This window comes from Serratia sp. J2 (assembly GCF_046269175.1).
Classification (GTDB): Bacteria; Pseudomonadota; Gammaproteobacteria; order Enterobacterales; family Enterobacteriaceae; genus Chania; species Chania fonticola_C.
Genome location: NZ_JBKABN010000001.1, coordinates 1 through 57671, shown reverse-complemented (window position 1 = coordinate 57671; position 57671 = coordinate 1). Strand labels below are relative to the sequence as shown.

The 57671-nt window shown below is 54.0% G+C and carries 53 protein-coding genes, 1 other RNA gene and 1 other annotated feature (1 of these 55 running past the window's edge); of the genes, 23 read left to right on the top strand and 31 right to left on the bottom strand.

Features of this window, described 5'->3' with window-relative positions:
* The 7 genes from htpG to ACKWMY_RS00240 all read right to left on the bottom strand — a co-directional run.
* Nucleotides 1-249 carry the 5' end (the start) of a molecular chaperone HtpG gene (gene htpG / locus ACKWMY_RS00270; RefSeq protein WP_173410227.1) on the bottom strand. Its footprint begins 1617 nt before the window's first position, so the window shows 249 of its 1866 coding nt (coding positions 1-249); its start codon is at nt 247-249; its stop codon lies off the left edge, out of view.
* Between the two features lie 143 nt (nt 250-392).
* Complete coding sequence (gene recR, locus ACKWMY_RS00265; protein ID WP_024484410.1) at nt 393-998, bottom strand: recombination mediator RecR; 606 nt, start codon at nt 996-998, stop codon at nt 393-395.
* Nucleotides 998-1327: a YbaB/EbfC family nucleoid-associated protein gene (locus ACKWMY_RS00260; protein WP_021180123.1), complete on the bottom strand. Its 330-nt coding sequence runs from the start codon at nt 1325-1327 to the stop codon at nt 998-1000. The genes recR and ACKWMY_RS00260 overlap by 1 nt, the downstream gene beginning before the upstream one ends.
* Before the next feature lie 40 nt (nt 1328-1367).
* Nucleotides 1368-3320 carry a DNA polymerase III subunit gamma/tau gene (dnaX, locus tag ACKWMY_RS00255; RefSeq protein WP_024528405.1) on the bottom strand — a complete coding sequence of 651 codons (1953 nt, stop codon included), beginning with the start codon at nt 3318-3320 and terminating at the stop codon, nt 1368-1370.
* Nucleotides 1971-2035: a sequence feature (DnaX frameshifting element), on the bottom strand. It overlaps the preceding gene by 65 nt.
* A 420-nt stretch (nt 3321-3740) precedes the next feature.
* Nucleotides 3741-4679, bottom strand: a complete 939-nt coding sequence (locus ACKWMY_RS00250) for an Rpn family recombination-promoting nuclease/putative transposase (RefSeq protein ID WP_370573146.1) — start codon at nt 4677-4679, stop codon at nt 3741-3743.
* Between the two features lie 190 nt (nt 4680-4869).
* Nucleotides 4870-5421, bottom strand: coding sequence for an adenine phosphoribosyltransferase (gene apt / locus ACKWMY_RS00245; RefSeq protein ID WP_021180126.1), 552 nt, complete (start codon nt 5419-5421; stop codon nt 4870-4872).
* A 147-nt stretch (nt 5422-5568) separates the two neighbouring features.
* Nucleotides 5569-5949, bottom strand: a complete 381-nt coding sequence (locus ACKWMY_RS00240; protein ID WP_409485704.1) for a DUF454 family protein — start codon at nt 5947-5949, stop codon at nt 5569-5571.
* 147 nt (nt 5950-6096) lie between these two features.
* Between ACKWMY_RS00240 and priC the strand changes: the two genes are divergently transcribed.
* Together priC and rsmS are read left to right on the top strand one after the other, a co-directional pair.
* Entirely contained in the window at nt 6097-6633 is a 537-nt protein-coding gene (gene priC, locus ACKWMY_RS00235; RefSeq protein ID WP_024528404.1) for a primosomal replication protein PriC, read from the top strand.
* A 132-nt stretch (nt 6634-6765) separates the two neighbouring features.
* Nucleotides 6766-6945: a pleiotropic regulatory protein RsmS gene (gene rsmS / locus ACKWMY_RS00230; RefSeq protein WP_024528403.1), complete on the top strand. Its 180-nt coding sequence runs from the start codon at nt 6766-6768 to the stop codon at nt 6943-6945.
* 30 nt (nt 6946-6975) lie between these two features.
* Here the strand turns inward: rsmS and mscK are convergent, their stop codons facing one another.
* From mscK to acrR, 3 genes are all read right to left on the bottom strand, one after another.
* Nucleotides 6976-10368, bottom strand: coding sequence for a mechanosensitive channel MscK (gene mscK / locus ACKWMY_RS00225; protein WP_199063371.1), 3393 nt, complete (start codon nt 10366-10368; stop codon nt 6976-6978).
* A gap of 157 nt (nt 10369-10525) precedes the next feature.
* The gene (locus tag ACKWMY_RS00220) at nt 10526-10879 is read right to left on the bottom strand and encodes a DsrE/DsrF/TusD sulfur relay family protein (protein WP_024528401.1); all 354 of its coding nucleotides are present in this window, start codon (nt 10877-10879) and stop codon (nt 10526-10528) included.
* A gap of 21 nt (nt 10880-10900) precedes the next feature.
* Nucleotides 10901-11548 carry a multidrug efflux transporter transcriptional repressor AcrR gene (acrR, locus tag ACKWMY_RS00215; RefSeq protein ID WP_024528400.1) on the bottom strand — a complete coding sequence of 216 codons (648 nt, stop codon included), beginning with the start codon at nt 11546-11548 and terminating at the stop codon, nt 10901-10903.
* 142 nt (nt 11549-11690) lie between these two features.
* Between acrR and sdeX the strand changes: the two genes are divergently transcribed.
* The 4 genes from sdeX to ykgO all read left to right on the top strand — a co-directional run bounded on the left by sdeX (nt 11691) and on the right by ykgO (nt 16606).
* Nucleotides 11691-12872 carry a multidrug efflux RND transporter periplasmic adaptor subunit SdeX gene (sdeX, locus tag ACKWMY_RS00210; protein ID WP_024528399.1) on the top strand — a complete coding sequence of 394 codons (1182 nt, stop codon included), beginning with the start codon at nt 11691-11693 and terminating at the stop codon, nt 12870-12872.
* A gap of 17 nt (nt 12873-12889) precedes the next feature.
* A complete protein-coding gene (gene acrB / locus ACKWMY_RS00205) occupies nt 12890-16036 on the top strand; it encodes a multidrug efflux RND transporter permease subunit AcrB (RefSeq protein ID WP_024528398.1) in 3147 nt (1048 codons plus the stop codon).
* A 159-nt stretch (nt 16037-16195) separates the two neighbouring features.
* Nucleotides 16196-16453, top strand: coding sequence for a type B 50S ribosomal protein L31 (locus ACKWMY_RS00200; protein ID WP_065686283.1), 258 nt, complete (start codon nt 16196-16198; stop codon nt 16451-16453).
* 12 nt (nt 16454-16465) lie between these two features.
* The gene (ykgO, locus tag ACKWMY_RS00195; RefSeq protein WP_021805462.1) at nt 16466-16606 is read left to right on the top strand and encodes a type B 50S ribosomal protein L36; all 141 of its coding nucleotides are present in this window, start codon (nt 16466-16468) and stop codon (nt 16604-16606) included.
* 108 nt (nt 16607-16714) lie between these two features.
* Here the strand turns inward: ykgO and ACKWMY_RS00190 are convergent, their stop codons facing one another.
* The 3 genes from ACKWMY_RS00190 to ACKWMY_RS00180 are packed head-to-tail and all read right to left on the bottom strand — an operon-like array spanning nt 16715 to nt 19168.
* The gene (locus tag ACKWMY_RS00190) at nt 16715-17593 is read right to left on the bottom strand and encodes a metal ABC transporter solute-binding protein, Zn/Mn family (RefSeq protein ID WP_409485703.1); all 879 of its coding nucleotides are present in this window, start codon (nt 17591-17593) and stop codon (nt 16715-16717) included.
* 25 nt (nt 17594-17618) lie between these two features.
* Complete coding sequence (locus ACKWMY_RS00185) at nt 17619-18476, bottom strand: metal ABC transporter permease (protein ID WP_024528395.1); 858 nt, start codon at nt 18474-18476, stop codon at nt 17619-17621.
* The gene (locus ACKWMY_RS00180; protein ID WP_211134882.1) at nt 18476-19168 is read right to left on the bottom strand and encodes a metal ABC transporter ATP-binding protein; all 693 of its coding nucleotides are present in this window, start codon (nt 19166-19168) and stop codon (nt 18476-18478) included. Before ACKWMY_RS00180 ends, ACKWMY_RS00185 begins: the two co-directional genes overlap by 1 nt.
* Before the next feature lie 379 nt (nt 19169-19547).
* Here ACKWMY_RS00180 and ACKWMY_RS00175 point away from each other — a divergent pair, with 379 nt between their 5' ends.
* The 3 genes from ACKWMY_RS00175 (at nt 19548) to ACKWMY_RS00165 (ending at nt 20681) form a co-directional block, all read left to right on the top strand.
* The gene (locus ACKWMY_RS00175; protein ID WP_024528393.1) at nt 19548-19901 is read left to right on the top strand and encodes a hypothetical protein; all 354 of its coding nucleotides are present in this window, start codon (nt 19548-19550) and stop codon (nt 19899-19901) included.
* A gap of 157 nt (nt 19902-20058) precedes the next feature.
* Nucleotides 20059-20427 (top strand): Hha toxicity modulator TomB, encoded by a 369-nt coding sequence (gene tomB, locus ACKWMY_RS00170; RefSeq protein ID WP_021180141.1) that lies wholly within the window; start codon nt 20059-20061, stop codon nt 20425-20427.
* A 50-nt stretch (nt 20428-20477) separates the two neighbouring features.
* Complete coding sequence (locus tag ACKWMY_RS00165; RefSeq protein WP_021180142.1) at nt 20478-20681, top strand: HHA domain-containing protein; 204 nt, start codon at nt 20478-20480, stop codon at nt 20679-20681.
* A gap of 81 nt (nt 20682-20762) precedes the next feature.
* Here ACKWMY_RS00165 and ACKWMY_RS00160 read toward each other — a convergent pair whose 3' ends face one another.
* Nucleotides 20763-21689: a LysR family transcriptional regulator gene (locus ACKWMY_RS00160; protein ID WP_024528392.1), complete on the bottom strand. Its 927-nt coding sequence runs from the start codon at nt 21687-21689 to the stop codon at nt 20763-20765.
* A 135-nt stretch (nt 21690-21824) separates the two neighbouring features.
* On the opposite strand from ACKWMY_RS00160, the gene ACKWMY_RS00155 reads away from it, so the two are divergent.
* On the top strand, nt 21825-23612 hold the full coding sequence (locus tag ACKWMY_RS00155) for an adenine deaminase (protein ID WP_211134868.1): 1788 nt from the start codon (nt 21825-21827) through the stop codon (nt 23610-23612).
* A 73-nt stretch (nt 23613-23685) separates the two neighbouring features.
* Here the strand turns inward: ACKWMY_RS00155 and ffs are convergent.
* Nucleotides 23686-23782: signal recognition particle sRNA small type (ffs, locus tag ACKWMY_RS00150), an RNA gene on the bottom strand.
* 207 nt (nt 23783-23989) lie between these two features.
* Between ffs and ACKWMY_RS00145 the strand changes: the two genes are divergently transcribed.
* On the top strand, nt 23990-24304 hold the full coding sequence (locus ACKWMY_RS00145; protein WP_024528390.1) for an MGMT family protein: 315 nt from the start codon (nt 23990-23992) through the stop codon (nt 24302-24304).
* A gap of 53 nt (nt 24305-24357) precedes the next feature.
* Here the strand turns inward: ACKWMY_RS00145 and ACKWMY_RS00140 are convergent, their stop codons facing one another.
* Nucleotides 24358-24846 (bottom strand): YbaY family lipoprotein, encoded by a 489-nt coding sequence (locus ACKWMY_RS00140; RefSeq protein WP_024484390.1) that lies wholly within the window; start codon nt 24844-24846, stop codon nt 24358-24360.
* A gap of 234 nt (nt 24847-25080) precedes the next feature.
* Here ACKWMY_RS00140 and tesB point away from each other — a divergent pair, with 234 nt between their 5' ends.
* Entirely contained in the window at nt 25081-25944 is an 864-nt protein-coding gene (gene tesB / locus ACKWMY_RS00135; protein ID WP_024484389.1) for an acyl-CoA thioesterase II, read from the top strand.
* A gap of 52 nt (nt 25945-25996) precedes the next feature.
* On the opposite strand, the gene amtB is transcribed toward tesB, so the two are convergent.
* The 5 genes from amtB to ACKWMY_RS00110 form a co-directional block, all read right to left on the bottom strand.
* Complete coding sequence (gene amtB / locus ACKWMY_RS00130; RefSeq protein ID WP_029711052.1) at nt 25997-27283, bottom strand: ammonium transporter AmtB; 1287 nt, start codon at nt 27281-27283, stop codon at nt 25997-25999.
* Between the two features lie 37 nt (nt 27284-27320).
* Complete coding sequence (gene glnK / locus ACKWMY_RS00125; RefSeq protein WP_004949337.1) at nt 27321-27659, bottom strand: P-II family nitrogen regulator; 339 nt, start codon at nt 27657-27659, stop codon at nt 27321-27323.
* Between the two features lie 273 nt (nt 27660-27932).
* Complete coding sequence (locus ACKWMY_RS00120; protein ID WP_409485702.1) at nt 27933-29711, bottom strand: SmdB family multidrug efflux ABC transporter permease/ATP-binding protein; 1779 nt, start codon at nt 29709-29711, stop codon at nt 27933-27935.
* Nucleotides 29704-31479, bottom strand: coding sequence for a SmdA family multidrug ABC transporter permease/ATP-binding protein (locus tag ACKWMY_RS00115; RefSeq protein WP_409485701.1), 1776 nt, complete (start codon nt 31477-31479; stop codon nt 29704-29706). The genes ACKWMY_RS00120 and ACKWMY_RS00115 overlap by 8 nt, the downstream gene beginning before the upstream one ends.
* An 80-nt stretch (nt 31480-31559) precedes the next feature.
* Entirely contained in the window at nt 31560-32021 is a 462-nt protein-coding gene (locus ACKWMY_RS00110) for an Lrp/AsnC family transcriptional regulator (RefSeq protein ID WP_021180156.1), read from the bottom strand.
* A gap of 122 nt (nt 32022-32143) precedes the next feature.
* Between ACKWMY_RS00110 and ACKWMY_RS00105 the strand changes: the two genes are divergently transcribed.
* Nucleotides 32144-33193, top strand: coding sequence for a PLP-dependent cysteine synthase family protein (locus ACKWMY_RS00105; protein WP_024528386.1), 1050 nt, complete (start codon nt 32144-32146; stop codon nt 33191-33193).
* Between the two features lie 87 nt (nt 33194-33280).
* On the opposite strand, the gene cof is transcribed toward ACKWMY_RS00105, so the two are convergent.
* Nucleotides 33281-34102, bottom strand: coding sequence for an HMP-PP phosphatase (cof, locus tag ACKWMY_RS00100; protein WP_409485700.1), 822 nt, complete (start codon nt 34100-34102; stop codon nt 33281-33283).
* A 132-nt stretch (nt 34103-34234) separates the two neighbouring features.
* Here cof and ACKWMY_RS00095 point away from each other — a divergent pair, with 132 nt between their 5' ends.
* Together ACKWMY_RS00095 and queC are read left to right on the top strand one after the other, a co-directional pair.
* Nucleotides 34235-35941, top strand: a complete 1707-nt coding sequence (locus ACKWMY_RS00095) for an SgrR family transcriptional regulator (RefSeq protein WP_409485699.1) — start codon at nt 34235-34237, stop codon at nt 35939-35941.
* A 164-nt stretch (nt 35942-36105) separates the two neighbouring features.
* The gene (gene queC / locus ACKWMY_RS00090) at nt 36106-36804 is read left to right on the top strand and encodes a 7-cyano-7-deazaguanine synthase QueC (protein ID WP_024528383.1); all 699 of its coding nucleotides are present in this window, start codon (nt 36106-36108) and stop codon (nt 36802-36804) included.
* A 434-nt stretch (nt 36805-37238) separates the two neighbouring features.
* On the opposite strand, the gene ACKWMY_RS00085 is transcribed toward queC, so the two are convergent.
* From ACKWMY_RS00085 to bolA, 9 genes are all read right to left on the bottom strand, one after another.
* A complete protein-coding gene (locus tag ACKWMY_RS00085) occupies nt 37239-37652 on the bottom strand; it encodes an acyl-CoA thioesterase (protein ID WP_024528382.1) in 414 nt (137 codons plus the stop codon).
* A 197-nt stretch (nt 37653-37849) separates the two neighbouring features.
* Entirely contained in the window at nt 37850-38227 is a 378-nt protein-coding gene (locus tag ACKWMY_RS00080) for a ComEA family DNA-binding protein (RefSeq protein WP_074030770.1), read from the bottom strand.
* A 269-nt stretch (nt 38228-38496) separates the two neighbouring features.
* A complete protein-coding gene (gene ppiD, locus ACKWMY_RS00075; protein WP_409485698.1) occupies nt 38497-40377 on the bottom strand; it encodes a peptidylprolyl isomerase in 1881 nt (626 codons plus the stop codon).
* A 170-nt stretch (nt 40378-40547) separates the two neighbouring features.
* Nucleotides 40548-40820 (bottom strand): nucleoid-associated protein HU-beta, encoded by a 273-nt coding sequence (hupB, locus tag ACKWMY_RS00070; RefSeq protein WP_004954599.1) that lies wholly within the window; start codon nt 40818-40820, stop codon nt 40548-40550.
* A 217-nt stretch (nt 40821-41037) separates the two neighbouring features.
* Nucleotides 41038-43392: an endopeptidase La gene (gene lon, locus ACKWMY_RS00065; RefSeq protein ID WP_021805482.1), complete on the bottom strand. Its 2355-nt coding sequence runs from the start codon at nt 43390-43392 to the stop codon at nt 41038-41040.
* Nucleotides 43393-43585: 193 nt separating this feature from the next.
* Complete coding sequence (gene clpX / locus ACKWMY_RS00060; protein ID WP_021180166.1) at nt 43586-44857, bottom strand: ATP-dependent protease ATP-binding subunit ClpX; 1272 nt, start codon at nt 44855-44857, stop codon at nt 43586-43588.
* A gap of 207 nt (nt 44858-45064) precedes the next feature.
* A complete protein-coding gene (gene clpP / locus ACKWMY_RS00055) occupies nt 45065-45688 on the bottom strand; it encodes an ATP-dependent Clp endopeptidase proteolytic subunit ClpP (protein WP_021180167.1) in 624 nt (207 codons plus the stop codon).
* Between the two features lie 421 nt (nt 45689-46109).
* A complete protein-coding gene (tig, locus tag ACKWMY_RS00050) occupies nt 46110-47414 on the bottom strand; it encodes a trigger factor (RefSeq protein WP_024528379.1) in 1305 nt (434 codons plus the stop codon).
* Nucleotides 47415-47778: 364 nt separating this feature from the next.
* Nucleotides 47779-48093: a transcriptional regulator BolA gene (gene bolA / locus ACKWMY_RS00045; RefSeq protein WP_021805484.1), complete on the bottom strand. Its 315-nt coding sequence runs from the start codon at nt 48091-48093 to the stop codon at nt 47779-47781.
* A 350-nt stretch (nt 48094-48443) separates the two neighbouring features.
* On the opposite strand from bolA, the gene ACKWMY_RS00040 reads away from it, so the two are divergent.
* The 8 genes from ACKWMY_RS00040 (at nt 48444) to ACKWMY_RS00005 (ending at nt 57492) form a co-directional block, all read left to right on the top strand.
* The gene (locus ACKWMY_RS00040) at nt 48444-49022 is read left to right on the top strand and encodes a lipoprotein (protein WP_021180171.1); all 579 of its coding nucleotides are present in this window, start codon (nt 48444-48446) and stop codon (nt 49020-49022) included.
* A gap of 53 nt (nt 49023-49075) precedes the next feature.
* The gene (ampG, locus tag ACKWMY_RS00035; RefSeq protein ID WP_024483942.1) at nt 49076-50554 is read left to right on the top strand and encodes a muropeptide MFS transporter AmpG; all 1479 of its coding nucleotides are present in this window, start codon (nt 49076-49078) and stop codon (nt 50552-50554) included.
* Nucleotides 50555-50999: 445 nt separating this feature from the next.
* Nucleotides 51000-51953: a cytochrome o ubiquinol oxidase subunit II gene (gene cyoA, locus ACKWMY_RS00030; RefSeq protein ID WP_024483941.1), complete on the top strand. Its 954-nt coding sequence runs from the start codon at nt 51000-51002 to the stop codon at nt 51951-51953.
* 4 nt (nt 51954-51957) lie between these two features.
* A complete protein-coding gene (gene cyoB, locus ACKWMY_RS00025; RefSeq protein ID WP_021180174.1) occupies nt 51958-53949 on the top strand; it encodes a cytochrome o ubiquinol oxidase subunit I in 1992 nt (663 codons plus the stop codon).
* Entirely contained in the window at nt 53939-54553 is a 615-nt protein-coding gene (locus ACKWMY_RS00020; protein WP_024528376.1) for a cytochrome o ubiquinol oxidase subunit III, read from the top strand. The genes cyoB and ACKWMY_RS00020 overlap by 11 nt, the downstream gene beginning before the upstream one ends.
* Nucleotides 54554-54892 carry a cytochrome o ubiquinol oxidase subunit IV gene (locus ACKWMY_RS00015; RefSeq protein ID WP_024483939.1) on the top strand — a complete coding sequence of 113 codons (339 nt, stop codon included), beginning with the start codon at nt 54554-54556 and terminating at the stop codon, nt 54890-54892.
* A gap of 17 nt (nt 54893-54909) precedes the next feature.
* Complete coding sequence (gene cyoE, locus ACKWMY_RS00010; protein WP_074030765.1) at nt 54910-55800, top strand: heme o synthase; 891 nt, start codon at nt 54910-54912, stop codon at nt 55798-55800.
* A 327-nt stretch (nt 55801-56127) separates the two neighbouring features.
* On the top strand, nt 56128-57492 hold the full coding sequence (locus ACKWMY_RS00005) for an MFS transporter (protein ID WP_024483938.1): 1365 nt from the start codon (nt 56128-56130) through the stop codon (nt 57490-57492).
* Nucleotides 57493-57671 lie beyond the last annotated feature (179 nt).

The window sequence follows — 57671 nt, the reverse complement described above, 5'->3', positions numbered from 1 at the left end:
GATGCCGTTATCGGCAATCGTCAGGGTGCGCTTCTCTTTGTCGAAAGACAGACGCACGCGTAGTTCACCATCACCTTCATACAGCTCAGGCTTGGAAAGCGCGCGGAAACGCAGCTTGTCTGCCGCATCGGAGGCGTTGGAGATCAGCTCACGCAGGAAGATTTCTTTATTGGAGTACAGCGAATGGATCATCAAATGAAGCAGTTGTTTGACTTCAGACTGGAACCCACGGGTTTCTTGACCTTTCATACTCATTGATTACCTCAAAGACAGTAGTGACCAAATCATGCAATGAGGATCAGATGGGGTTAACTCTGTGGTTTTTCAAGCGGCTGGCGGGGAATTTTTTGTCAACTGAATTACGGGGCAGAGGGCTGCCCCGTACAGAATCATCAGAATTTGATCGCGTGGCGTCCGGCCAGGGAGTGCGACAGCGTGGTGCCATCCACCATTTCCAGTTCACCACCCACCGGGACCCCGTGAGCAATGCGGCTGGCAAGTACGCCATATTGGCCACACATCTCGGCGATGTAGTTGGCCGTAGCATCCCCTTCCACCGTCGGGTTGGTGGCCAGGATCACTTCGGTGATGGTTTCCTTCTCCAGCCGTTGCTCCAGCCGGTCCAGGCCGATATCGCCTGGGCCAATGCCGTCTAACGGTGACAGATGGCCCATCAGCACAAAGTAGCGCCCGGCAAACTGGCCGGTCTGCTCAATGGCGTGAATATCCGCCGGGCTCTCCACTACGCAAATCTGGCCGTTTTGCTGGCGGCGCACATTATTGCAGATGGTGCAGGTATCCTGCTCGGTGAAGGTACGGCAATCGGCACAGTGGCCGATCTCCGACATGGCACGGGTCAGCGCCTGTGCCAACCGCATCCCGCCGCTGCGATCGCGCTGCAGCAGTTGGAACGCCATACGCTGCGCCGACTTCGGGCCAACGCCCGGCAGGCAGCGCAGTGCCTCCATCAATGATTCAAGGAGCGGGCTGGTTTGCATCAGAACGGCATCTTAAAGCCTGGCGGCAACTGCATCCCGCTGGAAACCGACGCCATCTTCTCTTTCTGGGTTTCTTCGATGCGACGTGCTGCGTCATTGAAAGCAGCAGCAATCAGATCTTCCAGCATCTCTTTGTCGTCTTCCATCAGGCTTGGGTCAATTTCTACCCGGCGGCAGTTATGCGCCCCGTTGATGGTCACTTTCACCAGGCCTGCGCCGGATTCACCAGTCACTTCCAATTTGGCAATTTCTTCCTGCATCTGCTGCATCTTTTCCTGCATTTGCTGGGCTTGCTTCATCAGATTACCCATACCGCCTTTACCAAACATAGTCGTCTCTCATAGCATTGGCCGCGCACTGTGCGCCGCGTTAAATAGGGCGAATACTCTCTTCATCCAGATCTGCATCGAAGAACCGACGCAGGGTCTGGATATTGGTATCCGCAACGATGGACTGGCGAGCCTGTGCCAGTTTTTCTTCATAAATGGCTTGCCGCCACTCCAGCGGAGTCCGCTCCGCCGGATTATCGTCTTCCACCACGCTGAGTTCAACCGTGCGGCCATGTAACTCACTGAGTGCCTGCGCAAGCGTCTTCTGCGCCGAAGGCGAGTTCAGATGACGCTGCGAAGACCGCAGGTGGAGACAAATGCTGTCCGGTGCCAGCTGTTGCTTAAAGGCGTTTAACGCCAGTTGCTGCACCAGTTTCGGTATTTTTAGCTGGTCGATCTCTGCCGCCCAAGGATCGCGCTCGATGGACTCAACCACCAGTTTAGCCGACAGCTCAGGCGTTTTTTCATGTTCGAGCGCCGTACGCAACGCTTTTGGCGTGGCCAGCGGTTCCGGCGCGGCTTCAGGTTCGGTAAGCGCGCGCCAGCGATAAGCCTCCGGCTTGGCCGGTTTCTCCGTCACGATCTTTTCGGCCTGACGCTTCTGGCTGCGTTCGGTTACCGAGGCTAAACGCTCTAGTGCCGAGTTAGCCGGCCGCGCTATTCCTGGCGCCGCCGGCTCATTCTTTTTTGCGGTGGATGCCCCCTGTTGCCGCAGCAACTGGGTTCGCGCTTTAAGTAGCTGCGCGGTAGCATCCGGTAAATTTGTTGGTTGAGTATTCTGCGGCTGTGCAGCCTGCCCTAAGGGGGGCGGGGCATCTGGATAGGCAGAAGGTGGCGCAACGGCCATATTCCCCTGCGGCTGCGCCGGCGCGATCTGCACCATGGCCACCGGCTCAGGGATCACCGCTTTTGGGTGAAACGCCAGCGCGCGTAGCAGGGTCATCTCAACGCCCATACGGCGATCCGGGGCATAGGCCAGCTCTTTGCGGCCAACCAGCAAGGTTTGGTAGTAAAGCTGTACGTCCGTTGGCGGCAGGGTGCGCGCCAGCTCACGTAACCGCTGCTCAATCGCAGCGTAATGGTTATCCAGCACCGCAGGCAGCAGTTGCACCATCGCAATGCGGTGCAGCAGCGCCAGTGTTTCCACCAGCAGGTTTTCCCAATCCACACCGCGTGACGCTGCCTGGGCGACCTGCGCCATCACTTTTTCGCCGTCGGCACTCACCAGGGCTTCCAGGATGGCCAGCGGCTGCTCATCATCCAACGTCCCCAGCATCTGGCTGACGGTGTCGGTCGTCACCTGCCCTTGCCCCATGGCAATCGCCTGGTCGGTCAGGCTGAGGGCATCACGCATACTGCCATCGGCGGCGCGCGCCAGCAGTTGCAACGCGCGGGCATCGCTGGTGATGTGCTCTGCCAGCAAGACGGTTTCCAACTGCGTGCGGATCTGTTCCACGTCCATCGCTTTAAGATGGAATTGCAGGCAGCGGGAAAGAATAGTGACCGGCAGCTTCTGCGGATCGGTGGTTGCCAATAGGAACTTGACGTGCGCAGGCGGCTCTTCCAGCGTTTTCAGCAACGCATTGAAGCTGTGGCGCGAGAGCATGTGGACTTCATCGATCAGGTAGACCTTGAAACGGCCGCGCGCCGGGGCGTATTGCACGTTATCGAGCAGATCGCGAGTATCTTCCACTTTGGTTCTGGAGGCGGCATCGATCTCGATCAGATCGACAAAGCGCCCCTGCTCAATCTCACGACAGTTATCACATTGGCCACAGGGCGTCGCGGTAATGCCTGTTTCGCAGTTCAAACCTTTGGCCAGCAGCCGCGCAATGGTGGTTTTACCCACGCCGCGTGTGCCGGAGAACAGATAGGCGTGATGGATCCGCCCCAGAGAGAGGCCATTAGCCAGCGCCGTCAGGACATGCTCTTGTCCGACAACCTCTGCAAACGTTTGGGGGCGCCACTTACGGGCAAGAACCTGATAGCTCATTAAGACTTCATCACTGATTTATGGAGTAATTTCAACCCAAGTAGTACATCACAACGTCGAGGACATTGCCATGTGGGCGGCCTGCTGGGTACCGAGGTTGAACCGATACCCTTTATCGTCCGATGGCCACGCACACTTTAGTGTAACAGTACGCCCGCCGTCATTCCTATAACTTTGCATCATGCCTGTCAGACGCGAGCCTGGTGGCCAGTCAATGACAGGGAAACACCTTGGCGAGGGTTAACCACCTGAAAGAATTTATACTGTGTTTGACAGTGAAGAGCTATCTATGGGGCTTTATCGGCCGTCTGAAACTGGCTTTTTGCAGTTTTAGCTAACCAGGCAGTAACCGGCTGCCTCTGAAAATAAGGCCATCACGATACAAGGTGGAACGGCCAACGAACGCCAGCCGTTAAAGCTTTAGTGGCGGATCTGGGCCAGCTCGTCTTCGGTCAAACCCGTTGCCTCAAGCACGGCCTCACGAGCCATGCCCATTTTGAGCAGGCTACGGGCTACGTCCAGCTTACCCAGCAGAACGCCTTCTTCGCGGCCTTCTTCAAGCCCAGCAATTCGGCCCTCTTCTCGACCTGCAATTCTGCCTTTCTGCTCCAGCTGTTTTGCAATAGTCATTAGTTCGTCTCCGTGTTCGGGCACTCGTTGTGCCAGCTCGCGTACAAAGGCTTCTGCGTCGGCGGTTTCGCCAGCCTGTACTAAATAGTGTACCAACGATATCACCTGTTGCGAAGAAAGATATCCCGCCATCAGGATGGTCGCTAACCGGTCAGTCAGCTCTGTGATGTCGCGTTGGTGGATATGTTTCTGTAACAGCGTCAGTGCGGCCATGCTGCGGTGATTCATAATTTCATCATCGGGAATGACAGTGACATCCACCACAGGAAAATCGGCACCGTAGATTTTTTTCGCCAGCTCAGGAGCGTCAAACTCCTGCAGCCAGTTGGTTGAATACGGGTACGGGCTACGTTTGCCAGTGTAGAACAGTATAGGAATAACCAGGGGTAGCTTTTTGTGCCCGGCCGCAAGATGACGCTGCATGGCGGCAATGGCGTAACGCAGCAGCCTGAAGGCCATATGTTGATCTGGCGTTGACTGATGTTCGATAAGCACATGAATGTAGCCATCGCCCGCCGCGGTTTTCAGGCTATAGAGAACATCACTGAAATACTGGCGTAGATCGTCCTCAACAAAAGAGCCGGATTCAAGCTTCAGAGTGCTGAGGTCGCAAATCTTGCGTAGTTCTCCTGGCAGATGGATTTCGAGGAAATCCTGTGCTGTCCCTGGGTGCATTAGAAACTGTTTGAATACCGCATCGTGTAAATTGAGTTTGCTGTTTTTTTTCACAATCGATCACTTTTCAACCATGCCTGAATGGACTTTATCATATGAGGCCGTGGGTTAAAATGTTGCCGCGAGCCAGAACCTTGGTGTTTTCAGCAAGAAATTGATGAGGATAGAATACAGCGGAGAATACGGGGAAGTCGTGGTTATACGTCAACCCCGCAGCGAACCACGGGGTTGTCTATCGAAGGTATCAATGCCCAGCGAAATCGAGCAGGCAGTAGCAATTGATACCCAGATTATTCAGGCGCGTTTCGCCCCCGAGGTCCGGCAGGTTGATGATGAATGCCGCGTCTGTCACTTCACCACCCAAACGGCGGATCAGCGTAGCGGTGGCTTCGATCGTGCCACCTGTGGCCAGCAAATCGTCAACGACCAGTACTTTGTCGCCAGCAACGATGGCATCGGTGTGAATTTCCAGCTTGTCGGTGCCGTATTCCAGCTCATAGCTTTCGCTCAGCGTCGCACGCGGCAATTTGCCCGGTTTGCGTACCGGCACAAAGCCAACGCCCAGCGCCAACGCCACCGGTGCGCCGAACAGGAAACCACGCGCTTCAGTACCCACCACCTTGGTGACGCCCGTATCGCGGTAACGTTCAACCAGCAGTTCAATGCTGGAAGCATACGCCAGCGGGTTTTCCAACAGGCTGGTCACATCACGGAACAGAATACCCGGCTTTGGATAGTCGGGAATGGTTTTGATACTGTCTCTAATATACTGAAGCTGTTGCGCAGTCGCGGTCATAGTTATTGCCTGATAAAACTACCTGATAACTTCCACACAGGCCTTCAACTACCACGCCTTGAACAAAAATACGGCGGGAGGAAACCTGCGCACGAAAACGCCCAAATCTATGCAAAATGGCGGATAAATGCAACTGACGCCGCACGATCAGCGCTGTTTTTGTTGCGGCAGGTCAATAACTGGCAGCCGGAGCATAAAGGTCAGCAAAATAACCAGGATAGCCAGCAGTACGCCTCGCACCCACCAAAGGTTCACCAACCAGAGGGAAGCGGCAAACATCACTACAATAACCAGCACCGCTTTCCACTTGGCTCCGGGCGGTAACGCCTTATGCTGTTGCCAATGGCGCAAATAAGAACCGAACCAGGAGCGATACAGCAACCAATGATGAAACCGCGGTGAAGAACGTGCAAAGCACCAGGCAGCCAACAACAGAAATGGGGTCGTTGGCAGTAGTGGCAACACCACACCCAACGTTGCCAGCACCACGGCTAACCAACCCAGTATAATCAACAACCAACGAGTCATGCCTGCCCTTACCTATCGTGATGGCCCGTTTACTGTAGCATCCTTGGCCATAATGCTGCCAGTTGGCGGCTTTATCCATCCGAAGCTTGTCTCATCTCTCTTTCACGGGCAAGCTTAGGCACCTACTGCCTTATCGAAGGATCTCACGTGACTACGCACCGCTTATTACAGGCGCTTGAACAACAGATCGCCGCCCTGGCCAGCGAAATCCAACCGCGAGGTGATACCCCGATCTCGCAGGCGCGGTTTGACGTTGCCCTGTTCTCCAACCACGGCACGCGGTTACGAGATTATCTGGCCGAGATACAAAAGAACTTTGCCCAGCTACAAACGGCGGTAAAAGACAGCCGTACCGCTCACGTCGCCTTTCTGGCGGAAAAGCTGGTGGCACAGCTCACCGCGTTACAGCGCGAAATGGCGACCCAGACGATACGGCGTAAAAATCAGCCGAAGGAAGTGGCGGTGGTCGATTTGTACCACAAGCTCGCCGAACATCAGGATTATGAACGCCGCCTGATCGCCATGATCCAGGACCGCGAAAGTCTTTTAGGGCAACAAACCACCTTCGCCGCGCAGAAGAAATTACAACAGGAACTGGCCGCATTCGAAGGCAGATTAGTGCGTTGTCGGCAAGCGTTGGCACGCATAGAGCGCAGTATCGAGCGAAAAGAAAACGGTTTTTGAATATTTGTCACATTATTTTAATGATTATTCCCCTCCCCGCGCCAGGTTCACTATACTCAGCCAAAGCACAATCTCGTCTCTCCTGCGTTTAAAACACGGGAAGATCCCTTTACTCACACAAACGTTGGACTTATGTCGCTAGAGAATGCCTCCCCAGAATTACAACTGGCGGTAGACTTGATTTACCTGCTGGAATGCAACGAGATCGATCCGGCAACGGCGCTGGCCGCGCTGGACATTGTCAGAAAAGACTATCAGGAAAAGATGCAGCGTGCGGGCATCACCTCACCGTATTTGCCCACGGGCCAATGATCATGGCCCGCTAGCGTTATCATCTGGTTCCTACACCGCAGGTTGCTCACCGATGCCTGGAACCTGCGCCCGTTTGACCTCCTGCACTTCGTTACCCTGCTGGTTATGCAGATACACTTCCAACTGGTTAAAGGCGATATTAATATCGTTCTCACGGCATAGGCGGTCAATCGCCCGGTTCAACTCATCCACGGTATAGCTGCGATCGCGCAGCTCACGCACGTACAACCGCAGTTCATGATCCAGCGTGCTGGCGCCAAAGTTGAGGAAAAAGACCATCGGCTCAGGATCCGTCATCACGCGCGGGTTTTCATGCGCCGCTTGCAACAGCACCGCCTTGACCTTGTCCAGATCAGAGCCATAGGCCACCCCCACTTTAATCAACACACGGGTAATGGTGTCTGACAGTGACCAGTTAATCAGCCGCTCGGTGACAAACGCTTTGTTAGGAATGATCACTTCTTTACGGTCAAAGTCCGTAATGGTGGTCGCGCGAATACGGATCTTGCTGACCGTCCCGGAGTACGTGCCGATGGTAATGGTATCGCCGATCCGCACCGGGCGTTCAAACAGGATAATCAGGCCGGAAACGAAGTTGGCAAAGATTTCCTGTAAACCGAACCCCAAGCCTACCGACAGCGCCGCCACCAGCCACTGGAGTTTGTCCCAAGAGACGCCTAGCGATCCTAATGCGGTGATGGTGCCCACCGCCGTGATCAGATAGGTCAGAATGGTGGTGATGGCGTAAGACGCCCCCTGTCGCAGCTGCAGGCGAGATAACACCAGTACTTCCAGCAAACCGGGCAGGTTACGCGTCATGACGTAAGCAACGATCACCGCCAAGACGGCCACCATCATGTTACCCAGCGTCACCGCCTGGGGGATCACACTGCCCGCCACACTGCTGGAGTAATGCCATAGGGTAACGCTGTCGAGGTAGGAGATCACCGTTACCAGATCCGACCATATCGCATAAAACGCACTGGCGAAGATCAGGAACAACACCATAGTAGTCAAACGCAGCGACTGCTGGTTGATTTGATCCAGCGCCAGAGGGGGCTCCTCTACCGGCTCGTTGCCTTCGGCTCCCTCTTTCTCTTTAGCCAGGCTTTGGCGGCGCGCCAGGGCACGGCGGTAGGCCAACCGACGAGCTGCGACGCTCAGGCCACGGATCGCCGCCAGATAAACGATATTCCACAGGAAATACAGGTACAGGCTATCGATCCAACGGCCAGCCAAACGTAACGTGGTATAGAAGTAACCGGCAAACATCAGCCCTAGCAGGATAACCGGCGTGGCAGCCAGAGCGGTGACCATCAGCAACCGTACTTTATGGGAGTCTTTTTCACGCCAATGGTCGCGGCAGATGGGGAATACCAGCACCGCTAATAGCGCTAACGTCAGGATCACCACCACCTGGCCAATAACATCCTCAACCAATCGCAGCGGCGCTTTTTCACCCAGAACCGACCAGAAGATCAGTGGTAACAGGGCAAGACCCAACCTGAAGGTCTGTCGACGATAGTGCGCACAGCGATCGGCCGGGATAGTAAAATGCCTCTGTGAAATACCTTCGGGGGCCAGCATGCGGAAAGTGAAGCCAAATACCAGCCAGAACAGCGCCAACTGTTGTGACAAGGCCCAGATAAAATCGCTGATGCTGAAATCGGCCCGATAGAACCAGAACCCGGCACCGAGCAGCAGTAAAGAACCCGGTAACACCTTTAATAAGGTGAGCAGAATGGCTTTCGGCGTATGCAGTTGGCTATCACGCTTTAGCTGGCCGACATCATTGGCCAGCTTTTGCAGATGCCTGTCAATCAGGCGGTAGCGCCAGCGCAGTAGGCCAATCACTACCAGCAATGGGATCAGGAACACCAGGGCATGTAGTCCGCCCAACAGCAACTGTCCGGGTTCGAATTTAAAATCCAGCCCGGCCAGTTGTTCTTTCACCGCGCCAGGCAGCCCCTTGAGCCAAGCGAAATCGATAGGCTTGTTACTGTTAACCCAGAAAATCTGCTGGGTCAGCGTGTCCTGTACCGAGCTGTAGACGCTGGTCAGTTGCTGTTGATTAATCTGCAGATTGATAGCCAACGACAGTTGGTTATTGAGCTGCTTATTCAGTTGATCGAGCAGCTCACGGCGCATGTCGACAATTTCACTCAAGGCATCAAGCACGTCACCGTTGGCCTTTTCCTTGCTGTCCGCCACCAGTTTATTGATGAAGTCATCGCCCTTGAACAACTCATCGCGCTGCTGGTTGATCTCAAACTGCTCCAGCCGCAAATCCGCGATCTGAGTGCTCATATCCGCCACCAGCGTGCCCGGCGGCAGGTTTTGCTGCTGCTGATAAAGAATGCGTGATAGCACCAGGCTGCCCTTCAGCACCTGGATCTGCTCTTTCAGGTTTTGTTCCGATTGCAGGCCGCGATCGAGCCAGTTTTTTACCTGAATATTTTGCTGGAACAGGGTATTGCTCTCTTGCGTGGCGGTGATCAGCCGCTGGCTGATTTGCCGGTTGATGTTCAGCTCTTTACTCACCAGCTTGTCGCTCTGGATATCGCTGGCATCCTCCGGATTCTGCGCCTCTTTCGCCGTCTTTTCCGACAGTGTCAGCCGTTTGCTGTTTACCACATCCTGCAATACCTGCACCCGGTGGTCCAGGGCGTCGATGTTCATGGTGGTATAATCACGCTGCTTCTGGAGTAGATCTTGTAGCGTGGTATTGGCTTCCAGGCTTCTGCGTTGCAGGTCTATCTCGGCATTCAGCAACACCTGCTCCGTATTGAGCATGACCTGCTGGGTGTTGCGTAATACCTCTTGCCCCGGCGCACGATTGCTAAGGAGGTTACGGATTTCCTGTAAGCGCTGGGAAGCGGTGTACATACTGCTCTGCACACGTTCGGGCTGGGTCTGTAATGAGATGAGCTGGCTGTTGTAGGTCGAGAGGCTTTCCTGGGTGTCCTGCAGGTCGTCCAACGTTTGGTATAGGCGGTTTTCCAACTGGCGCAGGGAAAGCGGCAGCAATTCGGCTCGCGTTACCGCTTCATCAGCAGGGTTCTTCAGCGACTCCAGATCTCGCGTGACCTGCTGTAATTTGGCCGGTGCCTGCTGAACCTGCTGTTTAAGCTGATTGAACTCTTGCCTGGTGCGATCGAGGCGATCAAGCAACTCCATCGTGCGGGTTAAATCCTGCAAGGATTGTTTTTCGACCGGCGTCAGATTTTTTTGCTTGTTCAGCGTTTCTATCTGGCTCTGAATATCGCTACGCGCGGGGAGATCGCCGCTCTGCGCAGCGAACGAGCCCAAAGGCAGAACCAGCGCCGCCGCCAACAAAAACCATAGCGTAATAATGCGGAATTGGCCCGCAGCGTAAGACAAGGAAACAGTTTGAACTACGGGGAGAATACGCCTGCGACTCATGATTTAACGTCGGTTTAACAATGAAGCGCCAAGGTTATCACGATCGCAGGTCAGCAATGAATAAGAAAAGCGTTGCAGTTGATGAACCGCAAATCCCCGTCGTCTTTCAAGCTACAGCGTTGTTACCTGCGAGCGTTAACCCCAGTCACTTACAATATTAGAAAGTCAGCACTTTTTCTGCCGCCAGCGTCCACTGGGCCAACTCCACCAGCGTGCCAATTTCTACGCCATCGGCCAGCTTCAGTTGGCTGACGCCACGAGCATCGGCACAGGTTTTGCACAGTTTGACCGGCACCTGCTGCGCCGTCAGAATCTCCAGCATCTGCTGCAAATGATAGCCTTCACGCGGCTGCTGCCCGGCAATGCCCGCCACGACCGCATCGGACATCAGAAACAGCTTCAACTGCAGCTCGGGCTGCTGTTCTTTCAGGGTGATGGCCAGACGTAGCGCATTGAACAACGATTCGTGGCCATAAGCCGCACCGTTGGCAATCAGTAACAGAGATGACATTGGGATTCTCCTTATCGAGGTCTAGCGGGCTGGCGCGTTCACACGCAAAGAAGGGCTAAGCTGCGCCATTTCGAGGAAGCTGTCGACCAAGATACTCGCCTCGGCTTTGAGATCAAAGCTTTCCGGCATAAACAGCCAGTTCTCCATCAGGCCGGTGATGTAAGCACGCAGGATGATTGCGGCCCGGCGAGTATGCAGATCGGTAGGGAGTTGCCCCTGCTCCATACTATTGCGTAAAACACGTTCGATACGCTCATAGCCTTCAAGATAAAGCACCTTGCGAGCGTCATGCAACGGCATCATTTCGCCGATAAATTCGCATTTATGGAACACGATCTCCATCAATGCCCGGCGTCGACAGTCATCGACCGTAGCGGTCAGAATATAAATCAGAATTTCTCTTAAAATACGCAGTGGATTATCAGGATACTTTGCCTGATACTCTAACTCCAGATCGCCTATTTTCGACTCTGAGAGCTCCCAAACTTCATTAAACAGGTCTACCTTATTTTTGAAGTGCCAGTAAATTGCACCACGCGTAACCCCGGCAGCGGTTGCGATATCAGTCAAAGATGTTGCCGAAACGCCACGCTCGGAGAATTCCCTCACTGCGGCGTCGAGGATCTGTTGTCGTGTTTCTTGCGCCTGCTGTTTGGTTTTTCGTGCCATGATGTTGTTTTTTAGGGGCGGTGTGATTTACATACATTCGCGAATGTATGTACCATAGCACGCAGATAAAATTAACGCAGCAATGGGTTTTAAAGCTTGTGATCCATTGATCAATTTGAAATCGGACACTTGAGGTTTTTCTATGAACAAAAACAGAGGGTTAACGCCTCTGGCGGCAGTTCTGATGCTTTCAGGCAGCTTAGTGCTTACAGGATGTAATGATAAAGAAACCCAGCAACAGGCCCAACACCAGGCTCCTGCCGTGGGTGTGGTGACGTTGAAGGCTGAACCTCTCAACATTACTACCGATCTTCCTGGTCGTACCGCAGCATATCGCATCGCCGAAGTTCGCCCTCAGGTCAGTGGCATCATCCTGAAACGCAACTTTACTGAAGGCAGCGATATCAAGGCGGGTGTTTCACTGTATCAAATCGATCCAGCGACCTACCAAGCAGCCTATGACAGTGCCAAAGGCGATCTGGCCAAAGCCCAGGCCGCGGCAGAAATCGCGCGTCTGACGGTCAACCGTTACAAGCCTTTACTGGGTACTAGCTACATCAGTAAGCAAGACTTCGATAACGCCAACTCCACCCTGCTGCAGGCTAACGCGTCCGTGGTCGCTGCCAAGGCCGCAGTGGAAACCGCACGCATCAACCTGGCTTACACCAAAGTGACTTCGCCAATCTCTGGTCGTATTGGCCTTTCATCGGTAACCGAAGGGGCGCTGGTGACTTCCGGTCAGGCCAATGCACTGGCTACCGTGCAGCAACTGGATCCGATGTATGTCGACGTGACCCAGTCAAGCAACGATTATCTGCGCCTGAAACAGGAATTGGCTAACGGCACCCTGAAACAGGAAAACGGCAAAGCCAAAGTGAAGCTGCTGCTGGAAAACGGCCAGGAATATGCGCAAGAAGGCTCGTTGGAATTCTCCGACGTGACCGTTGATGAAACCACCGGTTCCATCACTATTCGTGCCATTTTCCCTAACCCGAACGATGCCTTGCTGCCAGGTATGTTCGTGCGCGCCCGTCTGGACGAAGGCGTGCGTACCGATGCCTTGCTGGTTCCGCAACAGGGCGTCACCCGTAACCCGCGTGGCGAAGCTACCGCGATGGTTGTAGGTGCGGACGATAAAGTGGAAGTGCGTACGCTGACCGCCGCGCAGGCAATTGGTGACAAATGGTTGGTGACGGCTGGTTTGAAACCGGGCGATCGCGTCATTGTTTCCGGCCTGCAGAAAATCAGACCTGGCGTTCAGGTGAAAGCGCAAGAAGCTGATAGCAAGCCACAGACTGCGTCTGAACCCGAGAAGAAGTCATAAAAAGGAGCCGGTAATACATGGCTAAGTTCTTTATAGATCGCCCCATATTTGCATGGGTAATCGCCATCATCATCATGTTGGCGGGCATCTTGTCGATCATGAAGCTGCCTATTGCGCAATATCCGACCATTGCGCCACCAGCAGTCACGATCTCCGCCAACTACCCGGGCGCTGACGCCAAAACGGTGCAGGATACCGTGACGCAGGTTATCGAACAGAATATGAACGGTATCGATAACCTGCTGTACATGTCCTCCAACAGTGACTCGTCCGGTAACGTCCAGATTACGTTGACCTTCAACTCTGGTACCGATCCTGATATCGCTCAGGTGCAGGTACAGAACAAGCTGCAGCTGGCAATGCCGCTGCTGCCGCAAGAAGTGCAGCAACAGGGCGTCAGCGTTGAGAAATCAAGCAGCAGCTTCCTGATGGTCGCGGGCTTTATTTCCGAAGACGGTAGCATGACGCAAGAGGATATCGCGGACTATGTAGGTTCCAACATCAAGGATCCTATCAGCCGTACCTCTGGTGTGGGTGACGTTCAACTGTTCGGTTCCCAGTACGCAATGCGTATCTGGCTTGATCCCAACAAACTGAACAACTTCCAACTGACCCCGGGCGATGTTATCGCTGCGATCAAGGTTCAGAACAACCAGGTAGCTGCAGGCCAGCTCGGTGGTACTCCACCGGTGAAAGGCCAACAGCTGAACGCCTCGATCATCGCGCAAACCCGCCTGACCTCGCCGGAGGAATTCAGCAAGATCCAGCTGAAAGTCAATCCGGACGGCTCGCAGGTACGCCTGAGTGATGTGGCCAAGGTTGAACTGGGCGGTGAGAGCTACAACGTCATTGCCCGTTATAACGGTAAGCCTGCTGCCGGTATCGGTATCAAGCTGGCAACCGGTGCCAACGCCCTGAACACAGCGTCAGAAGTCAAGGCAGAACTGGCCAAACTGGAACCGTTCTTCCCTGCAAGTCTGAAAGTTGTTTACCCTTATGACACCACACCGTTCGTTAAGATTTCCATTAACGAAGTGGTAAAAACCCTGATTGAAGCGATCATCCTGGTATTCCTGGTGATGTATCTGTTCTTGCAGAACTTCCGCGCTACGCTGATCCCGACGATCGCCGTGCCGGTAGTATTGCTGGGGACGTTCGCCATCCTGGCTGCGTTTGGCTTCTCGATAAATACCCTGACGATGTTCGGCATGGTACTGGCGATAGGCCTGCTGGTGGATGACGCCATCGTGGTGGTAGAAAACGTCGAGCGTGTCATGGCTGAAGAAGGCCTGCCGCCAAAAGAAGCCACCAAGAAATCGATGGAACAGATCCAGGGCGCGTTGGTGGGTATCGCCATGGTGCTGTCAGCGGTATTTATCCCGATGGCCTTCTTCGGTGGGTCAACCGGGGCAATCTATCGCCAGTTCTCGATTACCATCGTTTCCGCCATGGTGCTGTCGGTATTGGTCGCGTTGATCCTGACGCCTGCGCTGTGTGCCACCATGCTCAAACCGATCCCGAAAGGCGATCACGGCATCAAGACTGGCTTCTTCGGCTGGTTCAACCGCCTGTTTGAAAAGAGCACCCATCACTATACCGATAGCGTAGCGAACATTCTGCGTAGCACTGGGCGTTATCTGGTGATCTACCTGCTGATCGTGGTCGGCATGGCGTTTCTGTTCCTGCGCCTACCTTCCTCGTTCCTGCCGGACGAAGACCAGGGCATCCTGCTGACCATGGTACAAATGCCAGCGGGTGCCACTCAGGAACGTACCCAGAAAGTTCTGGACGAAGTTAACCGCTACTACCACGAGAAAGAAGGCAATAACATTAACTCGGTGTTCACCGTTAACGGCTTCGGCTTCAGCGGCCAGGGTCAGAACACCGGTTTGGCGTTTGTCAGCCTGAAAGACTGGTCTGAACGTAAAGGTGAAGAGAACAAGGTGCCGGCTATTGCAGCCCGTGCAATGGGAGCTTTCTCGCAGATTAAAGACGGTTTGGTATTTGCCTTTAACCTGCCAGCGATTGTGGAACTGGGGACGGCGACCGGCTTCGACTTCCAGTTGATCGATCAGGCTAACCTGGGTCACGAAAAACTGACAGCAGCACGTAACCAGCTGTTGGGCATGGCGGCAGAACATCCAGACATGCTGGTCGGAATGCGTCCAAACGGTCTGGAAGACACGCCTCAGTTCAAACTGATCATCGATCAGGAAAAAGCACAGACACTGGGCGTTTCCCTGAGCGATATTAATACCACTCTCGGCACCGCACTGGGCGGCTCGTATGTGAACGACTTTATCGACCGCGGTCGTGTGAAGAAAGTGTACGTGCAGGCTGAAGCTCCGTTCCGTATGTTGCCGGATGATATTAATAACTGGTATGTGCGTGGTAGCACCGGACAGATGGTTCCGTTCTCCGCCTTCGCCACGGCGAAATGGGAATACGGTTCACCGCGTCTGGAACGTTACAACGGTCTGCCATCAATGGAAATCCTCGGCCAGGCTGCACCGGGTAAGAGTACCGGTGAAGCGATGGACATGATGGAACAGCTGGCGGCGAAACTGCCAAACGGCGTCGGCTATGACTGGACCGGTATGTCCTATCAGGAACGTCTATCCGGTAACCAGGCACCGTCACTGTACGCCATCTCTCTGATTGTGGTGTTCCTGTGTCTGGCTGCTCTGTATGAGAGCTGGTCGATTCCGTTCTCCGTTATGTTGGTTGTGCCTCTGGGCGTCATCGGTGCCCTGTTGGCCGCGACCATGCGCGGGCTGGAAAATGACGTTTACTTCCAGGTAGGCCTGTTGACAACTATTGGGTTGTCGGCGAAGAACGCGATATTGATCGTGGAGTTCGCCAAGGACCTGATGGATAAAGAAGGTAAAGGGCTGGTCGAATCAACCTTGGAAGCGGTGCGTATGCGTCTGCGTCCAATCCTGATGACGTCACTGGCCTTTATCCTCGGGGTTATGCCGCTGGTTATCAGCAGCGGCGCAGGCTCCGGCGCTCAGAACGCAGTAGGTACCGGCGTAATGGGCGGGATGGTGACGGCTACCGTCTTGGCTATCTTCTTTGTACCGGTGTTCTTCGTGGTGGTTCGCCGCCGCTTCAGCAAAAAGACTGAAGATCTGGAACACGCTCATCCGGTTAAGCATCACTGATGCTTTCCTGCTGAAAACCAAGGCCGCGCAAGCGGCCTTTTTTATGTCTGCTATTTAGCCAATAAGCCCAACGCTGATTAACGCTATTTTGGGGGTTGATCCCGACCCCAGAGAGGTGCATAATTATTGTTATAGTATAACATAACACCTGAGGCCATCATGAAAACAGGCATCCATCCAGACTACCGCACCGTGGTATTTCACGATCTCAGCGCCGATACCTTCTTCAAGGTGGGGTCGACCATCAAAACCGATCGCACTATCGAGCTTGAGGGTAAAAGCTGGCCCTACGTCACCATAGATGTCTCTTCCGCTTCGCATCCGTACTACACCGGCAAGCAGAAAGAGTTCTCAAAAGAAGGCAGCACCGCGCGCTTCCAGCAGCGGTTTGGCCATTTGGTTAACAGCAGAAAATAATCGGGGTTGATGATGCAAGTATTGAGTTCACTGCGTTCGGCGAAGGGTCGCCATCCGGATTGCAAAGTTGTGCGCCGTCATGGTCGCGTCTTTGTGATTTGTAAGTCCAACCCGCGTTATAAAGCGGTACAGGGACGTAAGAAGAAGCGTTAAGCCAAAGTGTCATTGGTAGCCAAAGCCCCGTTGCTGCTCAACGGGGCTTTTTTATTGGCAAATGCCACTGCAAAGGGAAAACCCCACCGCACACGGTGGGGATTAAACTTACTTCATGCTGCCAACAATGGCCTCGACGTTGTGTTTGAATGCCTGCACATAGCTGGCTGCCGGACCTTGTGGTTTGGATAGTGCTTCAGGATACAACTCACCTCCCGCTTTCGCCCCTGTTGCCGCCGCGATCTGCTTCACCAAGCGCGGATCCGTTTGGTTCTCAATAAAGTAGGCATTGACCTTTTCCTGCCTGATCTGCTTGATCAGCCCGGCCACATCGCTGGCACTGGCTTCAGCCTCGGTAGAAAAGCCGACTGGGGCAAGGAAGGTGACGCCGTACTCTTGGCCAAAATAACCGAAAGCATCATGGCTGGTCAGCACCTTGCGTTTTTGCTGTGGCACCACCGCGAACTGGGCTTTGGCCCAACCATCGAGCTGCCGAAGTTGTTGAATATATTCAACACCACGTTGGCGGAAATAGGCGGCGTCTTCAGGATCCGCAGCAATCAGCGCATTCATCACGTTGGTCGCATACTGCACGCCATTGTTCATACTGTTCCAGGCGTGTGGATCGGTGACCTGTTTACCCTCTTCTTCCATGCTGCGCGACGCGATCCCTCTGGATGCGGTGATCACCGGCCCCTGATAACCTGAAGCCTTCACCAACCGATCGATCCAACCTTCAAGCCCCAATCCGCTGACAAACACCACATCGGCCTGCGCCAACTGCTTGCTGTCTTGCGGCGATGGCTCAAAACTGTGCGGATCGCCATCCGGGCCAACCAGCGTGCTGACCTTCACATGTTCACCTCCCACCTGTTTGACGATATCGCCAAGAATAGAAAAACTGGCCACGGCCTCAACGGTTTTCGCCTGCGCTAAGGGGCTGGCGAGCAGAGCAGCTGCCACCAGCGTTATGGGTAAAGATTTCATGTTTTCTCCTTGCAGATAGCACTTCTCAATGACGCGCACGGCGCAACATCCCGCCACGCGTCCCAAACAAAATCGACATTAAAAACATCACGCTGGCGCTGAGGACAATTGCCGGGCCTGCGGGTAATGAGGCGTAGTAGGACCATTCCAGACCAACCAGGCTGGCGAGCAGCCCAATTCCGATAGCCACGGCTAATGTCTGCGGCAAATCTCGTGCCCAGAACCGGGCGCAGGTCGCCGGTAGCATCATCAGCCCCACCGACATCAGGGTGCCAAGGATTTGAAAACCGGCCACCAGATTAATCACCACCAAGGCGAGAAAAAGCCCGTGGATCCACGCCAGTAAACCTGGCGAACTTACGCGTAAAAAAGTGCTGTCAAAGGATTCAATCACCAGAGCCCGATACAGCATGGCCAGCATCATCAGCGAAATACTGGTGATAATGCCGACCATAACCAGCGCCTGCGCATCCACCGCCAGGATCGAGCCAAACAATACGTGCAGCAGATCAACGCTAGATCCGCGTAAAGAGACCAGCGTGACGCCCAACGCCAGCGACCCCAGATAAAAACCTGCAAAGCTGGCATCCTCTTTTAACGGGGTTTTGCGGCTCACCAGCCCGGACAGCATGGCCACAGCCAACCCGGCAATAAATCCCCCTACGCCCATGGCTACCAGCGACATGCCGGAAATCAGATAGCCGATTGCTGCACCGGGTAATACCGCATGAGAAAGCGCATCGCCCACCAGGCTCATCCGGCGCAGCAATAAAAACACTCCTAGTGGTGCGGCACCCAGCGATATTGCCAGGCAGGCTACCAATGCCCGGCGCATAAACCCGAAAGAGACAAAAGGATCGAGCAGCAGATGGAGTAGCGTCATTACGCGGCCCCCCTCTGATTAGCCGCCGTCGAATAATGCGCCAACACTAGTTCGGCGTTATCCCAATGGCAGCGTTCGGGGGTGAGCAACAGCGCTTCGGGGAAATGATTGGCTACGGTAGACATATCGTGCAATACGGCAATCACCGTTCTTCCCTCCCGGTGTAACTGCGCAATCACCCGCAACAGCAGCTGAGTGGTTGCCGTATCGATGCCGGTGAAGGGCTCATCCAGTAAAATCAGTGGCGCTTGCTGGACCAACAAACGGGCAAATAGGACGCGTTGCAGCTGCCCACCAGATAGCTCCCCCACCGCCTCACGGGCCATTGAACTCATGCCGACGGTGTCTAAGGCACCGGCAATATGCTGCCTGGAGCATTTATTCATACCGCCAAACAGGCCGCTTTGCGGCCAGCAGCCCATGGCGACCAGATCCTGAACCAGAATAGGAAATTGACGATCCAGCTCCGCCAGTTGTGGCAAATAAGCCATTGCCGGAGCCTTCCCGCCCGCAAAATTTAGCTTGCCACCCAACAGCGGGTGCAACCCGGCCAACGACTTCAATAACGTAGATTTACCGGCGCCGTTAACGCCGATCACCGCCGTTAATGAACCGGCGATAAAATGACCGCATAACGGTGGAAACAGAGGAGTGTGGTCATAACCCACGATGGCATTTTGCAGCGTCATCATGGCAGTGCCACCGCCCACGCAATGGCTAGCCATAGCAGGATCAGCAACAGAGTAACGGCACCGCAGCGCAAAACCGCGGCTGAAGTAAACAGGGTTACGGGAAGGAAAGGCAGCATGATTATCGCCAAAAAGATCACCAAAATGTAATAATATAACATCACACAAGCTGGAAATTCTCAAGTCAATCAAGTGCGAATAATGCAACGGAACGTAACATTTCCAGGCTATCGAACCGATGATGCTGGATGGGCAGCAGAACTATCGAACGGTAAAAATCTCAAAGCTGGGTAAAAAAGCGTTATTCAGTGAAAAGTTTGCCCATCAAGGCTGGAAAAGGAGTAAGATAGAGGCATAGAATATGATACAACCAGATATCCAAATGCTAGTGACGCTAAGCCGTTGTCCCGAAGTAGACACACTTTCTGTGAAACAATTAAGAAAAGTGGTCGGTAATCAATTATCTGACTTGGTACCGGCGCTCACCAGTGGGCTAAGCTTTTACTCCGAGAATGCACGCTATGTGGAAGGCTCATTAGAAATCATTGAGATTAACTGCATCAGTAATAGCGAGTATTCAATGAGTTACCGCTATCAGTGGTCGATTTTTAACGGATGCCTGGATATCAGTGGTGACGAATACATAAATGATTCTGTCACTTTTACCCTGACGGAAAAGGGTTTGGTGTTTGAGGTTATCGACAACTCACGGCCATCAACCGCTGACGAATTGTAAGTTTCGGTAATAGTAACAAGCTAGATGGCAAAAAATGATTTATATTTAATATGCTGAAAGTTTATTAAGCCTGAGCTAAGCTTTACAGCATATGATGTTAAGTCAATGTACTCACAGAGTGTTATCAACACCGAAATTAAGACTGACGGGGGATGATATGGATGAGTATTCGCCTAAAAGGCACGATATTGCTCAACTCAAATTCTTATGTGAAAATTTGTACGACGAAGGCATCGCCACCTTGGGTGACAGTCATCACGGCTGGGTAAACGATCCAACGTCTGCCGTCAATCTGCAGCTTAATGAGCTGATCGAACATATTGCTTCGTTTGTAATGAGTTTTAAAATTAAATACATGGACGAAGGTGATTTATCGGAACTGGTCGAAGAGTACCTCGACGATACCTACACGCTGTTTAGCAGTTACGGTATTAATGACTCCGATTTGCGTCGCTGGCAAAAAACCAAGGCACGCACATTCAGATTGTTCTCAGGAGAGGGCGTCTGTACGACGATGAAAACTTAGGGGATAATTATCCTCAAATAATTTTATGGTTAATAAGACTAAAGGTTATCATGACAAAAATTGACTATCTGATGCGTTTGCGTAAATGCACCACGATTGAAACCCTTGAGCGCGTGATCGAGAAAAATAAGTACGAACTCTCTGACGATGAACTAGAGCTGTTCTACTCTGCCGCCGATCATCGCCTGGCCGAACTGACCATGAACAAGCTGTACGATAAAATTCCGGTCGCCGTTTGGAAATTTGTAAGATAATCAAAGTAGCCTTGCGTTGAGCCGATAATATTATCGGCTTCAATGGTCGGTCAGATTAAGTATTATCTTAAAAATGCAAGTTTACTTGCCTCTGAGTTGGAAATCGTGCAGTAGCAACTGGAAACAGTTTTCAATTAAAGGCGAGTGATTTTGTTTTGCGCTGCGCATAAGTGCCACAGTGCGGCTCAGTAATGGCTGTTGTAATTGAACAACGGTTAATTCTTCATCGTTTAAATGCGTCGTATAAAGCTGCGGCAAAATAGCCACCGCTAATTGTGACCGCACCAAACCATACAGCGTTTCCAGAAAATCGACCTGATAACGCGCCGTTAAGTTCAGACGATGGCTTTCCGCCAATGCCGACACCAATCGACTGCTATTCCCTTTCGAAAATACTGCAATATCCCTGTTAGCCAATTGCCGCCAGGGCAGATGATGTGGATCCGCCAAAGGATCGTCCCGATGCATCACCGCCACAAACGGATCTTCCTGCAACGGATAAATCTCAAGCCGATCTGGCACCGAGCTGTCCAAAGCCCCAATGCCGAAATCTATCTGCCCATTTTCCAACTGTAGTAGCAGGGAATCATTGGTTTGATCGTGGAATTCTACGCGTAAACGCGGGAAATGTTGCGCCAGCAATCGCGGTACCGCAGGAAACAGCAGGTTGCTCACCGAAGGCACCAGACCGATACGTAACGTGCCATCCCCTCCGGCCAACATGACGCGCTGCATATCATCAAAGGTAGCGTGAGCCACATTCAGCAGCCGCTGCGCATGCGGCAGGATCGCCGTGCCTAGTTCCGTCAGGGTCACCGCAGAGGCCGTTCGATTGACTAACTTCCCGCCAAGCACGGTTTCGACTTGCCGCAGCGCACTGCTTAACGCGGGTTGGCTGATCGCCAGACGGCTGGCGGTATCGGTGAAATGTCGTAGCTGCGCCAGGGTCACAAAGTACTGAATTTGCTTGAGGGATAGCGCGGGTAACCGTCGCCATGGCTCGGACATAGCCTAACCTGCCAGGAAAAGAGGTAAACGTTTGCCACAGCATAAACGTTTCTTATCGCACAATAAATTAAATCATCTGTGCAAAGCTTACGCTCCCACCTACAGTAACCCCTTACTCTTATTCCGGGGATTATCATGACCACCTTTTCTGTCAGTAACGGTGAACGCCAACGTGCCGTACAGGCCGCGCTGGGCAATACGCCGTTTGATCTCTTGCTGACCAATGCCAACCTGATCGACATGGTCACGGGCGAAATCCGCCTGGTTGATATTGGCATTGTCGGCCCGCTGATCGCCAGCGTTCACCCCTGTGGCGCCTTGCCAACGGCACATCGGACACAAGACCTGGCGGGAGCCTACCTCAGCCCAGGTCTGATCGATACCCATGTGCACGTTGAGAGCTCCCATCTGCTGCCAGAACGCTATGCCGAGATCGTCGTCGCACAGGGCACCACCACCATTTTCTGGGATCCTCATGAACTAGCGAACGTGCTTGGCGTTGCGGGAGTGCGCTACGCGGTAGATGCCAGCCGCAATCTGCCTCTACGGGTGATCTGCGCTGCACCTTCCAGCGTGCCTTCGACCCCTGGGCTGGAAATGTCCGGTGCCGACTTTGGCGGTAATGAGATGGATACCATGCTAGCCTGGCCCGAAGTAGGCGGTGTGGCGGAAGTGATGGATATGCACGGCGTGCTGCACGGCAGCGAACGGATGCAGGAGATCCTCAACGCCGGGCTTAACAGCGGAAAATTGATTGAAGGCCATGCGCGCGGTTTGAGCGGCCCGCAGCTGCAAGCCTATCTTGCTGCAGGCGTAACCTCCGATCATGAGCTGACCTCTGCTGCCGATGCTCTGGAGAAACTACGCTCTGGGCTGACGCTGGAGATCCGGGGCTCTCATCCTTATCTGTTGCCTGAAATTGTTGCGGCATTAAAATCTCTGCCGCACTTCTCCTCCCAAATCACCCTCTGCACTGATGATGTGCCACCCGATATGCTGCTGGAGAAAGGCGGCGTTATCGCCCTGCTCAATCTGCTGATTGAACATGGATTACCGGCCACCGATGCACTACGGATGGCTACGCTCAATGCCGCCATACGCTTGCAACGTAACGATCTGGGCCTGATTGCCGCAGGAAGGATCGCCGATCTGGTCGTCTTTGATTCCCTGGAACACCTCCAGGCCCGGCGGGTTTACGTTGCTGGCCAGTGTCTGGCAGAGCAGGGAAAAATGCTGACTCCAGTACAAGCCACGCCAGGCGTATCCGCACCACGTGACACACTCCATCTTTCACCATTGGCCGCAGATGATTTCATCATGCGGGTTGCGGCCATCCGTCACGGCCAGGCCACGTTGCGCCATATCAAAGGGGCACGTTTCACCCAATGGAATGAAACTACGGTAGAAGTGCGCGACGGCAAGGTACAGCTCCCGCCGGGGTTCAGTCTGATTTGGGTACAGCATCGCCACGCCCGGCACCCAGCCAAGCCTCAGTTGGCATTGCTGGAAGGTTGGGGAGAATTACGGGGGGCAATTGCCACCAGCTACTCTCATGATTCGCATAACCTGGTGGTGCTGGGCCGCGATCCTCATGACATGGCGCTGGCCGCCAACGCGCTAATTGCCACCGGCGGCGGCATGGCTCTTAGCCAGAACGGTGAGATATTGGCGCAGGTGGACATGCCGATCGCCGGAATGCTTTCCGATCTCCCCGCCGCACAGCTGGCAGAGCAGTTTAAAAACCTGCGCGATCTGAGTGCCAAGGTTGCAGACTGGGAACCCCCCTACCGGGTGTTCAAGGCGATTGAGGGCACCTGCCTGGCATGCAATGCCGGGCCGCACCTGACGGATTTGGGCCTGACCGACGGCACAACGCGCCAGATCGTCGATCCGCTGGTTGCCTGCTGGGAAACCCAGGCATAAACATCATATAGGCAAGGCATCGGCGGCTTGTCGGTGCTTTTTTAGGAGGTGGGGAGTTAGAAATTGGTGGGGACCCTACCAGCTACATCCCGGCACACACGTCACTCGCTACGGCTGCTTCCTTCCGGATCTGACCGAGTTCACCAGTTAGTGTTGCGGGAGAACCAACAGGGCCCCCATTGACGGCTTCTTGAATTGCGAAGCGGTGGGCATTATCGGTGATGGCCAAGCAAATAGCAAGCCAACCGGGAGCAACCGCTGTTTTCTTACCCATCTCGCCCGTCGCACCTGAGTTTAGATTGGTGACCGAGTAGCAATGTTGCTAAATTGTCAGGAGCAAATATTCGCCGCTCAACTCATCACGCAGGAAGAGAGTCATGCAACCAGAAGATGCTACCTTCAGCCAACGCGTATTCCATATCGTGGCCGCCATTCCTCCTGGCAAGGTCACTACCTACGGCGAAGTTGCGCGGCTGGCAGGCTCACCCCGTGCGGCACGTCAGGTTGGCGGCGTATTACGGCGTTTACCAGAGGGCAGCACCCTGCCCTGGCACCGGGTCATTAATCGGCACGGGCAGATCTCACAGCAGGGTGAAGATTTTCAGCGCCAACGACAGGCGTTACTGGCAGAAGGGATTATTTTTGGCCCGCAAAGCACGGTTGATTTTGAACGGTATGGTTGGCACTGGTAAAAAAACAGCCCTTGGCCAAAGGCACAAAGGCTGTCAGATGTAGGCATTGCTGCTTACGGAGCTGGGGTAGGTGCAACCTGAACCGGAACGTTTTGTACCGGTACCAACAGCAGATCGGCCTGAGTCCCGTTACGGTTGATCACTTCCTGAATGGTGTCGGTGATAAACATTAACTGGCCATTCACCGTAATCGCCGCGCTCAGGATGATACGCGCATTAGGCTGAATGTCCGCTGGATTGTACGGTAGCGTAAAGCGGAACGGGCTCTGCAAACCTTCAGTACGCATCGCCTGCTGTGAAATCACTCGTGAAGGGGCATCAGCAAGTGATGCATCGGACAGGGTCACTGTCAGTACCGCATCCGGTGGCAGCGCGATACGCTGGCGAATATTAACTGAGCCCTGCACCACCGGGCCTTGGATCTGCGTTTGCGAAGCCGCAGCGTTAGCCGTCTGCGTTGGCACATCCGCATTCTTGTGGGCACAGCCTGCCAGTGTGATCGTCAATGCGGCTGCTCCCCCTACCATTTGCCAGAGTTTCATGGGTCGGTCTCCTTTATTATTAGTCACATGTTGGTGGCTTAAACCACTACACTGATTAAACCTAGCACAAAATACTAACAACTGCCTATCGGACTAGGCCTAAATAGCCCTAAGGCCTCATGACGCAGCCCCTGACTGCGGTAGCTTCCCCCGCAGAAATAACGCAATATATTGACGTCCTGCCATCATATTCAGCACACTGCGCAACATGATGACTAAAAGGATCGCCACTTTATGAGCCAGGCACTGCACAACCTCCTCGAACTGCTGGATTTGGAAAAAATTGAAGAAGGTTTATTTCGTGGCCAAAGCGAAGATCTGGGGTTACGCCAGGTCTTTGGCGGTCAGGTGGTTGGCCAGGCGCTGTATGCCGCCAAGCAAACCGTTCCTGCGGAGCGTATCGTTCACTCCTTCCACAGCTATTTCCTGCGCCCTGGGGATAGCAGCAAACCGATAGTTTATGACGTAGAAACCCTGCGTGACGGCAATAGCTTCAGCGCGCGCCGCGTTAGCGCCATTCAAAATGGCAAACCCATTTTCTATATGACGGCCTCCTTCCAAAGCCCCGAGCAAGGTTTTGAACACCAAAACACCATGCCGGATGTCCCACCGCCGGAAGGATTGATGTCGGAGTCAGAAATAGCACAAAAGCTGTCGCATATGCTACCTGAAAAAGTGCGCGACAAATTTATTGGCCCGAAGCCGATCGAAATGCGCCCGGTGAAATTCCACAACCCGTTGAAGGGCAGCGTGGAAGAGCCGTATCGCCACGTCTGGTTCCGTGCCAACGGCACCATGCCGGACGACCTGCGGATCCATCAGTATCTGCTTGGCTACGCCTCCGACTTCCACTTCCTGCTGACGGCGCTACAACCACATGGCGTCGGTTTCCTCGAACCAGGCATGCAGGTGGCGACCATTGACCATTCCATGTGGTTCCACCGCCCGTTCCGCATGGACGACTGGCTGCTGTATGCGGTAGAAAGCACCTCAGCCTCAGGTGCCCGTGGCTTTGTACGCGGCCAGTTCTACACCCGCGACGGTGTGCTGGTAGCCACGACGGTGCAAGAAGGCGTTATCCGCAAGCGCGATGTTTAAATGAAAAAGGGGCGATGTTTCCATCGCCCCTCAGAGTTTAATTCAACATATTTTACTGGTTATAAGCATTCTCGCCGTGGCTGTTCACATCCAGGCCTTCGCGTTCCTGCTCTTCCGGTACGCGCAGCCCCACCACGGCCCCGGCTACCTTGAAGGCGATAAACGCGGCCACGCTCGACCACACCAGCGTCACAATAACGCTCAGCAACTGGACCCACACCTGATGCCCCATGGTAACGCCAGCGGCGTAGCCCGTTCCGCCCAGTGATGAGGCGGTGAAGACGCCGGTCAACAGACAGCCAACGATACCGCACACCCCGTGCACACCAAACACATCACAGGTGTCGTCCACTTTCAGCCATTTCTTCAGCGTTACCACGCCCCACAAGCCAGCGACACCGCCTATCAGGCCAATAATCAGCGCACCACCTACCCCCACGGTACCCGCCGCTGGCGTAATCGCAACCAGACCCGCGATACAGCCCGAGCAGGCTCCCAGCAGAGAAGGTTTACCGCGTACGACCCACTCGGCGAAGGTCCAGGAGAGGATTGCACCGGCAGTGGCTATCACCGTGTTGAGGAACGCCAGCGCCGCAATACCGTTGGCCGCACTGGCCGAACCGGCGTTGAAGCCAAACCAACCGATATACAGGATCGAGGCACCGGTAAACACCATCGGCAGGTTGTGTGGCTTGAAGGCCTCTTTACCATAACCAGCACGTTTACCCAACAGGTAGGCCCCTACCAGACCAGCACTGGCGGCGTTGATATGCACCACGGTACCGCCCGCAAAGTCCAATGCACCGTCGGTTGCCAGGAAACCACCGCCCCAAACCATATGCGCAATCGGCAGGTAGGAAATCGTGAACCAGATGGCGGCAAAAATAACCACCGCAGAGAAGCGAATGCGTTCAGCAAAGCCGCCCACCACCAACGCCACGGTAATACAGGCGAAAGAGCACTGGAACGCCACGTGGATCATTTGGCTAAAGGTGCCGGTCAGGCTATCGATCCCGATCCCTTTAAGCATCACGGTCTGGAAGCCACCGAAGAAGGCATTACCTTCGCTGAACGCCAGGCTGTAACCGTAAATAACCCACAGCACGCACACCAGGGCAAAGGTAACTGTCACCTGAGTCAACATGGAGAGGACGTTCTTCGAGCGCAGCAGGCCGCCGTAGAACAGCGCCACGCCCGGTAAGGTCATAAACAGCACCAGCGCGGTGCAAATCATCATAAAGGCGTTGTCTGCCTTGTCTGCCACCGCCGGAGCGGCCAGAGCCAAAGAAGGAACCAGGGTTACCAAACTCAGGCCCAACGTGGATAACAGTCTTTTCATTATCAATCCATCCCCATTCAGTTGACTGAGCCTGCGATCACAGAGCCGCTTCGTCGGTTTCGCCGGTACGAATTCGAATCACACGTTGCAATTCGGCAACGAAAATTTTGCCGTCACCGATCTTGCCGGTGTAGGCCGCCTTGCTAATCACATCAACCACTTCATCCAGCTGGTCATCGGCAATAGCGATATCAATTTTGACCTTAGGTAAGAAATTGACGCTGTACTCTGCCCCGCGATAGAGCTCGGCATGACCCTTCTGGCGGCCAAAGCCTTTGACTTCGGTTACGGTCAGCCCCTGAATACCTACAGAGGATAAGGCTTCACGTACGTCCTCTAACTTGAATGGTTTGATCACCACGGTAACCAGCTTCATATTGCCTCTCCACGATTAAGCCCAAAAACTTACCCCCGGTACGAGTCATACAAAGCAAAGGCTGTGCCACAAATTATTTTGTATTTAAATTCAATTACTTATGTTATTTAACCCATAATCAGAGTCTAGCTCTGGACGAAAGCAGAGATCGCCACCTGGGGATCGCGCACCTTTTTGGTGCATTGCGCGTTGGGAAAGTGCAGTAGGAGGGAGTTGAAAAGTGCTATTGCCTGTTGGTGGTGCGGGCTCCTGGAGCGGAGCCCTTGCTTAAAGTTATGCGGGCTGAGTTTCGTCGCGAGCCGTGGCAGCCAACTCTTCGCCCACCAGTTGTAACTGATACATCTGGTAGTAGCGGCCCTGCTGTGCCAACAGCTGCTGATGGTTTCCCTGCTCCACGGCATGACCGCGATGCAGTACCAGAATAGAGTCGGCATCCACAATGGTTGAAAGGCGATGGGCGATCACCACCAGCGTCGTCTGCTCGCGGATCAACCGTAAGGCACGCTGGATCGCCTGCTCGGTGCCAGAGTCGATGTTTGCGGTCGCTTCATCCAGGATCAGGATCTGCGGTGCCTGGACCAGCACGCGCGCCAAGGCCAACAACTGCTTCTGTCCTACGGACAGGTTATTCCCCTGCTCCCCCAGGCGCGTATGGATGCCCTGTGGGAAGCTACGTACCAGTTCCCCCAGTTGCACCGTTTCCAGCGCCTGCCAGACCGCTTCTTCACCGATAGAGCGACCAAGCGTGACGTTCGCCAGCACCGATTCCGCCATCACCACCGGATCTTGCTGCACCATAGCAATGCCTTGGCGCAGGGTACGATGTGAAAGGCTGGACAACGGACGACCATCCAGACAAATTTCCCCTTCGCTCAGCGGGTAATAGCCCATCAACAGGTTAGCCAGGGTGCTCTTTCCGCTGCCGGTATGGCCCACCAGGGCAACAAAACCCCGTGACGGAACCTGCAACGAGATGTGCTGCAGCACTTTTTTGTCGCTGCGGTAGGCAAAGCTCAGGTCGCTGACATCGATACGGCCGCTCGCCAGCGGACGATCGTCACTGCCATAGCTCTGCTGGCTGCGATCCATCAGTTCGAAAATACGCTCACCTGCCACTACAGCCTGCTGCAATATCGATTGCTGGGCAGTCAGCTCAATCAACGGTTCGTTCAATCGGCCAAGATAGTTGATGAAGGCATACAGCACCCCCACACCAATCGCGCCTTCGCCGCTGAAGCCAAACAGCATCAACAGGCCGCATAGTACCAGGGCAGAGAACAGGCTAAGCAACGGCCGCAACAGGAAACCATCCAGCCGCAGCGTCTGCATCCGGGCGGTATAATGCGAGCGGCTGGCCGCGCTCATGCGCTCACCAAAGCGGATCTGTTGGCGGAACTGCTGGATCACCCCCATGCCGCTGATCACTTCGTTGAAGCCGTCGTTGATATCCGCCAGGTAGCTACGCATCCGCCGCACGATCGGCGTGCTGTAGTATTGATAGATCCCCATCACCACCAGCACCGCTGGGAAGATGCAGATCGCCACCAGCGCCATACGCCAGTCCAGGCTGAACATCGCTACCAGCATCGCCCCGATCAGCGCCGCACTTTTCAGTACCGTGGACACCACCATCACATAGAGATCTTTGATCACTTCGGTATCGTTGGTCACCCGCGAGATCAATTGCCCGACAGGCTGGGTATCAAAAGCGCTCAGCGGTTGGCGCAGGGCCGCGTCCATCACGTCGGTGCGCAACCGCTGTACCACCCCGACCGCCACCCGATTAAACAGAATGGCCTGGAAATAGTGCAACGCCGCAGCGAGCAGTTCCAGCAGGATATAAGCCACAGCCAGGGAGCTGACAATCACCAGCGGCAACAGCCCTTTGGCAACGTAGTTATCAATAAAGTAGCCGATCAGAATTGGCCCGGCGACTTCCGCCGCCGCCGCTACCCACAACATCAATACCGCCAATCCCAAGGGTTTACGATATGGCAAACCATAGGCCAGCAAACGTTTCAGCGTTGGCCACATGTTTTGTATTTTACTCATCGGCCAAAACCTCCTCGGTGCTATCAGGAGCCTCATCCAACGCCGCTTCCAGTTGCTGATAACGATACATGTCGCGATACCAACCAGGCTCGGTAGCCAATTGCCCATGCTGACCGCGCTGTACCACCGAGCCGTGTTGCATCACCAGGATTTCGCTGGCTTCCGTCAAGGCCGAAAGGCGGTGTGCACTGATGATCACCGTGCGGTTTTGCCCCCAACTGCGCAGGTTATGCAGGATTTGGTGTTCAGTGCGCCCATCCACCGCCGAGAGAGCATCATCGAGGATCAGAATTTCCGCTTCCAGCAATAGCGCCCGCGCGATGGAAATACGCTGTTTCTGGCCACCAGAAAGCATCACGCCACGTTCACCCACCTCGGTCTCGTAACCTTGAGGCAAACGCAAAATATCTTCATGTACGCTGGCCAGGCGCGCTGCCTGTTCAATCTGTTCCTGAGTGGCCGCCGGGTTGCCCAAGGCAATATTATTGGCCACGCTATCGGAGAACAGGAACGGCGTCTGGCTAACGACCGACAAGCGTGAACGCCACTCATCGAGCTTGATCTGGGTAAGTGGCAAGCCGTGATAGCTGATATGGCCGTCATCAATATCGAATTGGCGCTGGATCAACGAAAGCAGCGTCGATTTGCCCGAGCCGGTAGGCCCACACAACCCCAACATTTGCCCCGGTTGCAGCTGTAGCGCCACGTCATGCAGCGCTGGTTTGTTGGTTTGCGGATAATGGAAGGCGTTGATTTCGACACTCAGGTTGCCGCGCCCGGCGGGCAAATCGAACTCACCATCCTTCACGGCCGGCGCCTCTTCCAGCAGGCTGCGGATACGGCTATAGGCGGCACTGCCGCGCTCGACGATGTTGAACATCCAGGCCAGTGCCAGCATCGGCCAAATCATCAGGCCAAGGTACATGACAAAACTGGTCAGTTGGCCCAGCGTGAGAGAACCGTTAACCACCATCCAGCTACCGCCGCCGATCGCCAGCAGGTTGGCCGCACCGATAGCGATGTAAATCGTCGGATCAAAGCGCGCATCAACTCGCGCCACGTGCATATTCTTCGCGCCGGTTTGCGCTGCCACTTCGGCAAACTGGTTGGACTGATGATCTTCCAGGCCAAAAGCCTTGATCATACGAATGCTGGTCATGCTCTCCTGTGCCTGATCGTTAAGGCTGGAAAACGCGGCCTGCGCCGACTTGAAACGTTGGTGCAGTTGATCGCCATAGTATTTGATGACGATCGCCATGATCGGCATCGGGATCAGGGAAAGCAGGGTCAATTGCCAGCTGATCTGGGTGCTCATCACGATCAGCACCGCCAGCCCCATGACCAGAGAGTCCACCAGCGTCAGCACGCCTTCACCGGCGGCAAACACCACGCGGTCGACGTCATTGGTCGCTCTGGCCATCAAATCGCCGGTACGGTGGCGCAGATAGAAGGCCGGGTTCTGACGGCTGAGTTGGCGATAGAAGTTTTCCCGCAGTTCGACGGCCAGCTGGTAGGAAGCCCCAAACAACAGCACTCGCCACACGTAGCGCAACAGATAAACCACAATGGCGGTACCAATCATCAACCCCAGCCAGGCCATCAGTACCTTGTTGGACATCTGATCCTTGGTGACGCCATCAACAATGATACCAACCAGCTTAGGCGGCAGTAGTTGCAATATGGCAATGGCAATCAGTAGCACCACGGCCCCGAGGTAGCGGCGCCACTCGCGGCGGAAATACCAGCCGATTTGAGCAAAGAGTCTCACGCAGTTTTATTCCAGACAATATCCGACAAATTACCGGCTGCAGCCCTGCAACCTTAACATTCAACAGTAGAGTGACGATTTCACTCTGGCACGGGTAGCGCCGTGGTGTATTTGATTTTTTCCATCGCGAAGCTGGAAGTGACATCAATCAGCCCCGGCACGCCGGTCACCAGGCGTTTATAGAAATTGTCATAGCTTTTCATGTCCGCCACCTCAACCTGCATCAGGTAATCATACTCCCCCGCCATACGGTAAAACGCCAACACTTCCGGCATCTGCGCGGTGAGATCGACAAATTTCTGATACCACTCGCTGCTGTGCTGCTGGGTTTTTATCAGCACAAACGCCGTCAGGCCAAGCCCGAGCTTTTCATTATCCAGCAGCGCGACGCGTGCGCGAATGTAACCTTCATCTTCCAGCCTTTTTAGCCGTTTCCAGCAGGGCGTTGAGGTCAGATTCACCGCTTCGGCCAGCACTTGCAGCGATTGCGTACAGTCCTGTTGCAGCATGCACAGCAGTTTTCGGTCAGTTTTATCCAACATAAGGTGATTTCATAGAAAATATTTCTCCCATTAGGCGATTAAACAGGAAAAATGGCAATCCTTTTTTCTCGCTGAACCGCTATGCTACTGCATAAATTAAGACCCTATTTTGAGGCCAGATCATGACAAACGCTTGGGTAAAATATGCTATTGGTGAAATAGAAGCGGATTTCCAACGCTCCGCCGATACGCACTTGATCCGCTTGAACCTGCCGGAATTTCCCGGCATCTATCTTTACCTGAAAGATGAAAGCACCCACCCTACCGGCAGTCTTAAACACCGCCTGGCGCGTTCGCTGTTCCTTTACGGGCTCTGTAACGGTTGGATCAACCAGAACACGCCGATTATTGAAGCCTCTTCGGGCAGCACGGCGGTATCGGAAGCCTATTTTGCCCGCCTGCTCGGCCTGCCGTTTATCGCGGTGATGCCTTCCTGCACGGCTAAACGTAAGGTGGAGCAAATCGCCTTTTACGGTGGCCGCAGCCATTTTGTCGATCATGCCGCCCAGATTTATGCGGTGTCAGAGGAGTTGGCCAAAGAGCTGAACGGCCATTATATGGATCAGTTCACCTTTGCCGAACGCGCCACCGACTGGCGTGGTAACAACAACATCGCCGACAGCATTTTCCGCCAGATGGAGCGTGAACCGCACCCGGTTCCGAAACACATCGTGATGAGTGCCGGCACTGGTGGCACCTCGGCGACGCTGGGGCGCTATATTCGCTATCAAGGTCATGATACGCAGCTCACCGTGGTCGATCCGGAAAACTCGGTGTTCTACGACTGCTTCCATCATGGCGATCGCACCATCATCGGCAGCTGTGGCAGCCGCATCGAAGGGATTGGCCGCCCACGCGCCGAACCGTCGTTTATCCCTTCGGTGATCGACAACATGTTGCGCGTGCCAGATGCCGCCAGTATCGCCACCATTTATTGGCTGGAAAATATTCTTGGCCGTAAGGTAGGTGCCTCTACCGGGACCAACGTATGGGGAGCACTGCAACTGGCCAAGCAGATGCGGGATAAAGGCGAGCAAGGTGCCATCGTCACCCTGCTATGCGACAGCGGCGAGCGCTATCTGGATACCTATTACAATAGTGACTGGGTCAGCAACCATATCGGCGATTTGACACCATATAGCGCTCAGTTGGCTAACTTGTCAGGTAAATAACTTATTAGGTTGCCAACTCATTAAGGCGAAGTTCAGGGGATAAAAAAAGCCGGGTAGTCATACCCGGCCGGCTGTAATGCTAATACCTCAGAATTCGGGGGAATAGGTGAGGTGTGGTGAACGCAGCCAATGTTGTAAATAGTGAGCCACCGCCTGCTGTTCGCAGTGGCCAATAACCTGTAGTTGGGGCAGTAACGATTTCAACTGTGGCAGGGCATTGCCCATTACCACGCCGTGCCCTACTCCCGCGAGCATTTCCTTATCATTCATCGCATCGCCAAAGGCCATACAATCAGCCAACGTCAGCCCCAGATGGCGGCTCAGCCTGTCCAATGCCGCTCCCTTGTTGCAATCCTTTGGCAGCACTTCGAGGCAATCATAGGCCGAGAAGCACAGATCGGCACGGGTGCCGAAATGCTCACTCAACTGTGCCTGTAGTTTGACCAGTTCTTCATGGGGGGCACAGAAACAGACCTTGCTGTTGCCAAGCGCAGGCAGACGGCGCAACTCGGCGAGTTGGAAATGAAAGCCGCTGAGATGATGTGCAGCCAGCATTTCCGGCACCGCAGTTTCGGTCAACCAACCTTCATCACGAAACACGTGCATGCTGGCAGAGGTACGCCAGTGGGTGTGCAACACCTCTTCGGCAATCTCCGCCGGTAAGTCGGTAGCATGCAGTTGCTGCCCTTGCTGGTCATAGACGCGAGTGCCATTACCGGTGATCAGATAACCTTGTAATCCCAGTTGCGCCATGATCGGCTGAGCATCAAGGTAATGCCGCCCAGTGGCAAAGGTCACCACCATCTCCCTGTCGATAAGCTGCCTTAACGCACTCAGCGTTTCCGGCCCGATACGGTGATCGGGGGTCAGCAGGGTGCCGTCCATATCGAAAGCGGCCAGGCGATACATAGGAACCTCGTAAATGTGAGCACAATGGCAATCACCGCAGTATGGGGTGGTATTTGCGGAAGTAATAGTGAACAATTTGTATAAATGCTTCCTGATTTATCTTTCATCGCTTGCAACATCTAGGATACCGCTATGCGCCTGGTTCATCGCCTCGGCCAGTATCAACGTTTGTACCACCAGCTAGGCAGCACGCCGGTGGCGATCACGATCGGTGAATTAGCTGCGATCTTCTATTGCAGCGAGCGGCATGCACGCACTCTGGTACAGCAGTTGCAGCAACAAGGTTGGCTAAGTTGGCAATCACAGGCTGGGAGGGGGAAACGCGCGCAGCTGCAGTGCCTGAAAACCCCCGATGAACTGCGGACTGCGCATCTCCAACGTTTACTGCAACTGGGCGACCATCAGGGAGCCTTGGAAATGGCGCAGCTGGCGCCACAGCATCTGCAAGAGTTGCTGAGCCCTCACCTCGGCGGCCAATGGCAGGAAGGCAGCCCTACGCTGCGTATCCCTTATTACCGCACGTTGGAAAAGCTCGATCCGTTGACGCTAAGCGGCCGTGCGGAACAGCATCTGGTCGCAACCGTTTATGCCGGTTTGACGCGCTTCAACACCGGTTGCCCCGAGCCGCAGCCCGATCTGGCCCATCACTGGCAGATTAGTGAAAACGGCCTGCGTTGGCAGTTCTTTCTACGCAGTCAACTGCGCTGGCATAACGGCGAGGCCTTGACCGGCCAACAGCTATTGCAAACCCTCAACGCCCTGCAACACCATCCGCGCAGTCAGCCATTATTGAGCAGCGTGGCAACAATCAGCCTGCCACATGCACTATGCATCCAGTTCGATCTGCAAATGCCCGATTATTGGCTGGCGCACCGGCTGGCAGAACTGCCCTGCCTGATGACACATCCAGAGTTACCGACCCTCGGTGCAGGTCCCTTTAAGCTGGCACTAAACGAGCCGCATATGGTGCGGCTGGAACAACATCCTTACTACCATCTGCAACATCCCTATTTGGAAAGCATCGAATACTGGATCACGCCAGAGTTACCAACCCACAGTACCGATACCAGTTGCCTGCACCCGGTACGCATCACTATCGGCCAACAGGAAGAACTGGCACTGGCACGGCCGGTACAACGCAGTATGAGCCAAGGGTGGTGCTACCTGGCGATTAACCAGCGCCGTGGCGTACTGAGTGAAGCCCAAGGGCAAAAGCTGCTGATGCTGATCCAGCGATCCGGCCTGCTGGCCAGCTTGCCCATCCAGCAGGGTGTGATCATACCAAGTCATGAAATGCTGCCGGGCTGGGCGATCCCTGAGCATGACGTCCTGCAGGACGTTGAACTGCCACCTCAGTTGACGCTGTTGTACCATCCACCGATCGAACTAGAGAGCGTAACTCAGGCTTTGCAACAATTGCTGGCGGACCATGGCTGCCAATTAGAGATCCGCTATTATTCCGGCAAACGTTGGCAAAGTACCGAGCAGATAGCCCAAGCCGATCTGTTGCTGGCCGATAACCTGATTGGTGAAGCTCCGGAAGCGACGTTGGAAAGCTGGCTACGTCGCGATTTGCTGTGGCAAGGAATTTTGCGAGAAGAGGATTGGCAGCACCAACAGCGGACCCTGCAACAGATCCAGCAATGCCCAGCACCGCAGCAGCGCTTCAGCCAGCTAAAAGCGTATTATCAACAGCTGATGGGAGCCGCAATCCTCACTCCCCTATTCAACTATCAGTATCAGGTCAGTGCCCCTCCCCGCATACATGGTGTGATGCTCACCGCCTACGGCTGGTTTGATTTTTGCCAGGCTTGGCTGCCACCGCCGCTGGATGATTAGGTTACCCTACGCTGTGGCGAACATTTCTGATAGCATCCCCGCATGTGTGTTATGAAGCCCAATAGCGCCAGGCTATGGCCAGTCAAGCTGTAGCCTGGCAGCAAAGGGCATAAACCGGCCGCCCGAATGTGCATCGGGAATGGCCCTAGCCAGAAGGTAGATTTATGAAACGCGCAGTCGTCGTTTTTAGCGGTGGACAAGACTCCACGACCTGCTTGATCCAGGCATTGCAACAGTATGATGAAGTTCACTGCATCACGTTCGATTACGGCCAGCGTCATCGCGCCGAAATCGAGGTGGCCCAGGCCTTATGCCAAACTCTGGGAGCCAAGGCGCACAAGGTTTTGGACGTTGGGTTGCTCAATGAGCTGGCCATCAGCAGTTTGACTCGCGATAACATCCCGGTTCCCACCTACGACAGCTCACAGACCGATGCCTTGCCAAGCACTTTTGTGCCGGGGCGCAACATCCTGTTCCTCACCCTGGCGGCAATTTATGCTTACCAGGTGGAAGCCGAAGCCGTGATCACCGGGGTATGCGAGACCGATTTCTCGGGCTATCCGGATTGCCGCGACGAGTTTGTCAAGGCCTTGAATCAGGCCATCGTACTGGGGATTGCCCGTGATATTCGCTTTGAAACCCCGCTGATGTGGCTCAACAAGGCTGAAACCTGGGCGCTGGCGGACTATTACCAGCAGTTGGAACGTATCCGCCATGAGACGCTCACCTGTTATAACGGCGTTCAAGGCGACGGCTGCGGTGAATGTGCGGCCTGCCACCTGCGCGCCAACGGGTTGCAGCAGTATCAGCAGGACAAGGTCGGCGTGATGGCCAGCCTGAAGCGGAAAACCGGCTTGGTTTAAGCCAATTCATGGGCGGCGGCAATGCCGCTCAATAAGTCAGATTAAGCCATCGTTGGGTCCCCTCATCCCAACCCTCTCCCACAGGGAGAGGGAGCTGGTACGCAGTTGCCATCCAGGCAAGAGCCATCCCTTCAATAAGTTGATACGGTGTTGTCATCCAGGCAAGAGTCACCCCTTCCATGAGTTGATACGGTGTTGCCATCTAGGCAAGAGTCATCCCTTCCATGAGTTGATACCGTGTTGCCATCCAAGCAAGAGTCATCCCTTCCATGAGTTGATACGGTGTTGCCATCAGGTACTGAGATACTCCTGTAGCACCGCCCCTTTCATTTACCGATGGTCAGGTTGTGAGCGAAATAACCACTGGCACGTTCGGTCCCCTCTCCTTGTGGGAGAGGGCTAGGGTGAGGGGGCATGACGAGCACGATGCTTCATCAGCCCTCAGCATCTTTCTGCTGTAGTGCCACCAGGTGTTCACGTAATGCGCCTTCAATCGGCAGTGCCCGCTGGGTTTTCAAATCAATACAGACAAAGGTCAACGTCGCGTCGGCGACCACGGTCCCCTCAGGCTCCAGCAATACCTGCTGGCTCAGCACCCCGCTCTTGCCATTGAGTTGCAGCATCTGGCTATCGATGCGCAGCTTATCCCCCAATACGGCGGGCTTACGATAATTGATATTGATGTTCACCACGATAAACGCGATGTTGTTTTGCGTCATCCAGTGGAAAGCATCCAGATCCTCCAGCCACTCCCAGCGCGCTTCTTCCAGGAATTCCAGATACCGGGCATTATTAACGTGTTGATAGACATCAAGATGATAGCCACGAACTTTGATATAAGTCTGCATAGTGAAACAACCGCTCCTGCTCTGGTGATAGCGAATTAATACCGGCATACCCGTTCAGTGATATCCCTCCTTGCAGGCCGCATGCTTGTACCGCAGGGCTTGGGCAAAGAGTTTGCGATGGATGACTGGTATGACCTGTAAAATGTAGCAGAGTAGCGCGGCTGCGAGGCCACTTTGCCACGCAGCCGCGAGCGGGATCACATTTTCAGTCGATCACGATTTCTTTCCACCAAGGAGGGACCGATCCCCGGCACCTCTTGTAGCTGGTCTATTTCACTAAACGGCCCGTTCTGTTCGCGGTAGCGCACTATGGCCTCCGCCTTTTTCAGCCCTACGCCGTTCAACATGCTGGCTAACGCCTCTGCATCTGCCTGGTTAATGCTGACCTTGGCTTCCCCCTCGCTTTGCGCTTCAAGGCTGACCTTAGGCGATACCGCAGCGGCCTGTGGTTGCCCCAGAGAGGGTTTCTCTGCGGCAATGGCTGAGCTCCCTATCAGGCCAAACAGCGCCGCCGCCAGGAGTAGCTGGCGGATAACGGTAAAACGGATAATGGCTTTATTTTCGCTAAGTTGCATGCTGTATCCTCCTTGTGTTTGACAGCAAGGTTACCTTGCCGCAGCGGCGGAAGATCGGCAATTGGCAGAGTTTAAATGTGGAAAAGGCCGCGAAAGCGGCCTTTGAGTCTTTCAAGCTGTTGCAAAAAAATGCGGTGCGAATCCCCGTCGTCTTCCAAGCTGCAGCGTTGTTACCTGCACTTGCTCACCCCAGTCACTGACGAAAAGTAAGTTTCTGGGGATAAACAAGCTTGTCGCCTAGCTGCAACTTGAAATCCATAGGGGACAAGTTACGGCTGTTGTTGCTCAGCGGCACCCATTTTGATCTTGGCTTCTTTGCGCAGATTAGTCAGCAAGGCATCGAAGGTCACGCTAGCGCTTCCTTTCTCCATGTTGCTGACGAAGGTTTTCATTTCGTCTGCTGGCAACGTACCTGGCTTAACGCTATCCAGGGCGATCAACACCACGTTCCCTTGAGCATCCTGTGACATACCGTAAACCACTTTACCGGCTTGCGGGTGCGGCAGTGCGAATACGGCTTCCACCAGTTGGCTGTCTTCCGGGGCGCGTGCCATTTTCTGTACGCTGCCGAAGCTCAGACCAGCGGCTTTCATCGCCTCATCGCCTTTGCCCTGCTTCAACTCAACCAGCAGTTTTTCACCCTGCAGTTTGGCTTCTTGCAGTGCCTTGTTGTGTTTGACCATCGCGGTTACGCGATCTTTCACCTTGTCGAAAGGTTCAATCCCTTCCGGCTGATGGGCCACAACGCGAACCACGAACGCACGATCACCGTCAACGGTGATGACGTCAGAGTTGCTGCCTGGCGCGCCGTTCTCGCCAATCAGCGAACCATCGAAGATGGCCTGCACAACCGGCTTGAAGTTCAACGCAGCAGGAACAGAGTCACGGGTAAACCATTCGGTGTTAGCCGCCTTGACACCCGCAGCCTCTTCCGCCGAGGCCAGGGACTCGTTATCGCTGGTCGCCGCTTCGCTGACTTTCTGCTGCAGCGCATAGTAGGCATCTACCGCTTTTTCCTGCTTGATCTGCTTGGCGATAGCATCATGCACTTCGCTCAATGGCTTCACCAGCGCAGGCTTGATATCGTCCAGGCGCACGATCAGATAACCCACTGAAGACTTCACTACGCCAGAAAGTTGGCCTTTCTCGGTCAGGTTAGCCTGTTTCAGTTCGTCTGCCGTGGTATCTGGCTCCATCCAGTCCATTTCGCCACCGGTACGGCGCGAGATGATGTCGGTAGATTTCTCTTTCGCCAACGCAGCGAAATCACCACCGTTTTTCAACTCTTCCAATACTGCCTTGGCATCCGCTTCGGTTTTCAGCTGGATCACGCTGAATTTTTTGCGTTCCGGCTGGCCAAAGCTGCTTTGATGCCCATCGTAATAGGCGCTGATATCCGCTTCGGTAACGGTCACTTTATCCTGCAATGCCGCGGCATCCAGCGGGATAAAGCTCACTTTCACCTTCTCGGGTGCGATGAAGCTGTTTTTGTTCTGCTCGAAGAAGGCCTTCAGCTCTTCGTCGGTGACGGTTTGCTTGGCCATCATGGCATTGAGATCGATCGTCGCCAGGCGCACATCGCGCTCTTGCAGAACCAGGGCAACCATAGACTCTGCTTCGCTTGGTGGGACGATGTCGGAGCCGCCGAAGGCCTGGATCATCTGCTGGTTGATTAACCGCTGGCGCGTGTATTGCGCATATTGATCTGCGCTAAAGCCCGAACGGGTAATCAGGTCGAGATATTTGGCGTTGTCGAACTTACCGTCCGTCTGGAAATAGGCTTCTTGACGGATAGCCTCTTTCACCTGATCGTCACTGGCGCTCAGGCCCAGCGTCTTCGCGTACTGGTCCAGCAGCGACTTGTCGATCAGTTGAGACAGCACCTGCTGGCGCATCTGCTGCATGTAACCTTCGTTGCCAGCCATGGCAGAGAAACGGTCACCCAGTTCCTGCTGCATACGGCTACGTTCACTCTGGAAAGCCTGTTCCAGCTGGGCGCGTTCGATCACCTGGCCATTTACTTTCGCAGCGTAATCGCCGGCACTTCCCTGATAGCTGACTACTCCAGTCAAAAGAAATGACAAGATAATCAGCCCCAGGATGATTTTTAGCACGACGTGGTTAGCAGCCGCGCGTAAATTGTCCATCATAGTGTGACAACACTCCGCTGTGATGTGGATTAACAACCCTTGTGCAGGCGCGTTCCCTGCGACAAAAATAAAAAAAGCGCATCAACCTGATGCGCCTTATATCTTACCTTACCAATACCGCTGCGTCAGGTGATTGTTTACCGGCGACGCGATGCGATGAAACGCCGTAATCAGTTTACTGCGTCTTTCAGGGCTTTCCCTGCACGGAAAGCCGGAACTTTGGCTGCCGCGATTTTGATCTCTTTACCCGTTTGCGGGTTACGGCCGGTACGAGCTGAACGCTCACGCACGGTGAAAGAACCGAAACCAACCAGAGCCACGTCATCCCCTTCTTTCAAGGAATCGGTAACGGAAGCAATAATTGCGTCCAAAGCACGCCCTGCTGCCGCTTTAGAAATATCAGCACCCGCGGCAATTTTGTCGATCAGTTGTGACTTATTCACTCTATCATCCCCTCTAGAATTCAAAACGTCGCACCGAAAAAATCCCTACGGTTACGACAGCGCTGCTGTTATATCAATCCCGTCGTGCCTTGGCAAGCCACCAAACGGCGACGAAACGCGAGCCGACAGGGATCTAACTTAGCGGCACAAAAAAATACTGGCAAGTCCGAATTGGCTTGCCAGCATGAGTTTTATCAATGGTTTTTGCTATACGTCACTATTTTACCGCTACGGGCTGTGCGCCGAAGGCCGGATTGACCAGTGCGATGTTCAAAACTTCATCGATTCGCTGTACCGGGTGGATCTCCAGATCGGCAATGACGTTGTCCGGGATCTCTTCCAAATCGCGCTTGTTCTCGTAAGGGATCAGCACGGTTTTGATACCGCCACGGTGTGCCGCCAGCAGCTTCTCTTTCAGGCCACCAATCGGCAACACATGACCACGCAAGGTGATCTCACCGGTCATTGCCACATCGGCACGCACCGGGTTGCCTGTCAGGCAGGAAACCAGCGCGGTACACATGGCAATACCGGCGCTTGGGCCGTCTTTCGGCGTCGCCCCTTCCGGCACGTGGACGTGGATATCACGTTTTTCATAGAAGTCGGCGTTGATGCCCAACTTCTCTGCACGTGCACGTACCACGGTCAATGCAGCCTGGATAGACTCCTGCATCACTTCACCCAAAGAACCGGTGTAGGTCAGCTTGCCTTTGCCCGGTACGCAGGCGGTTTCAATGGTCAGCAGATCGCCGCCCACTTCCGTCCACGCCAGCCCGGTTACCTGGCCTACGCGGTTTTCGGTGTCCGCACGGCCGTAGTCAACACGCTGGACGCCCAGATAGTCCTTGAGGTTTTCGCCGTTGATCTCGATGTGCTTGAGCTTCTTGTCCATCAGCAGCGACTTGACCGCTTTACGGCACAGCTTGGAAATTTCACGCTCCAGGCTACGCACCCCGGCTTCACGGGTGTAATAACGGATAATGCCGATAATGGCACTGTCATCCACTGTCAACTCACCTTTCTTCAACGCGTTGCGTTCAAGCTGCTTTGGCAACAGGTGCTGTTTGGCAATGTTCAGCTTTTCGTCTTCGGTATAGCCGGAAAGACGGATCACTTCCATACGGTCCAGCAACGGTGCCGGAATGTTCATCGAGTTCGAGGTCGCCACGAACATCACGTCGGACAGATCGTAATCCACTTCCAGATAGTGATCGTTAAACGCCACGTTCTGTTCCGGATCCAACACTTCCAGCAGGGCTGAAGCCGGATCGCCACGCATGTCGGATGACATCTTGTCGATCTCATCGAGCAGGAACAGCGGGTTTTTCACCCCAACTTTGGCCATTTTCTGGATCAGTTTACCCGGCATGGAGCCGATGTAAGTCCGGCGGTGACCGCGAATCTCCGCTTCGTCACGTACGCCGCCCAGCGCCATACGGACATATTGGCGGCCGGTCGCACGAGCGATCGACTGCCCCAGCGAGGTCTTACCCACGCCAGGAGGCCCTACCAGGCACAGGATTGGGCCCTTGATTTTGCTGACGCGGCTCTGCACTGCAAGATACTCAAGGATGCGGTCTTTGACGCGTTCCAGGCCGTAGTGATCGGTATCGAGCACTTCCTGCGCCTTGAGCAGGTCTTTTTTCACCTTGCTGCGCGCATTCCACGGCACCTGGATCATCCAGTCGATATAGCCACGCACTACGGTCGCTTCCGCAGACATCGGCGACATCATTTTCAGCTTTTGCAGTTCCGCTTCGGTTTTCTCACGCGCTTCTTTCGGCATTTTGGCCGCTTCGATCTTGCGCTTCAACGCCTCGTGTTCATCCGGCGTGTCGTCCATCTCGCCCAGTTCTTTCTGAATCGCCTTCATCTGCTCATTCAGATAGTACTCGCGCTGGCTCTTTTCCATCTGTTTCTTGACGCGGTTACGGATGCGCTTCTCAACCTGCAGCAGGTCGATCTCCGACTCCATCATCGCCATCAGGTACTCAAGACGCTCGGTGATATCGAACATCTCCAGCACCGACTGCTTGTCGCTGAGTTTCAGCGGCATATGCGCGGCGATGGTGTCCGCCAGGCGTGCAGCGTCGTCGATGCTGTTCAATGAAGTCAGCACCTCCGGTGGAATTTTTTTGTTCAGTTTGATGTAGCCTTCAAACTGATTGATCGCCGTGCGCACCAGGACTTCCTGCTCACGCTCGTCGATAGCCGGTGATTCAAGATATTCAGCCTGGGCAGCGAAGTGTTCACCGCTGTCGGAAAGCGTGGTAATACGCGCACGCTGTAAACCTTCGACCAGCACCTTGACCGTGCCGTCCGGCAGTTTCAGCATCTGTAAAATCGATGCAACGGTACCTACCGAGAACAGATCGTTAATGCCAGGTTCATCCGTCGAGGCCTCTTTCTGCGCCACCAGCATGATCTTTTTATCGTGATCCATTGCGGCTTCGAGGCACCGAATCGATTTTTCCCGGCCAACAAACAACGGGATCACCATGTGCGGATAAACCACCACGTCGCGCAATGGCAACACGGGGATTTCAATGCGTTCGGAACGCTCAGGGTTCATAGAGCTCTCTCTTAGTTTAATTTCCGCCAGGATTAGGGGGATCTCATGAGACGCAAGCATCAAACGTTTCACAAAATCTGGATTATGAGTATATGGGGATGAATCTCTGACATTCAACGGTAACAATGTCGAGAAAAAGAAAAGGGGGATAAAATCCCCCTTTTACGATTAACTTTCTGGTTTGACTGGCTAATTATTCGCCAGAAGCCTGCGCTTCCGGTTTGCCGTAAATCAATAACGGCTTGGATTGGCCAGCGATCACCGATTCGTCGATCACCACTTTATCTACGCTTTCAAGCGACGGCAGATCGTACATGGTGTCCAGCAGCGCGCCTTCTACAATCGAACGCAGGCCACGGGCACCGGTCTTACGCGTCATGGCCTTCTTGGCGATAGCGTTCAGCGCTTCCTCACGGAATTCCAGATCTACCCCTTCCAGATTGAACAACGCCTGATACTGCTTGGTCAGGGCGTTTTTCGGCTCTTTCAGGATCTGGATCAGTGCTTCTTCACTCAGTTCGCTGAGGGTGGCAACCACTGGCAGACGACCGATGAACTCCGGGATCAGACCAAATTTGATCAAGTCTTCCGGCTCTGCCTGCAACAGCAGTTCGCCTTCGGTGGCTTTTTCAGATTCACCCTTCACCGTGGCACCAAAACCGATACCGGAACCGGTGTTAACGCGCTGGCCAATCACCTTATCCAGGCCGGCAAACGCACCGCCACAGATAAACAGGATCTTGGAGGTGTCCACCTGCAGGAATTCCTGCTGCGGATGTTTACGCCCACCCTGTGGTGGAACCGCCGCAATCGTGCCTTCGATCAGCTTCAGCAACGCCTGCTGCACGCCTTCGCCCGAAACGTCACGGGTGATGGACGGGTTGTCTGACTTACGTGAAATTTTATCAATTTCATCGATATAGACGATGCCGCGCTGGGCTTTTTGCACGTCGTAGTCGCATTTCTGCAACAGTTTCTGGATGATGTTTTCCACGTCCTCACCCACGTAACCGGCTTCGGTCAACGTTGTGGCATCGGCCATGGTGAAAGGCACATCCAGGAAACGTGCCAGCGTTTCTGCCAGCAAGGTCTTGCCGCTACCGGTTGGGCCGATCAGCAAAATATTGCTTTTACCCAGTTCGATGCCATTGCTGGTATCGCCATTACGCAGGCGTTTGTAGTGGTTATAGACCGCCACCGCCAGCACTTTTTTCGCCTGTTCCTGACCGATAACATAATCGTCCAGGTGGTGACGAATTTCGTGCGGTGTCGGCAATGAATTACGCTCGCGATGCGGCGCAACTTCTTTAATCTCTTCGCGAATAATGTCGTTACACAGATCAACACATTCATCGCAGATATACACTGACGGACCGGCAATCAGCTTACGCACTTCATGCTGGCTTTTGCCGCAGAAAGAGCAGTACAGCAGCTTTCCTGAACCGTCTTTGCGCTTATCTGTCATGAGTCAAACCTCTTCTTTTGTCTTTGTCCCGCACCATTACGCGGCGACAATGCGCCCAAACTTTATACCGGGAACGCCGATAACGCTGTTTAAAGCGAGCCAGGCCCGCTCTGAATACTATAGCCTATCGGCCCGCAAGCCGCGCGCTACCCATAACCTTTCAGGCAACAGGTATGCACTACAGCTTGCGACCCTTCGGGTATAGTTTTAGCTGCGGTGCGTCAGAATGCTGTCGACCAGACCGTATTCTACCGATTCTTCCGCCGTCATGAAGCGGTCACGTTCGGTATCACGTTCGATCTGTTCCAGCGATTGGCCGGTATGTTGTGCCATCAACTCATTCATGCGAGCCTTCACCTTCAGGATCTCACGCGCATGGATTTCAATATCCGTTGCCTGGCCCTGGTAGCCGCCCAGCGGCTGGTGGATCATCACTCTGGAGTTTGGCAGGCAGAAACGCTTGCCCTTGGTGCCTGCCGTCAGCAGGAACGACCCCATGGAACACGCCTGCCCCATACAGATGGTGCTGACGTCCGGCTTGATAAACTGCATGGTGTCATAGATTGACATACCAGCCGTGATCACGCCGCCTGGCGAGTTGATATACAGGAAAATGTCTTTTTCTGGGCTTTCTGCCTCGAGGAACAACATCTGTGCCACGATCAGATTAGCCATATGATCTTCAACCTGGCCGGTCAGGAAGATAATGCGCTCTTTCAGCAGGCGGGAATAAATATCGTAAGAACGCTCCCCGCGCGAAGTCTGCTCTACCACCATCGGCACCAGTGCCATGTTAGGTGCAAATTGGTCTCGTTCGCCACTGTATGACATTACCGTCTCCTAATAGAAATTGCCTTGGCGCCATTGTCTGTCGATTCTACTTGAGAACGGCCATCATGACTACGTTCAAGCCATCGACAGGCTCCACACTGATTTGACGGCGCTATCATTCCGCCAGGCGGATAAAGCGGCCCATACTGTTGTAGGAATTGGGGGGTCACAGAGCGCATTTCAAGCCCGGTGAACAATTTCACCAACATCCCTGTGTGGCAGGCAAGGTCACAACCACTGGCCTTCCGCCGCCGCCATTCGTCCTCGACCCAATAAATATAGTGCATATTGCCACAGTTAAGCCGAGATTAATCAGTCACGTGGCAAAAGAAAAGCCCGTAACCAAAGTTACGGGCCTTGTAAGGAACTCCCAGCTACGGCAAAGGACCTGCCATCAGGTCGCTCCTGGCATCAACCAGCATTACGCTTGTTGAGTCTGGTTCATCAGCTCGCTGAAGGTAGTGGCTTTTTCAGTCACTTTCGCTTTAGCCAGCAGGGCTTCTACCGCTTGTTCTTCCAGAGCAACGTTACGCATGTTGTTCATCAGCTCTTTGTTTTTGCTGTAGAACTCAACAACTTCGCTCGGATCTTCGTAGGCGGAAGCCATTTCTTCGATCAGGGTCTTAACGCGATCTTCATCGGCTTTCAGATCGTTGGTGCTGATCACTTCGCCCAACAGCAGACCGACCACAACGCGACGTTTGGCTTGCTCTTCGAACAGTTCGCGTGGCAGTTCCAACGCTTGCTTCTCGTTGCCACCAAAACGCTGTGCAGCCTGACGACGCAGAACGTCGACTTCGCCGTCGATCAGTGCCGCTGGCACGTCGATTTCGTTAGCGTTGACCAGACCGTCGATAGCCTGAGTCTTGATGCGGTTACGCACGGCGCCTTTCAGTTCGCGCTCCATGTTTTTACGCACTTCGGTACGCAGACCGGCGAGAGAACCATCAGCCACGCCGAAACGCTTGATGAACTCTTCGGTCAGTTCTGGCAACTCGCGCTGTTCAACTTTCTTCAGCACGATAGCGAACTTGGCCGCTTTCCCTTTCAGGTTTTCTGCGTGGTAATCTTCTGGGAAGTTGACGTCGATGGTGAACTCTTCACCGGCTTTATGACCCACCAGACCTTCTTCGAAGCCTGGGATCATGCGGCCCTGGCCCATAGCCAGAACGAAATCAGCGGCTTTACCGCCTTCAAACTCTTCACCGTCGATAGAGCCGGTGAAGTCAACGGTCACGCGGTCTTCAGCAGTGGCTGCGCCGTCGGTGTCTTTCCAGGTCGCCTGCTGCTTACGCAGAGTTTCCAGCATGGTATCCACATCGGCGTCGTTAACTTCAACCACAGGTTTTTCAACCTCGATGCTTTCCAGGCCTTTCAGCTCAACTTCTGGATAGACTTCGAATTCCACGGTGAAAGCGAAATCTTCGCCTTCTTTATACTCGCCCGGTACGTAGTTTGGTGCACCGGCCGGGTTGATTTTCTCTTTGATGATCGCGTCAACAAAGTTGCGCTGCATCAAATCGCCCAGCACGTCCTGACGGACGGAGGCGCCATAACGCTGTTCGACGATGTTCATCGGCACTTTGCCTTTACGGAAACCGTCGATACGTACGCTTTTAGCTGCGTTGATCAGCTCTTTCTTTACTGCCTGATTGATAACATCAGCGGGTACAGTAATAGAGAGACGGCGCCCAAGGCCTTGAGTGGTTTCTACTGAAACTTGCATCTTGTTACCTCAAAAAAATCACAGTGCTCGGTCAACTCCGTTCCAAGAACCAGGACGGCTACATTAAAAACCGAGTTCCCTGATGTCGAGAGCGTTCCGAAACCATTCCGGAAAAAATAGACGCGACATTATAGCGGCGCAAGCGTAGCTAGTCGAGGATGGCAAGGCAGCACTGGCGCGTTAAAAATCACACTTTTGCCGATTTTTCGCCCAAATACCTTGATGCCATGGCCATCAGAGCTGCAAACACCTTCGGCTTTGTCGTCGTCAAAAACAGCAACGGCCCGCAGGCCGTTGCAAAATTCGTCAGTAGTAATACCTTAAATACGGGTAAAAGTTCCACTGATACCGTAAATTTTAGGTATTAAGCTAATGTGCCCGCCCCACGGCAAGGTGGCGAAGCTGGCACCGTATCCTGCAGCCCTTCCCACTCTTTCAGGGTATAGGTATGCAGTGCCAGCGCGTGTACGCCGTTTTCCAGTTCTTCCGCCAACACGCCATAAATGGAGCGATGCCGGGTCAGGAACCGTTCGCCGACAAAGCGGTCGCTCACCAACACCACCTTGAAATGACTTTCGGATCCAGCAGGAACGTTATGCCGATAGCTCTCATCAGTCACTTCCAGATACGCGGGTTCAAACGCCGCCCTTAACTTTGCTTCTATTTGCTCGCGGATCATAGGATCTCCTTACACCGGCAGGCTACCAGGTTCTACTTTAATATTAGTCGGTTTTGCCCCCGCCAGAACATGGCTATCGTAAATCCCACGACACAATGCCGAAAAATTCATCAATAAAAGTGGCTCAGTTGAGGTTTATCCGATTGAGCCACTCGAAAAAGCCTGTTTTTATCCTGGTTGAGGAAAAATTTACGCTACGGCCACCTTCAACACTTCCACCCGTTGTTGGCAATGCTATGATGGCGGCAATTTATCGTTGACTCTAGCGCTTTGATTATCAAGCACCCACAACCCTGCCCGCGGGCTTGAACAGCACCGGGTATAAAACCACGATTGATGAGACAGTCATAATGTTAAAAAAACTTTGTCTTCCTCTGCTGGCTGCACTGCTGTTAGCTGGCTGTGCGACCAGCACCAATACGCTGAACGTAACCCCGAAGATCGTGTTGCCACAGCAGGACCCAACCCTGCAAGGGATCACTATCAGCATTAACGGTGCAGACCAACGCCCCGATCAGGCGCTAGCCAAAGTGAACCGTGACGGCCAACTGATCACCCTGACCCCATCGCGCGATCTGCGCTTCCTGCTACAAGAAGTGCTGGAAAAGCAAATGGGCGCGCGTGGTTATATGATTGGGCCATCAGGTGCGGTTGATTTGCAAATCGTAGTGAATACGCTGTTTGCCGACGTTTCCCAAGGCAACCTGCGCTACAACATCACCACCAAAGCGGATATTTCAATCATCGCGCAGGCCAAAAACGGCAACAAGCAGGTGAAGAACTACCGTTCTACCTATAACGTGCAGGGTGCCTTCACCGCCAGCAATGAAAAAATCACCGATGCGGTCAACACCGTGCTGGGTGACGTCATCGCCGATATGGCTCAAGACACCAGCGTCAACGACTTTATCAAGCAAAACGCACGTTAATCAGGCAATGCCTCGCGCTGCTCGGTTTACAGGGCAGCGCAGATCGGGATCTCATGTCGAAACAGTATCTGAATATTTTTACCCAGCGTAATTCCGTCATCCTGTTGGTGTTGGGCTTTGCCTCGGGGCTGCCGTTGGCATTGACCTCCGGCACGCTGCAAGCCTGGATGACCGTCGAAGGCCTCGATCTGAAAACCATCGGTATCTTCTCGCTGGTGGGCCAGGCCTACGTGTTCAAGTTCCTCTGGTCTCCGTTTATGGATCGCTACACTCCCCCGTTCCTCGGGCGGCGGCGTGGCTGGTTGTTGATCAGCCAGTTGCTGCTGGTAGTGGCCATCGTGGCGATGGGGTTTATGAATCCGTCACAGCATCTATGGTGGCTGGCCACGCTGGCGGTGGTGGTGGCATTCTGTTCTGCCTCACAGGATATTGTTTTTGACGCCTACAAAACCGATCTGCTGGCGGCCGAAGAACGCGGGGCCGGGGCCGCAGTGTCGGTACTGGGTTATCGCCTGGCAATGCTGGTCTCCGGCGGGCTGGCCCTGTGGCTGGCCGATCGCTATTTCGGTTGGCAGGCGACTTACTGGCTAATGGCCGGGCTGATGCTAATTGGCGTAGCCGCTACGCTGATGGCACCGGAACCGGACGACAGCATTCCTGCGCCGCGCACCCTCGAGATGGCGGTAGTCGCTCCACTGCGTGACTTCTTCGCCCGTAACAATGCCTGGCTGATCCTGTTGCTGATCGTGATGTATAAGATGGGTGACGCTTTTGCCGGGAGTTTAAGCACCACCTTTCTGATCCGCGGCGTCGGCTTCGATGCCGGCGAGGTCGGCCTGGTGAATAAAACCCTCGGTCTGTTTGCCACCATCGTCGGGGCCCTGTTCGGCGGCGTCTTGATGCAGCGTCTCAGCCTGTTCCGGGCGCTGATGCTGTTCGGCATTTTGCAGGCGGTATCCAACATCGGTTACTGGCTGTTGGCAATCACCGCTAAAAACATCCTGACGATGGGCAGCGCCATTTTCCTGGAAAACCTGTGTGGCGGCATGGGCACCGCAGCCTTTGTCGCCCTGCTGATGACCCTGTGCAACAAATCCTTCTCCGCCACCCAGTTTGCCCTGCTCTCGGCGCTCTCCGCCGTTGGCCGCGTTTACGTCGGGCCAATTGCCGGTTGGTTCGTGACCGCTCATGGCTGGCCACTGTTTTACCTGTTCTCCATCGCGGCGGCGGTTCCAGGCCTGCTGCTGCTGTTAATCTGCCGCCAGACGTTGGAGTACACGCAACGTACCGACAACTTTATGCCACGCACTGAGTTTCGTGCCGCCTATCGCTGGGCACTACGCCTGCTGGGCGCCGGTTGCTCGCTGCTAGGCGTATGGTTGCTGCTGCTGATCGCCAACGCGCTGGATTGGACCGATTGGCCCAACCTCGCCGTGCAGCTGCTGCAAACCGGTGCCATGCTGAGCCTGGTGGGGATTATCATGGGTAGCCTGTTGGACTACCTGGCGTTGCGCCGAACGCAATTAGCGTGATTTTTTTGTTGGCCGATAAAATTCGGCCAACAAAAAAGCATCAGAAAAACGAATTTATTTCGTTAAAAATTTAATATTTTTACCAAAGCTATTTTTTTACCCGAGTAAAACGCTCGGAAATAGATTTTAATTCACCTCAATAAAACAAAAATTTTACATTAAATAAACCTTTTTGCGCCTATTCAAACATCGCCACCGCTGACGCGATATCCTGACATACCCTTGGTTTTCCATGACATAGCATCCCCCCGGAACGATTCAGCTCGCCAACACATTGTTGCCATTAGTAAATTGTCACCTAACGTTACATGTGTGACCCCCTTAACAGAAAGTGTCAACAAGCCGCTGACACTCTCTTAAGTATGTTTACAGTACTGCAACCTTCCCGTAAAATGCCCGCACACATGAAACGACAATATAGAGCCTTGGTAATTGGGGTCGTTAGATGAGACTTAAGAAATACAATAAAAGTATTGGGATGTTATCCTTAATTGTCGCCACCGTTATGCTAAGCGGTTGCGATATGGTGTTGATGGATCCCAAAGGAGCAATAGGTGTTGAGCAACGAAGACTGATCCTCACGGCAATCGGCTTGATGCTGATCGTTGTGGTGCCAGTGATCTTCATGGCATTTGCCTTTGCCTGGAAGTATCGTGCTTCCAACAAGAGCGCCAAGTACAGTCCGAATTGGTCACACTCCAACAAGATTGAAGCGGTCGTCTGGACCATTCCAATCATTATCATCGCCATCCTTGGCACCATAACCTGGAAAACAACCCACGCGCTGGATCCATTCAAGCCGATTGTCGCCGACAAAAAGCCAATGACCATCGAAGTGGTGTCGTTAGACTGGAAATGGCTGTTCATCTACCCAGAGCAGGGTATCGCGACCGTTAATGAGTTGGCTTTCCCGAAAGATGTTCCAGTCGAATTCAAAGTCACCTCTAACTCGGTAATGAACTCGTTCTTTATTCCTCAGTTAGGTGGGCAGATTTATGCGATGGCCGGGATGCAGACCAAACTGCACCTGATCGGCAACGAAGCGGGCAAATACGATGGTATTTCCAGCAGCTTCAGTGGCCGCGGGTTCTCCGGCATGAAATTCACCGCCATTGTCACCCCGACCGAAGGCGACTTCGATCAGTGGGTAGCCAAGGTGAAAGAATCGTCTAATACCCTTAACGCCACCAGCGATTTTAACAAACTGGCAGAGCCGAGTGAAAACAACCCGGTTGAGTACTTCTCCAGTGTCAAACCGAATTTGTTCAAAGAGACTATTGGCAAATTCATGGGTGATATGCACATGCACAAAGGCGCAGAAGCTTCCGCGCACCAGGGCATGGACATGAGCCAGGGTATGGACATGAGTGAACATGCTCACGCCGGAGCCGAGGAATAATCTGATGTTGGGAAAATTAACACTTGATGCGGTTCCGTTGCATGAACCGATCATCATGGTCACCGTTGCTGCAATCATCGTTGGCGGGCTGGCCCTGCTGGCGCTGATCACGTATTTCGGCAAATGGAAGTGGCTGTGGAGCGAATGGCTGACCTCGGTCGACCATAAAAAAATCGGTATCATGTACATCATCGTGGCCATGGTCATGCTGCTGCGTGGTTTTGCTGATGCCATCATGATGCGTAGCCAGCAGGCGCTCGCGTCTGCCGGTGAGGCCGGATTCCTGCCGCCGCACCACTACGACCAGATCTTTACCGCGCACGGCGTCATCATGATCTTCTTCATGGCAATGCCTTTCGTGGTGGGTCTGATGAACGTGGTGGTTCCGTTGCAAATCGGTGCGCGCGACGTTGCCTTCCCGTTCCTGAACTCCCTGAGCTTCTGGTTCTTCGTGGTCGGCGTGGTCTTGATCAACATCTCGCTGGGTGTCGGTGAATTCGCACAGACCGGCTGGTTGGCCTATCCACCGTTGTCGGGTAAGGAATACAGCCCTGGCGTCGGGGTCGATTACTGGATCTGGAGTCTGCAGATTTCCGGTCTGGGTACCCTGTTGACCGGTGTGAACTTCTTCGCCACCATCCTGAAGATGCGTGCCCCTGGCATGCCGATGATGAAGATGCCGGTATTCACCTGGGCAGCACTGTGTACCAACGTGCTGATCATCGTCTCCTTCCCAATCCTGACCGTCACCGTCGCGTTGCTGACCCTGGATCGCTATCTGGGCACCCATTTCTTTACCAATGATATGGGCGGCAACATGATGATGTACATCAACCTGATTTGGGCCTGGGGTCACCCAGAGGTGTATATCCTGGTTCTGCCAGTGTTCGGTGTCTTCTCTGAAGTTACCGCCACCTTCTCGAAGAAACGTCTGTTCGGCTATACCTCACTGGTATGGGCAACCATCGCGATCACCGTCCTGTCGTTTATCGTTTGGCTGCACCACTTCTTTACCATGGGGTCAGGCGCCAACGTTAACGCCTTCTTCGGGATTGCCACGATGATCATTTCCATCCCGACCGGGGTGAAAATCTTCAACTGGCTGTTCACCATGTACCAAGGCCGTATTCAGCTTAACTCCGCGATGCTGTGGACCGTGGGCTTCATCATCACCTTCTCCATCGGTGGGATGACCGGCGTGCTGCTGGCGGTACCGGGTGCCAACTTCGTGCTGCACAACAGCCTGTTCCTGATTGCCCACTTCCATAACGTGATTATCGGTGGTGTGGTGTTCGGTTGCTTCGCTGGCCTGACCTACTGGTTCCCTAAATCCTTCGGCTTCCGTCTGAATGAGACCTGGGGTATCCGCGCATTCTGGTTCTGGATCATCGGTTTCTTCGTTGCCTTTATGCCGCTGTACGCACTGGGCTTCATGGGGATGACCCGCCGTATCAGCCAGAATATCAATCCTGAGTTCCACCCTCTGCTGCTGGTTGCGGCTGGCGGTGCAGCGCTGATTGCCTGCGGTATCCTGTGCCAAGTGATCCAGGTTTACGTCAGTATCCGTGACCGCGAGCAGAACCGCGATCTGACCGGTGACCCGTGGGGTGCACGTACGCTGGAGTGGTCAACATCTTCACCACCTCCGTTCTATAACTTCGCCGTAGTGCCAGAAATTCACGATCGTGATGCGTTCTGGGACATGAAAGAAAAAGGCGAAGCCTATAAGAAACCCGCGAAGTACGAGCCGATTCATATGCCGAAGAATACCGGCGCCGGTGTGATTATTGCTGGCTTCAGCCTGGTATTTGGTTTCGCGATGATCTGGGATATCTGGTGGATGGCGATTGCTGGCTTCGTCGGCATGATCGTGACCTGGATCGTCAAGAGCTTCGATGAAGATGTTGATTACTATGTGCCGGTTGATGAGATCGAGCGCATTGAGAACCAACACTATGAACAAATCAGCAAAGCAGGCGTGAAACATGTCAACTGATACTCTGACCAACCATAGCGCAGCCCATGCCGAGCATGGGCACCACGACGCAGGAGAAACCAAGGTCTTCGGATTCTGGATCTACCTGATGAGCGACTGTATTTTGTTTGCGAGCTTGTTCGCAACCTATGCAGTACTGGTGAACGGGACCGCGGGCGGTCCCACTGGGAAAGATATCTTCGACCTGAATTTTGTACTGGTTGAAACTTTCCTCCTGCTGTTCAGCTCCATCACCTACGGTATGGCGATGATCGGCATGAACAAGGGCAAGGTAAGCAGCGTTAACACCTGGCTGTTCCTGACCTTCCTGTTTGGCGTCGGCTTCGTGGCGATGGAGATCTATGAATTCCATCACCTGATCGCCGAAGGTTACGGCCCAGATCGCAGTGCGTTCCTCTCCAGCTTCTTTGCGCTGGTGGGTACTCACGGTCTGCACGTGACCACAGGCCTGATCTGGATCATCATCATGATGATTCAGGTGAGCAAGCGTGGCCTGAACCCAACCAATAAAACCCGTCTGATGTGCCTGAGCCTGTTCTGGCACTTCCTGGACGTGGTCTGGATCTGCGTATTTACCGTTGTCTACCTGCTGGGGGTAATGTAAATGAGCCATTCATCCCATGATACCTCTCACGGCGGCGCAAGCCACGGTAGCGTGAAGTCATATCTGACCGGCTTTATCCTGTCGGTCATTCTGACGGTAATTCCATTTGCGATGGTGATGAGCGGCAGCGCCTCTCACTCCACCATCCTGGCGGTTGTGGTCGGCATGGCGGTTATCCAGGTGATCGTTCACCTGGTTTACTTCCTGCATATGAACACCTCATCGGAAGAGCGCTGGAACCTGGTGGCATTGCTGTTCACCGCTATGATCATCGGTATCGTTGTTGTGGGTTCACTCTGGATTATGTACAACCTCAACATCAACATGATGGTCGATTAAGAGCAGAGCTGGACGTGATGATTAAGCAATACCTGCAAGTAACTAAACCAGGAATTATTTTCGGTAATTTAATTTCTGTCGTCGGGGGATTCCTGCTCGCTTCCAAAGGGAGCATCGACTATCCCCTGTTTCTCGCCACCCTGTTAGGGGTCTCGTTGGTGGTTGCCTCGGGCTGTGTATTTAACAACTACATTGACCGCGACATTGACAAGAAAATGGAGAGAACGAAGAACCGGGTGCTGGTAAAAGGCCTGATCACGCCGAGTGTGAGCCTGGTTTACGCTACCTTGCTGGGTATTGCTGGTTTTGCACTGCTGTATATCGCAGCCAACCCGTTGGCCATGTGGCTGGCGGTGATGGGCTTTGTGGTTTATGTCGGCGTTTACAGCCTGTACATGAAACGCCACTCGGTATACGGCACGCTGATCGGCAGCCTGTCTGGAGCCGCGCCGCCGGTGATTGGCTACTGCGCGGTCACCAACGAGTTTGACGCTGGTGCATTGATCCTGCTGGCCATCTTCAGCCTGTGGCAGATGCCGCATTCCTATGCGATTGCCATCTTCCGCTTTAAAGATTACCAGGCAGCCAACATCCCGGTACTGCCGGTGGTGAAAGGCATCTCCGTTGCCAAAAACCACATCACGCTCTACATCCTGGCGTTTATGATCGCCACGCTGATGCTGACCCTTGGCGGTTATGCTGGCTACAAATACCTGATCGTCGCAGCGGCGGTGAGCGTATGGTGGCTAGGCATGGCGTTACGCGGCTACAAAGCGGAAAATGACAGCGTCTGGGCGCGCAAACTGTTTGTGTTCTCAATCGTGGCCATTACCTCACTCAGCGTAATGATGTCGATCGATTTCAGTGCCAGTGCTACACCGGAAACCCTGTTGACCTACGCTTGGTAAAACAGCGGTTATCTGCGAATGGGCCGCTTAGCGGCCCATTTTATTTGTTTCGGAGAAAAGCACACCAACTGTAATATCTGTTAAACAACATTCGATTTACCCCCCCTGCCCTACGCACTAGAATGACGCAACTTTGCCGAGGCTATTCCAACTGGCTAAGTCCCCCGCTTAACCTGTTGGAATAGGTTCGATACCCTATGAATTTCAAGTTGCAGCTAGGCGACAAGCTTGCTCATCCCCAGGAGCTTACTTTTGTAAGTGACTGGGGTGAGCAAGTGCAGCTAACAACGCTGCAACTTGAAAGGCGACGGGTTAACTGAGGTTTACATGAACGACAATATTATGACGCCCCAAGAACGCCGCGCAACCTGGGGCTTGGGTACCGTCTTTTCCCTACGCATGCTCGGCATGTTTATGGTGTTACCGGTCCTGACCACCTATGGGATGGCGCTGCACGGTGCCAGCGAGGCACTGATCGGCCTGGCTATCGGTATTTATGGCCTGGCGCAGGCGGTATTTCAGATCCCCTTCGGCCTGATTTCCGACCGCGTTGGCCGTAAGCCGCTGATCGTCGGCGGGCTGTTGATCTTCGCCCTTGGCAGCGTGATCGCAGCCTTAAGCGACTCTATCTGGGGGATCATTCTTGGCCGTGCATTGCAGGGTTCCGGGGCAATAGCTGCTGCGGTGATGGCGCTGCTGTCGGATTTAACTCGCGAACAGAATCGTACCAAGGCGATGGCGTTTATCGGCATCAGCTTCGGTATCACCTTTGCTATCGCCATGGTGGTGGGCCCGATAGTGACCCATGCTTTCGGTTTGCATGCGCTGTTCTGGATGATAGCCGTGCTGTCGCTCGCCGGTATCGCTATTACCTTGCTGGTCGTCCCTTCTGCTGACGAACACGTACTGAACCGGGAATCGAGCATCGTACGGGGCAGTTTCAGCAAGGTGCTGAATAATTCGCGGCTGTTGAAACTCAACTTTGGCATCCTGTGCCTGCATATCCTGCTGATGTCCAGCTTCGTCGCCCTACCGTTGGCAATGGAAAAAGCTGGGCTGGCCGCTGCGGACCACTGGAAAGTCTATCTGGTCACCATGTTGGTTTCCTTCATTGCCGTAGTGCCATTTATCATCTATGCAGAAAAATATCGCCGCATGAAGCAGGTCTTTATGGGCTGCGTAGCGGTTCTGTTTTGCGCCGAGGTGGTGCTGTGGTTTTCTGGCCAGCATCTATGGGGCATCATTGCCGGGGTGCAGCTGTTCTTTATGGCGTTTAACGTCATGGAAGCCATCCTGCCTTCGCTGATCAGCAAAGAGTCCCCTGCGGGTTATAAAGGCACGGCGATGGGCGTTTACTCCACCAGCCAGTTTATTGGCGTGGCCATCGGCGGCAGCGTGGGCGGCTGGTTATATGGTTTTCAGGGAGCAGGATTGGTCTTTATCGCCGGTGCGGTACTTGCCGCCGTCTGGTTTGTGGTCAGCAGCACCATGAAAGAGCCACCTTACGTCAGCAGCCTGCGTATCACGTTGTCTGAACTGGCGGTAAAAGATTCGGCGTTACAAAGCCGCTTGCTGGCTCAGCCGGGCGTAGCGGAAGCAGTTGTGGTTCCCGAGGAGCGCAGCGCTTACGTGAAGGTAGATACCAAACAGACCAATCGCGGCCAGTTGGAAGCCCTGATCGCAGCGCTTTAAGGATGCCCATCTACTTTGGCTTGATCGTCTGTTGTTCCCCCTCACCCCAACCCTCTCCCCAAAAAGGAGAGGGAGTGGGTACGGCATTATAGTCAGGCACAACACTCTGTCTGTGGCATGTTCAGTTGAATATTTGACGCGGGGTTACAGACTGGAACAGACGTAACGTTGTGGCACGA

Bases quoted from the DNA above. Each gene is read 5' to 3' on its own strand.
- recR (WP_024484410.1), bottom strand. From the start codon at position 998: ATGCAAACCAGCCCGCTCCTTGAATCATTGATGGAGGCACTGCGCTGC.
- ACKWMY_RS00260 (WP_021180123.1), bottom strand. From the start codon at position 1,327: ATGTTTGGTAAAGGCGGTATGGGTAATCTGATGAAGCAAGCCCAGCAA.
- dnaX (WP_024528405.1), bottom strand. From the start codon at position 3,320: ATGAGCTATCAGGTTCTTGCCCGTAAGTGGCGCCCCCAAACGTTTGCA.
- apt (WP_021180126.1), bottom strand. From the start codon at position 5,421: ATGACCGCGACTGCGCAACAGCTTCAGTATATTAGAGACAGTATCAAA.
- ACKWMY_RS00240 (WP_409485704.1), bottom strand. From the start codon at position 5,949: ATGACTCGTTGGTTGTTGATTATACTGGGTTGGTTAGCCGTGGTGCTG.
- rsmS (WP_024528403.1), top strand. From the start codon at position 6,766: ATGTCGCTAGAGAATGCCTCCCCAGAATTACAACTGGCGGTAGACTTG.
- mscK (WP_199063371.1), bottom strand. From the start codon at position 10,368: ATGAGTCGCAGGCGTATTCTCCCCGTAGTTCAAACTGTTTCCTTGTCT.
- ACKWMY_RS00220 (WP_024528401.1), bottom strand. From the start codon at position 10,879: ATGTCATCTCTGTTACTGATTGCCAACGGTGCGGCTTATGGCCACGAA.
- acrR (WP_024528400.1), bottom strand. From the start codon at position 11,548: ATGGCACGAAAAACCAAACAGCAGGCGCAAGAAACACGACAACAGATC.
- sdeX (WP_024528399.1), top strand. From the start codon at position 11,691: ATGAACAAAAACAGAGGGTTAACGCCTCTGGCGGCAGTTCTGATGCTT.
- acrB (WP_024528398.1), top strand. From the start codon at position 12,890: ATGGCTAAGTTCTTTATAGATCGCCCCATATTTGCATGGGTAATCGCC.
- ACKWMY_RS00200 (WP_065686283.1), top strand. From the start codon at position 16,196: ATGAAAACAGGCATCCATCCAGACTACCGCACCGTGGTATTTCACGAT.
- ykgO (WP_021805462.1), top strand. From the start codon at position 16,466: ATGCAAGTATTGAGTTCACTGCGTTCGGCGAAGGGTCGCCATCCGGAT.
- ACKWMY_RS00190 (WP_409485703.1), bottom strand. From the start codon at position 17,593: ATGAAATCTTTACCCATAACGCTGGTGGCAGCTGCTCTGCTCGCCAGC.
- ACKWMY_RS00185 (WP_024528395.1), bottom strand. From the start codon at position 18,476: ATGACGCTACTCCATCTGCTGCTCGATCCTTTTGTCTCTTTCGGGTTT.
- ACKWMY_RS00180 (WP_211134882.1), bottom strand. From the start codon at position 19,168: ATGATGACGCTGCAAAATGCCATCGTGGGTTATGACCACACTCCTCTG.
- ACKWMY_RS00175 (WP_024528393.1), top strand. From the start codon at position 19,548: ATGCTAGTGACGCTAAGCCGTTGTCCCGAAGTAGACACACTTTCTGTG.
- tomB (WP_021180141.1), top strand. From the start codon at position 20,059: ATGGATGAGTATTCGCCTAAAAGGCACGATATTGCTCAACTCAAATTC.
- ACKWMY_RS00165 (WP_021180142.1), top strand. From the start codon at position 20,478: ATGACAAAAATTGACTATCTGATGCGTTTGCGTAAATGCACCACGATT.
- ACKWMY_RS00160 (WP_024528392.1), bottom strand. From the start codon at position 21,689: ATGTCCGAGCCATGGCGACGGTTACCCGCGCTATCCCTCAAGCAAATT.
- ACKWMY_RS00155 (WP_211134868.1), top strand. From the start codon at position 21,825: ATGACCACCTTTTCTGTCAGTAACGGTGAACGCCAACGTGCCGTACAG.
- ACKWMY_RS00145 (WP_024528390.1), top strand. From the start codon at position 23,990: ATGCAACCAGAAGATGCTACCTTCAGCCAACGCGTATTCCATATCGTG.
- ACKWMY_RS00140 (WP_024484390.1), bottom strand. From the start codon at position 24,846: ATGAAACTCTGGCAAATGGTAGGGGGAGCAGCCGCATTGACGATCACA.
- tesB (WP_024484389.1), top strand. From the start codon at position 25,081: ATGAGCCAGGCACTGCACAACCTCCTCGAACTGCTGGATTTGGAAAAA.
- amtB (WP_029711052.1), bottom strand. From the start codon at position 27,283: ATGAAAAGACTGTTATCCACGTTGGGCCTGAGTTTGGTAACCCTGGTT.
- glnK (WP_004949337.1), bottom strand. From the start codon at position 27,659: ATGAAGCTGGTTACCGTGGTGATCAAACCATTCAAGTTAGAGGACGTA.
- ACKWMY_RS00120 (WP_409485702.1), bottom strand. From the start codon at position 29,711: ATGAGTAAAATACAAAACATGTGGCCAACGCTGAAACGTTTGCTGGCC.
- ACKWMY_RS00110 (WP_021180156.1), bottom strand. From the start codon at position 32,021: ATGTTGGATAAAACTGACCGAAAACTGCTGTGCATGCTGCAACAGGAC.
- ACKWMY_RS00105 (WP_024528386.1), top strand. From the start codon at position 32,144: ATGACAAACGCTTGGGTAAAATATGCTATTGGTGAAATAGAAGCGGAT.
- cof (WP_409485700.1), bottom strand. From the start codon at position 34,102: ATGTATCGCCTGGCCGCTTTCGATATGGACGGCACCCTGCTGACCCCC.
- ACKWMY_RS00095 (WP_409485699.1), top strand. From the start codon at position 34,235: ATGCGCCTGGTTCATCGCCTCGGCCAGTATCAACGTTTGTACCACCAG.
- queC (WP_024528383.1), top strand. From the start codon at position 36,106: ATGAAACGCGCAGTCGTCGTTTTTAGCGGTGGACAAGACTCCACGACC.
- ACKWMY_RS00085 (WP_024528382.1), bottom strand. From the start codon at position 37,652: ATGCAGACTTATATCAAAGTTCGTGGCTATCATCTTGATGTCTATCAA.
- ACKWMY_RS00080 (WP_074030770.1), bottom strand. From the start codon at position 38,227: ATGCAACTTAGCGAAAATAAAGCCATTATCCGTTTTACCGTTATCCGC.
- ppiD (WP_409485698.1), bottom strand. From the start codon at position 40,377: ATGATGGACAATTTACGCGCGGCTGCTAACCACGTCGTGCTAAAAATC.
- lon (WP_021805482.1), bottom strand. From the start codon at position 43,392: ATGAACCCTGAGCGTTCCGAACGCATTGAAATCCCCGTGTTGCCATTG.
- clpX (WP_021180166.1), bottom strand. From the start codon at position 44,857: ATGACAGATAAGCGCAAAGACGGTTCAGGAAAGCTGCTGTACTGCTCT.
- clpP (WP_021180167.1), bottom strand. From the start codon at position 45,688: ATGTCATACAGTGGCGAACGAGACCAATTTGCACCTAACATGGCACTG.
- tig (WP_024528379.1), bottom strand. From the start codon at position 47,414: ATGCAAGTTTCAGTAGAAACCACTCAAGGCCTTGGGCGCCGTCTCTCT.
- bolA (WP_021805484.1), bottom strand. From the start codon at position 48,093: ATGATCCGCGAGCAAATAGAAGCAAAGTTAAGGGCGGCGTTTGAACCC.
- ACKWMY_RS00040 (WP_021180171.1), top strand. From the start codon at position 48,444: ATGTTAAAAAAACTTTGTCTTCCTCTGCTGGCTGCACTGCTGTTAGCT.
- ampG (WP_024483942.1), top strand. From the start codon at position 49,076: ATGTCGAAACAGTATCTGAATATTTTTACCCAGCGTAATTCCGTCATC.
- cyoA (WP_024483941.1), top strand. From the start codon at position 51,000: ATGAGACTTAAGAAATACAATAAAAGTATTGGGATGTTATCCTTAATT.
- cyoB (WP_021180174.1), top strand. From the start codon at position 51,958: ATGTTGGGAAAATTAACACTTGATGCGGTTCCGTTGCATGAACCGATC.
- ACKWMY_RS00020 (WP_024528376.1), top strand. From the start codon at position 53,939: ATGTCAACTGATACTCTGACCAACCATAGCGCAGCCCATGCCGAGCAT.
- ACKWMY_RS00015 (WP_024483939.1), top strand. From the start codon at position 54,554: ATGAGCCATTCATCCCATGATACCTCTCACGGCGGCGCAAGCCACGGT.
- cyoE (WP_074030765.1), top strand. From the start codon at position 54,910: ATGATTAAGCAATACCTGCAAGTAACTAAACCAGGAATTATTTTCGGT.
- ACKWMY_RS00005 (WP_024483938.1), top strand. From the start codon at position 56,128: ATGAACGACAATATTATGACGCCCCAAGAACGCCGCGCAACCTGGGGC.